This is a genomic window from Staphylococcus sp. GDY8P45P (genome assembly GCF_017892745.1).
Classification (GTDB): domain Bacteria; phylum Bacillota; class Bacilli; order Staphylococcales; family Staphylococcaceae; genus Staphylococcus; species Staphylococcus cohnii.
Map to the genome: position 1 here is coordinate 1 of NZ_JAESLS010000022.1, position 57671 is coordinate 57671.

56 protein-coding genes and 1 pseudogene (1 of these 57 running past the window's edge) are annotated in these 57671 nt (G+C 31.7%); 15 read left to right on the plus strand and 42 right to left on the minus strand.

The genetic code is table 11. The features are described 5' to 3' along the window. Positions 1–519: 519 nt before the first annotated feature. The 3 genes and pseudogenes from perR to KA873_RS12755 all read right to left on the minus strand — a co-directional run bounded on the left by perR (position 520) and on the right by KA873_RS12755 (position 2487). Positions 520–981, minus strand: a complete 462-nt coding sequence (gene perR, locus KA873_RS12745; RefSeq protein ID WP_019469639.1) for a peroxide-responsive transcriptional repressor PerR — start codon at positions 979–981, stop codon at positions 520–522. Positions 982–1075: 94 nt separating this feature from the next. Then, positions 1076–2025 (minus strand): annotated as a pseudogene (locus KA873_RS12750) (NAD(P)-dependent oxidoreductase). A 6-nt stretch (positions 2026–2031) separates the two neighbouring features. After that, on the minus strand, positions 2032–2487 hold the full coding sequence (locus tag KA873_RS12755) for a peroxiredoxin (RefSeq protein ID WP_064264313.1): 456 nt from the start codon (positions 2485–2487) through the stop codon (positions 2032–2034). Between the two features lie 81 nt (positions 2488–2568). Here KA873_RS12755 and KA873_RS12760 point away from each other — a divergent pair, with 81 nt between their 5' ends. Further along, entirely contained in the window at positions 2569–3858 is a 1290-nt protein-coding gene (locus KA873_RS12760) for a glutamate-1-semialdehyde 2,1-aminomutase (protein WP_107384525.1), read from the plus strand. 75 nt (positions 3859–3933) lie between these two features. Continuing rightward, complete coding sequence (locus KA873_RS12765; RefSeq protein ID WP_064264309.1) at positions 3934–5028, plus strand: FUSC family protein; 1095 nt, start codon at positions 3934–3936, stop codon at positions 5026–5028. A 133-nt stretch (positions 5029–5161) separates the two neighbouring features. On the opposite strand, the gene KA873_RS12770 is transcribed toward KA873_RS12765, so the two are convergent. The 3 genes from KA873_RS12770 to mutY form a co-directional block, all read right to left on the minus strand. Continuing rightward, positions 5162–6898: an ABC transporter ATP-binding protein gene (locus KA873_RS12770; protein WP_064264307.1), complete on the minus strand. Its 1737-nt coding sequence runs from the start codon at positions 6896–6898 to the stop codon at positions 5162–5164. Between the two features lie 196 nt (positions 6899–7094). After that, positions 7095–7637: a nucleoside tri-diphosphate phosphatase gene (gene ntdP / locus KA873_RS12775; RefSeq protein ID WP_019469633.1), complete on the minus strand. Its 543-nt coding sequence runs from the start codon at positions 7635–7637 to the stop codon at positions 7095–7097. Between the two features lie 66 nt (positions 7638–7703). Next, on the minus strand, positions 7704–8750 hold the full coding sequence (mutY, locus tag KA873_RS12780; protein WP_107384526.1) for an A/G-specific adenine glycosylase: 1047 nt from the start codon (positions 8748–8750) through the stop codon (positions 7704–7706). Between the two features lie 123 nt (positions 8751–8873). On the opposite strand from mutY, the gene KA873_RS12785 reads away from it, so the two are divergent. Continuing rightward, entirely contained in the window at positions 8874–9851 is a 978-nt protein-coding gene (locus KA873_RS12785) for a metal-dependent hydrolase (protein ID WP_107384527.1), read from the plus strand. Between the two features lie 91 nt (positions 9852–9942). On the opposite strand, the gene KA873_RS12790 is transcribed toward KA873_RS12785, so the two are convergent. From KA873_RS12790 to KA873_RS12820, 7 genes are all read right to left on the minus strand, one after another. After that, a complete protein-coding gene (locus KA873_RS12790; protein ID WP_064264301.1) occupies positions 9943–10803 on the minus strand; it encodes a hypothetical protein in 861 nt (286 codons plus the stop codon). Between the two features lie 9 nt (positions 10804–10812). After that, positions 10813–12345, minus strand: coding sequence for an ATP-binding cassette domain-containing protein (locus tag KA873_RS12795; protein ID WP_107384528.1), 1533 nt, complete (start codon positions 12343–12345; stop codon positions 10813–10815). 15 nt (positions 12346–12360) lie between these two features. Continuing rightward, on the minus strand, positions 12361–12675 hold the full coding sequence (locus KA873_RS12800; RefSeq protein WP_064264297.1) for a YfhH family protein: 315 nt from the start codon (positions 12673–12675) through the stop codon (positions 12361–12363). Continuing rightward, positions 12653–13471, minus strand: coding sequence for a recombination regulator RecX (gene recX, locus KA873_RS12805; protein WP_107386310.1), 819 nt, complete (start codon positions 13469–13471; stop codon positions 12653–12655). The genes KA873_RS12800 and recX overlap by 23 nt, the downstream gene beginning before the upstream one ends. Before the next feature lie 357 nt (positions 13472–13828). Beyond that, entirely contained in the window at positions 13829–14641 is an 813-nt protein-coding gene (gene sgtB, locus KA873_RS12810; protein ID WP_107386309.1) for a monofunctional peptidoglycan glycosyltransferase SgtB, read from the minus strand. 308 nt (positions 14642–14949) lie between these two features. After that, positions 14950–15468 (minus strand): type 1 glutamine amidotransferase domain-containing protein, encoded by a 519-nt coding sequence (locus KA873_RS12815; RefSeq protein ID WP_019469625.1) that lies wholly within the window; start codon positions 15466–15468, stop codon positions 14950–14952. Between the two features lie 89 nt (positions 15469–15557). After that, a complete protein-coding gene (locus tag KA873_RS12820) occupies positions 15558–15728 on the minus strand; it encodes an SE1561 family protein (protein WP_019469624.1) in 171 nt (56 codons plus the stop codon). A 176-nt stretch (positions 15729–15904) separates the two neighbouring features. Here KA873_RS12820 and yfkAB point away from each other — a divergent pair, with 176 nt between their 5' ends. Next, positions 15905–17065, plus strand: coding sequence for a radical SAM/CxCxxxxC motif protein YfkAB (gene yfkAB, locus KA873_RS12825; protein ID WP_107386308.1), 1161 nt, complete (start codon positions 15905–15907; stop codon positions 17063–17065). A gap of 121 nt (positions 17066–17186) precedes the next feature. Here the strand turns inward: yfkAB and KA873_RS12830 are convergent, their stop codons facing one another. The 3 genes from KA873_RS12830 to KA873_RS12840 all read right to left on the minus strand — a co-directional run bounded on the left by KA873_RS12830 (position 17187) and on the right by KA873_RS12840 (position 19322). Beyond that, positions 17187–17708 (minus strand): acyl-CoA thioesterase, encoded by a 522-nt coding sequence (locus KA873_RS12830; protein WP_064264286.1) that lies wholly within the window; start codon positions 17706–17708, stop codon positions 17187–17189. A 157-nt stretch (positions 17709–17865) separates the two neighbouring features. Then, a complete protein-coding gene (locus KA873_RS12835; RefSeq protein ID WP_107505389.1) occupies positions 17866–19104 on the minus strand; it encodes an aminopeptidase in 1239 nt (412 codons plus the stop codon). A 14-nt stretch (positions 19105–19118) separates the two neighbouring features. Further along, on the minus strand, positions 19119–19322 hold the full coding sequence (locus KA873_RS12840) for a DUF1128 family protein (protein WP_064264282.1): 204 nt from the start codon (positions 19320–19322) through the stop codon (positions 19119–19121). Between the two features lie 132 nt (positions 19323–19454). On the opposite strand from KA873_RS12840, the gene KA873_RS12845 reads away from it, so the two are divergent. The 3 genes from KA873_RS12845 to KA873_RS12855 all read left to right on the plus strand — a co-directional run bounded on the left by KA873_RS12845 (position 19455) and on the right by KA873_RS12855 (position 21601). Beyond that, positions 19455–19919 carry a low molecular weight protein-tyrosine-phosphatase gene (locus KA873_RS12845; RefSeq protein WP_064264281.1) on the plus strand — a complete coding sequence of 155 codons (465 nt, stop codon included), beginning with the start codon at positions 19455–19457 and terminating at the stop codon, positions 19917–19919. A 7-nt stretch (positions 19920–19926) separates the two neighbouring features. Beyond that, positions 19927–20211 carry a YtxH domain-containing protein gene (locus KA873_RS12850; RefSeq protein ID WP_019469618.1) on the plus strand — a complete coding sequence of 95 codons (285 nt, stop codon included), beginning with the start codon at positions 19927–19929 and terminating at the stop codon, positions 20209–20211. 310 nt (positions 20212–20521) lie between these two features. Continuing rightward, positions 20522–21601: a YihY/virulence factor BrkB family protein gene (locus tag KA873_RS12855; RefSeq protein ID WP_107521367.1), complete on the plus strand. Its 1080-nt coding sequence runs from the start codon at positions 20522–20524 to the stop codon at positions 21599–21601. An 87-nt stretch (positions 21602–21688) separates the two neighbouring features. Here the strand turns inward: KA873_RS12855 and vraR are convergent, their stop codons facing one another. The 5 genes from vraR to map all read right to left on the minus strand — a co-directional run bounded on the left by vraR (position 21689) and on the right by map (position 25309). Further along, positions 21689–22318, minus strand: coding sequence for a response regulator transcription factor VraR (gene vraR, locus KA873_RS12860; protein ID WP_019469616.1), 630 nt, complete (start codon positions 22316–22318; stop codon positions 21689–21691). Continuing rightward, positions 22308–23351 (minus strand): sensor histidine kinase VraS, encoded by a 1044-nt coding sequence (vraS, locus tag KA873_RS12865; RefSeq protein ID WP_019469615.1) that lies wholly within the window; start codon positions 23349–23351, stop codon positions 22308–22310. Before vraS ends, vraR begins: the two co-directional genes overlap by 11 nt. Beyond that, positions 23348–24049, minus strand: a complete 702-nt coding sequence (gene vraT / locus KA873_RS12870) for a cell wall-active antibiotics response protein VraT (RefSeq protein WP_019469614.1) — start codon at positions 24047–24049, stop codon at positions 23348–23350. The genes vraS and vraT overlap by 4 nt, the downstream gene beginning before the upstream one ends. 16 nt (positions 24050–24065) lie before the next feature. Next, positions 24066–24452 (minus strand): hypothetical protein, encoded by a 387-nt coding sequence (locus KA873_RS12875; RefSeq protein ID WP_019469613.1) that lies wholly within the window; start codon positions 24450–24452, stop codon positions 24066–24068. 104 nt (positions 24453–24556) lie between these two features. Continuing rightward, positions 24557–25309, minus strand: coding sequence for a type I methionyl aminopeptidase (gene map, locus KA873_RS12880; RefSeq protein WP_064264275.1), 753 nt, complete (start codon positions 25307–25309; stop codon positions 24557–24559). A 176-nt stretch (positions 25310–25485) separates the two neighbouring features. Between map and KA873_RS12885 the strand changes: the two genes are divergently transcribed. Beyond that, positions 25486–26472: an FUSC family protein gene (locus KA873_RS12885; protein ID WP_064264273.1), complete on the plus strand. Its 987-nt coding sequence runs from the start codon at positions 25486–25488 to the stop codon at positions 26470–26472. Between the two features lie 88 nt (positions 26473–26560). On the opposite strand, the gene gatD is transcribed toward KA873_RS12885, so the two are convergent. Both gatD and murT read right to left on the minus strand, forming a co-directional pair. Then, the gene (gene gatD, locus KA873_RS12890; protein ID WP_107386598.1) at positions 26561–27283 is read right to left on the minus strand and encodes a lipid II isoglutaminyl synthase subunit GatD; all 723 of its coding nucleotides are present in this window, start codon (positions 27281–27283) and stop codon (positions 26561–26563) included. After that, on the minus strand, positions 27280–28599 hold the full coding sequence (gene murT, locus KA873_RS12895) for a lipid II isoglutaminyl synthase subunit MurT (RefSeq protein WP_107505222.1): 1320 nt from the start codon (positions 28597–28599) through the stop codon (positions 27280–27282). The genes gatD and murT overlap by 4 nt, the downstream gene beginning before the upstream one ends. Positions 28600–28768: 169 nt before the next feature. Here murT and KA873_RS12900 point away from each other — a divergent pair, with 169 nt between their 5' ends. Together KA873_RS12900 and KA873_RS12905 are read left to right on the plus strand one after the other, a co-directional pair. Then, positions 28769–29275, plus strand: a complete 507-nt coding sequence (locus KA873_RS12900) for a ferritin (RefSeq protein WP_019469608.1) — start codon at positions 28769–28771, stop codon at positions 29273–29275. A 203-nt stretch (positions 29276–29478) separates the two neighbouring features. Beyond that, positions 29479–30033 carry a 3'-5' exonuclease gene (locus tag KA873_RS12905; protein WP_107386600.1) on the plus strand — a complete coding sequence of 185 codons (555 nt, stop codon included), beginning with the start codon at positions 29479–29481 and terminating at the stop codon, positions 30031–30033. Positions 30034–30071: 38 nt separating this feature from the next. On the opposite strand, the gene dinB is transcribed toward KA873_RS12905, so the two are convergent. From dinB to gatC, 7 genes are all read right to left on the minus strand, one after another. After that, complete coding sequence (gene dinB, locus KA873_RS12910; RefSeq protein ID WP_064264263.1) at positions 30072–31142, minus strand: DNA polymerase IV; 1071 nt, start codon at positions 31140–31142, stop codon at positions 30072–30074. 198 nt (positions 31143–31340) lie between these two features. Then, the gene (locus tag KA873_RS12915) at positions 31341–31895 is read right to left on the minus strand and encodes a DUF3267 domain-containing protein (protein WP_107505220.1); all 555 of its coding nucleotides are present in this window, start codon (positions 31893–31895) and stop codon (positions 31341–31343) included. A 205-nt stretch (positions 31896–32100) separates the two neighbouring features. Further along, positions 32101–33462 carry a 23S rRNA (uracil(1939)-C(5))-methyltransferase RlmD gene (rlmD, locus tag KA873_RS12920; protein WP_119517847.1) on the minus strand — a complete coding sequence of 454 codons (1362 nt, stop codon included), beginning with the start codon at positions 33460–33462 and terminating at the stop codon, positions 32101–32103. Positions 33463–33600: 138 nt separating this feature from the next. Beyond that, on the minus strand, positions 33601–34518 hold the full coding sequence (locus tag KA873_RS12925) for a diacylglycerol kinase (protein WP_064264257.1): 918 nt from the start codon (positions 34516–34518) through the stop codon (positions 33601–33603). Positions 34519–34964: 446 nt separating this feature from the next. Beyond that, complete coding sequence (gene gatB, locus KA873_RS12930; RefSeq protein WP_064264255.1) at positions 34965–36392, minus strand: Asp-tRNA(Asn)/Glu-tRNA(Gln) amidotransferase subunit GatB; 1428 nt, start codon at positions 36390–36392, stop codon at positions 34965–34967. A 12-nt stretch (positions 36393–36404) separates the two neighbouring features. Then, positions 36405–37862, minus strand: a complete 1458-nt coding sequence (gatA, locus tag KA873_RS12935; RefSeq protein ID WP_210140558.1) for an Asp-tRNA(Asn)/Glu-tRNA(Gln) amidotransferase subunit GatA — start codon at positions 37860–37862, stop codon at positions 36405–36407. Position 37863: 1 nt separating this feature from the next. After that, positions 37864–38166 (minus strand): Asp-tRNA(Asn)/Glu-tRNA(Gln) amidotransferase subunit GatC, encoded by a 303-nt coding sequence (gene gatC / locus KA873_RS12940; RefSeq protein ID WP_019469599.1) that lies wholly within the window; start codon positions 38164–38166, stop codon positions 37864–37866. Between the two features lie 382 nt (positions 38167–38548). On the opposite strand from gatC, the gene putP reads away from it, so the two are divergent. Beyond that, positions 38549–40084: a sodium/proline symporter PutP gene (gene putP, locus KA873_RS12945; RefSeq protein ID WP_210140560.1), complete on the plus strand. Its 1536-nt coding sequence runs from the start codon at positions 38549–38551 to the stop codon at positions 40082–40084. A 98-nt stretch (positions 40085–40182) separates the two neighbouring features. Here putP and KA873_RS12950 read toward each other — a convergent pair whose 3' ends face one another. The 10 genes from KA873_RS12950 to KA873_RS12995 all read right to left on the minus strand — a co-directional run bounded on the left by KA873_RS12950 (position 40183) and on the right by KA873_RS12995 (position 51751). Beyond that, positions 40183–41394 (minus strand): CamS family sex pheromone protein, encoded by a 1212-nt coding sequence (locus tag KA873_RS12950; RefSeq protein ID WP_064264248.1) that lies wholly within the window; start codon positions 41392–41394, stop codon positions 40183–40185. Positions 41395–41406: 12 nt separating this feature from the next. Then, positions 41407–43410 carry an NAD-dependent DNA ligase LigA gene (gene ligA, locus KA873_RS12955; RefSeq protein WP_107505115.1) on the minus strand — a complete coding sequence of 668 codons (2004 nt, stop codon included), beginning with the start codon at positions 43408–43410 and terminating at the stop codon, positions 41407–41409. A 3-nt stretch (positions 43411–43413) separates the two neighbouring features. Further along, positions 43414–45618 (minus strand): DNA helicase PcrA, encoded by a 2205-nt coding sequence (gene pcrA / locus KA873_RS12960; protein WP_107521394.1) that lies wholly within the window; start codon positions 45616–45618, stop codon positions 43414–43416. Then, positions 45615–46307: a heptaprenylglyceryl phosphate synthase gene (gene pcrB / locus KA873_RS12965; protein ID WP_064264242.1), complete on the minus strand. Its 693-nt coding sequence runs from the start codon at positions 46305–46307 to the stop codon at positions 45615–45617. The genes pcrA and pcrB overlap by 4 nt, the downstream gene beginning before the upstream one ends. A gap of 285 nt (positions 46308–46592) precedes the next feature. Next, positions 46593–46895: a YerC/YecD family TrpR-related protein gene (locus KA873_RS12970; protein ID WP_019469593.1), complete on the minus strand. Its 303-nt coding sequence runs from the start codon at positions 46893–46895 to the stop codon at positions 46593–46595. A gap of 85 nt (positions 46896–46980) precedes the next feature. Further along, positions 46981–48276 (minus strand): adenylosuccinate lyase, encoded by a 1296-nt coding sequence (gene purB / locus KA873_RS12975; RefSeq protein ID WP_107505117.1) that lies wholly within the window; start codon positions 48274–48276, stop codon positions 46981–46983. A 346-nt stretch (positions 48277–48622) separates the two neighbouring features. Beyond that, positions 48623–48808: an NETI motif-containing protein gene (locus KA873_RS12980; RefSeq protein WP_064264236.1), complete on the minus strand. Its 186-nt coding sequence runs from the start codon at positions 48806–48808 to the stop codon at positions 48623–48625. Then, complete coding sequence (locus tag KA873_RS12985) at positions 48805–49383, minus strand: DUF2179 domain-containing protein (RefSeq protein WP_019469590.1); 579 nt, start codon at positions 49381–49383, stop codon at positions 48805–48807. The genes KA873_RS12980 and KA873_RS12985 overlap by 4 nt, the downstream gene beginning before the upstream one ends. Positions 49384–49452: 69 nt before the next feature. Further along, a complete protein-coding gene (gene nadE / locus KA873_RS12990) occupies positions 49453–50289 on the minus strand; it encodes an ammonia-dependent NAD(+) synthetase (protein WP_064264234.1) in 837 nt (278 codons plus the stop codon). Then, positions 50282–51751, minus strand: coding sequence for a nicotinate phosphoribosyltransferase (locus KA873_RS12995; protein ID WP_107385058.1), 1470 nt, complete (start codon positions 51749–51751; stop codon positions 50282–50284). The genes nadE and KA873_RS12995 overlap by 8 nt, the downstream gene beginning before the upstream one ends. A gap of 240 nt (positions 51752–51991) precedes the next feature. Here KA873_RS12995 and KA873_RS13000 point away from each other — a divergent pair, with 240 nt between their 5' ends. Then, positions 51992–53059, plus strand: a complete 1068-nt coding sequence (locus tag KA873_RS13000; RefSeq protein ID WP_210140562.1) for a nitric oxide synthase oxygenase — start codon at positions 51992–51994, stop codon at positions 53057–53059. 39 nt (positions 53060–53098) lie between these two features. After that, entirely contained in the window at positions 53099–53908 is an 810-nt protein-coding gene (locus KA873_RS13005) for a prephenate dehydratase (RefSeq protein ID WP_040029803.1), read from the plus strand. A 110-nt stretch (positions 53909–54018) separates the two neighbouring features. On the opposite strand, the gene KA873_RS13010 is transcribed toward KA873_RS13005, so the two are convergent. Continuing rightward, positions 54019–55572, minus strand: coding sequence for an SLC13 family permease (locus tag KA873_RS13010; RefSeq protein WP_107385060.1), 1554 nt, complete (start codon positions 55570–55572; stop codon positions 54019–54021). Between the two features lie 131 nt (positions 55573–55703). Then, positions 55704–56786, minus strand: coding sequence for a glycosyl hydrolase family 28-related protein (locus KA873_RS13015; protein WP_107505232.1), 1083 nt, complete (start codon positions 56784–56786; stop codon positions 55704–55706). Between the two features lie 135 nt (positions 56787–56921). Between KA873_RS13015 and KA873_RS13020 the strand changes: the two genes are divergently transcribed. Together KA873_RS13020 and KA873_RS13025 are read left to right on the plus strand one after the other, a co-directional pair. After that, positions 56922–57473 (plus strand): cysteine hydrolase family protein, encoded by a 552-nt coding sequence (locus tag KA873_RS13020; RefSeq protein WP_107505231.1) that lies wholly within the window; start codon positions 56922–56924, stop codon positions 57471–57473. Between the two features lie 55 nt (positions 57474–57528). Continuing rightward, a protein-coding gene (locus KA873_RS13025; RefSeq protein ID WP_064264578.1) for a manganese-dependent inorganic pyrophosphatase crosses the window boundary here: on the plus strand, positions 57529–57671 show its start. Its footprint extends 784 nt past the window's final position; only the first 143 of its 927 coding nucleotides appear in the window; its start codon is at positions 57529–57531; its stop codon lies off the right edge, out of view.

The window sequence follows — 57671 nt, forward strand, 5'->3', positions numbered from 1 at the left end:
ATTCAGTTTTCAATGTTCATTGATGTGTTACAAGAATTAATTGTAACATTAAGTTTTTGTTAAGTCAATAATAAATTTTTGTTTGTTATTATTAAGTTTGTTTCGTTTGTTAACTCAACATTTAATATTGTATAACCATTCAATAATTTTAACAAGTGTCAAATTTACACTTTGTATTATTTTTTGGTTGGTTTGTTTTTTTAAGTCATCTTGTTTTGACGACTTTTATATAATATCAAGATTAATCTCACACGTCAATTCAATTCTAATAACTTTTTAGTTAAATTTTACCTTTGTAATAACTAATTATTTATTATATGTATTTATATGTTAAAACGTATAATAATATTTGTATTTTGTGTCTATTCCTTCTATACATTGTCAACAAATATCATCTTATGTGTTTTTACTTTTATTAATCTATATTTATCTCTTAATAATACAAAGTGCCGCATTTATAAAATGATTATAAATGCGGCACTTTGAATCTTAATAACTTTTATATTTGTTCAATTGTAATTACTGCTGTAATTTTTCTTTATCTTTACATTCTTTACATAGACCATAAATTTCCATACGATGATGCGTTACATCAAAATTCGTTACGTGTTGAGCTAATTGTTCAACTTCATCTAGTTGTGGATAATGAAAATCTACAATCTTTCCACAATTTTCACATATAACATGGTAATGATTATGTGTATTAAAATCGAAGCGACTTGAAGCATCTCCATAAGGCAATTCTTTAACGATGCCAATTCCTTTAAATACACGTAAATTATTATATATCGTTGCAACACTTATATTTGGAAAATCGGGTGAAAGTGCTTGATAAATCTCATCAGCAGTGGGATGTGTTTCAGAGACAATTAAAAACTTCAATATCGCCTGTCTTTGTGGGGTTATTCTTATCCCATTATCTCTTAAAGACGCAATCGAATCTTCTAATTGATGTTCAACTGTTTCCATCTCTGCACTCATGTCCCTCACCATCTTTCTATTTAATAATTATTATTACTTAATATTAATATAACTGTTGCATCATTGAATTGTCAATAAACAAAGACCATTTCAATCAATATCCTGTTTTTGGATCAACTTTATTCTCAATTAAAGCATTCTTATTGAGAAAATGGTTGAGATTGCGTTTAAATATCTCAGTTACTTCTTGTTTATTTTCTATACCATTACCTGTGATATGTGCTGTAATTGTAATGTTATTTATCTCATATAATTGATTACTTGGTTTAAGTGGCTCATTTTCAAACACATCTAAATAAGCTTGTCGTATGATGTTTTCTCTCATAACATTTGCTATTACATTTTCCTCAACTATTGTTCCTCTTCCTACATTAATAAATAAAGCAGAGTCTTTCATCTTTTCAAAATGTTCTTTTTGAAGTAAATGTATCGTTTGTTGCGTTTCAGGTAACGTATTTACAACAATATCCGCTTCTTCCAATGCTTGTGATAAATGATTAATAGTATAGGTTTTTGAGAAGCCATCTACTGGGTGACCAGTTGTATTCACACCTTGTACAATCATGTCCATCGCGTTCGCAATAGTTGCTGTTTTTTGAGCTATGCTTCCTGTTCCTAAAAATAAAAGCTTTTCACCGCTCACTCTGTTACCAGTTAACTTTGAGTCATAATTTTTATTTGTTTGATTAATAAATGAAACCTTCATTTTCTTATAGTCATCTAATATAAAAGCCATAATAAATTCAGACATTTGTTTTGCATGAACACCACGGCCATTCGTCAACAATATATTATGATTATTGATATAATCTAAAGGAAGGTTATTCACACCGGTAGCATACCAAGCCAACCATTTTAAATTTGGACATTCCTTCAAGAAGTCTTCATCTAATTTACCATCATATCCAAACAGTATATCTAAATCTTTTTTATCATGGTCATTAATTTCAGAAACACCATGTGTAAATATAAAATTGACGTTTGGAAAAGCTTCAACTAAATCATTTTCCAACTCTCCCATTTTTTTAAACTGACTGCCTTCATCTTTACTCACCCCAGTATTGCTTTTAATTCGTCCATTTGTGATTTTACTTTCACTTTTTCTATGACATCGATTATAATGCCCTCTTCATCTATAACGAACGTAGTTCTTACGATTCCCATAGTTTCTTTTCCAAAATTTTTCTTTAATTGGTATACACCCACTTCTGTGGATAATTGATAATCTTCATCGACCAATAAGTCAAAATTTAAATTATGCTTATTGCTAAAGTTTTGATGCTTTTTCTTTGTATCTCCGCTAATTCCGTAAACTTTTGTTTTAAGTTCATTAAAATATGATAAATTGTCTCTAAAATCACAGGCTTCTGTTGTGCATGTTGGCGTGTTATCTCTTGGATAAAAATAGAGCACTGCTTTATATCCTTTTAATGTGTCATTAGAAATAATATCACCGTTTTGGTTTTCAAGTTTAAATTCTGGAAATTGATCTCCTTTTTTCAACAAATAACTCACCCTATTTCTTTTTACTAATAATTATATGATACGATAATAAACGAAAATATTAAATAAAAGAGGTTGATATTAATGAAATTTACAGAAAGTGAAAGACTTCAAAATTACTCAAATGAATATATATTGGGAGGCGTTAACTCACCCTCTCGTTCGTATAAAGCTGTAGGTGGTGGCGCTCCAGTAATGATGAAATCAGGTCAAGGTGCTTATTTATTTGATGTAGATGGTAATAAATATATCGATTATTTACAAGCTTATGGCCCAATAATTACTGGTCATGCTCATCCTCATATAACTAAAGCTATTCAAGAACAAGCTGCACTTGGCGTATTATATGGAACGCCAACAGAGCTTGAAATAAATTTCGCTAAGAAATTACGTAGCGCTATCCCTTCATTAGAAAAGATTCGCTTCGTTAACTCTGGAACAGAAGCCGTAATGACAACAATACGAGTGGCACGTGCGTATACTAAAAGAAATAAGATAATTAAATTTTCTGGCCAATATCACGGTCACTCAGATTTAGTATTAGTTGCAGCTGGGAGTGGTCCTTCTCAATTAGGGTCACCTGACTCAGCCGGCGTTCCTCAAAGTGTAGCTCAAGAAGTCATCACGGTACCTTACAATGATATAGAGTCTTATAAAGAAGCAATTGATTATTGGGGAGATGATATTGCAGCAGTATTAGTCGAACCTATCGTTGGTAATTTTGGTATGGTCAAACCTAAATCTGGATTTTTAGAACAAGTAAATGAAATTACCCATAATAATGGAAGTTTAGTAATTTATGATGAGGTCATTACCGCATTTCGTTTCCATTTTGGCGGTGCCCAAGATTTATATCGAGTTTATCCAGATTTAACAGCTTTCGGTAAAATAGTAGGTGGCGGGCTACCTATTGGTGGTTATGGAGGCAAACAAGACATTATGGAACAAGTTGCTCCTCTAGGCCCTGCATATCAAGCTGGAACGATGGCTGGTAATCCATTATCTATGAAAGCAGGCATCGCATTATTAGAAGTATTAGAACAAGATGGTATCTACGAACATTTAGATAGCCTAGGTCAACAATTAGAAGATGGTTTGAATAAATTAATTCAAAAACATAATATAACTGCTACAGTCAATAGAGTTTATGGTGCATTAACACTTTATTTTACAAATGAAATTGTCACACATTATGATCAAGTTGAAAATTCAGATGGTGATGCTTTTGCACAATTCTTTAAACTCATGTTACATCAAGGCATTAATCTTGCTCCTTCAAAATTTGAAGCTTGGTTTTTAACAACTGAACATACTAAAGATGATATTGATAAAACATTAGAAGCTGTAGATTACGCTTTTAGTCAAATGAAATAAACTTGAATTTTATAGGGAATCGTTGTATAACAAGTATAAACATAATTTTATTAAATATATGAAGGAGCGGTACATTTGAAATTAGGAGCACGCATTCTGAAGACAGGTATAGCTATTATACTTGCTTTGTTTATCGCTTCTCTGTTCCCTGATGAAGCAGGATTAAAAGCAATCGCTGCTGTCAGTGCGGTAATTGCGATGCAACCAAGTGTTTTTCGTTCCATTAAAACAATTTCTGAAAGAGCAATTGGTAACCTGATCGGTGCTATACTCGCAGTAGTTATGGTTACTGTTTTTGGTAATAATCCAGTGATCATGGGGGTTACTGTTATATTATTAATTGCTATTTTATTCCGTTTTAACTTGGAGCATGTAGCTACACTTGCAAGTATAACTGCATTAATTATTATGGGAACACATACTGGTAACTTTTATATTTCTGCATTTTACAGATTTGTCCTTGTTATGGTAGGTGTAATTAGTTCTTCTGCAGTTAATCTTTTATTCTTACCCCCTAAATTCGAGTCTAAAATTTATTATAATTCATTAAACATTTGTTCAGATATCTTTGTATGGTTCAAACTTGTGTTAAATGATACATCTGAATATCATCATATAAAAGAAGATAGAGGACTAATAAGCAAACGAATTACGAAATTAGAGCAAATATTTGAATACTATGAGGAAGAACGACCTTGGACAAAAAAACAAATTTATGCACAAAATAGAAAAAAAATTCTATTTAAACAAGTCGTGCGTAGTACACGGCAAGCATACGATGTTTTAAAACGAATGAATCGTTATCAAAACGATCTTCATAATTTAAATAATGAGTTGTTACTTCAAATAAAATTAGAAATAGATTTGCTCATTGCTTATCACGAACAAATTTTCATCAGTATTTCAAAAAAAGCGCGATATGATATAAGTCATTTTGATAGTCAGATTGAAAACCCACAAAAAAAGGATTTAATGGATGCTTTTCAACGAGAAATCATTAAAGATCCATACCAAACAACATATTCGTTTACAAATATAATGCAGATTATTTCAGCTATTGAAGAATATCGTTATACTATAGAACATTTGGATCGCTTAGTTATCAGTTTCTTCTCATATCACTCTAATGATAGTGAAATCGAAATTGAAGAAGAAGATTTTGATTTATAAAACCATCAATATTTGAACTAAAAAGACCAGAGACAATATAAAATGTCTCTGGTCTTTTTAGATCTTTTATTCAATTTAAAATTATTCTTACACATTAACTGCACTTAAACAATCAAAATTCAGCAAATCGCTTTTATAGATTTTGAATGCTATAAAGATGTTCATAAGCACCTTTTTTCGCTAGTAATTCTTGATGTGTTCCGCTTTCTACTACCTCACCATTTTCTATAACAACAATTTTATCTGCATGAGTAATTGTAGATAATCTATGTGCCACAATTAACGTTGTACGATCTTTACTTAAAATATTTAATGCATCCTGAATTATAGATTCACTTTCTAAATCTAATGCACTTGTTGCTTCATCTAGTATAATTATCGGTGGATTATTTAAGAAAATCCGCGCGATAGATATGCGTTGTTTCTGACCTCCAGAAAGTTTGACGCCTCTTTCACCCACTTCTGTATCATATCCATCTGTTAATTCCATAATGAAATCATGTGCGTTTGCCATTTTTGCAGCTGCAATGACTTCTTCATCTGTTGCATCGGGTCTACCTAATAAAATATTTTCTTTAATTGTATCTGAGAATAGTACGTTATCTTGTTGGACTAATCCGATTTGATGTCTGAGACTACCCGTTAAATAGGATTTTATATTGGTACCATCAATTTTGATTTCGCCATCTGTAACATCATAAAATCTTGGTATAAGATTGATAAGTGTCGATTTACCTCCACCACTCATACCGACAAATGCTACTGTTTCTCCTTGTTCGATATCCAAATTAATATGGTTTAATATCGTAGATTCATCTGCATTATATTGAAAACTCACATTATTTATTTCAATACGTCCTTCTTTAATTTCTAACGGTAAGGCACCTTTTTTATTTTTAATATCATAACCTTCATCCATTAGCTGGAACACACGGTCCATTGAAGCAAAACTTTGAGTTAACGTAGTAAATGAAGAAACCAATCTACGTAATGGACCAAATAATTGCTCAAGGTAACCCACGAATGCAGCGAGTGTACCTACTGTAATGGAACCGTTGATAGCTAATACTGCACCAGAACCTATTACAATTAAAGGGCCTAAATCCGTCACTGTATTAATTGCAGAAAACGAATAAGCATTCCATCTTGTATGTGTAAATGCGCGTTGTAAGAAATTACTATTATGCTTATCAAAGTTAACCGCTTCGTTATCTTCTATCGCAAAACTTTTAATGACTGACATGCCCTGTACTCGTTCATGTAAAAAACCTTGAACTTCAGCCAAAGCTTGTGATCTTTTTCGTGTTAAATTTCTTAAACGTCCAAAGAAGAAATAGACAGTCAGAATATAAACTGGGAATACAATAATTGCAGCCAGTGTTAATTTCACATCTAATACAAACATAATTGATAAGGCTATGATGATTGTTATGCAATCAAGCCAAATATTCATAAGTCCTGTTAAAATGAAATCTTTTGTCTGTTCAACATCATTAATTACTCTTGAAATAACTTGCCCAGCTTGGTTATTAGCATAAAATCTTGCACTTAGTGCTTGTAAATGATTATATAGACGTTTACGAATATCATATAATATTTTATTACTTGTCCACTGAGCTAAATATTGTCTTAAAAATTCTATAGGTGGTCTTACGATTACAAAAATAAATAAGGCTATTCCTAGCGCAATTCCCAATCTAGTAAATTTTTCTTCTACCGAAATTGCACCATTATTGATAATGTCATCAATAACGTATTTAATTAATAACGGAATGAGCATTGGAATACCAAATTTTAATATACCTACAAGAATTGTGGCAATGATCCGCCATTTATATGGTTTTACGAATTGTATATATCTGCGAATCATACAAACTATACCTCCTTGCTTATTTCAGCAAATGAAACAGCCTTCGCTGAAATTCAACGAGGCTGTTAATACAATTATCTACAATCAGATGATTTAGTTAAGCATTTGCTATGAATTTTTATTCTATACAATTAACTTGTATCATATATACCTACATAACTATATCGAATATAACTATCAAATACATTAAATATGCTTAATAATCTCTAATTTTTTTGAATCTTTCACGCCAAACTTTAATAAAGTCTGGTGCAAATGGACCTTTTTTCTGTTCAATCCATTGTTGAAGAATATCTACATTTCTTCGTAAAATCACATCAATATCAGATGAATAATTCATTTGGCGCATATGTTGCTCATATTCGTCCTCATCTAATAAATGATATTTACCATTGGGATAAACTTTAATATCTAAATCGTAATCTATATATTTTAGAGCTTCCTCATCACATACAAATGGTGAAGATAAATTACAATAATAATAAACACCATCTTCTCTAAACATACAAATAACATTAAACCAATATTCGGAATGGAAGTATACAATTGCAGGTTCTCTTGTAATCCATGTGCGATTATCACTTTCTGTTACCAATGTATGGTCATTACCACCAATGACAACATGATCCGTACCTTTTAAAATAGTTGTTTCAGACCAAACACGGTGTATATTTCCATCGTGTTTATAACTTTGAATTTTTATCGTCTGACCCTCTTTAGGTATGGACTCTTTAACCATGCTCCACACCACCTTTTCTGATTTCACATATTGAATTATAACATAATTAACGATGACAGAACGACCTTAAATATTTGTTAGCAAAAAATTATATATTTTTGACATACTTACTGGGAAGTTATATTCATCTTTATCATTAACACGCATCCACACCATGTTGTCGGTTAATGTAATATCTTGTTGTCTAACGTAACTTTGAGATAAATACACATCAATATCCCAAGTTAAATGTGTGAATTGATGTTTTAATGAATAAACAGGTTTAGTTTGAAATTGAATTTCTGTAGATAACTGTGTATTAATATTTTCATTACTTTCCGCTTCATACATAGGAAATTCCCACATATTATTCAAAAGTTTTTGAGTTCTTTTTTCAATTAATAAATCGCCATTTTCGTTACTCACGATATATACATTTTGTTTGATATGTTTTTTCTTCACTTTCGTAGTTTTTACAGGTAACTGTTCAACTGTTCCTTGTTCAAAAGCTTCACAATGTTCTTGGACAGGACAAAACATACATAACGCGTTTTTAGGTGTACAAATTAATGCACCTAGTTCCATCATAGCTTGATTAAAAGTTCCTGAATCTTCTTGTACATAAATTTCCAATTCTTTTTCAAATGCTTTTCTTGTGGTTTGTAATTTGGTATCACGATGATCATTGTTTAATCTTGACCAAACTCTAAACACGTTACCATCTACTGTTGCTAACGGAAGATTGAAAGCAATACTCATGACTGCTGCTTGCGTATATGGACCCACACCTTTAAGTTCTCCAAAGCGCTCAGGGTCATTGGGGACTTCACCATTATAATTCATTGCTACATCTTTTATCGCAGTATGAAAGTTACGTGCACGACTATAATAACCAAGCCCTTCCCAATATTTAAGCACTTCATCTTCATGTGCATTACTTAAATCCGTTATTGTTGGAAACCTATTTACAAATTTATGATAATAATCGATAACTGTCTTCACTTGGGTTTGTTGTAACATTACTTCACTCAACCAAATATAGTATGGATTTTTAGTTTCTCTCCAAGGCATTTGTCTCTGATTTTTCTCAAACCATTTTACGAGATTATTTTTAAATTGCGATTCATTATACATGTTATACATCTCTTTCTCTATGTGATTCTAAAACTTTTTTTCTTCATTTTAGTATGTTAATTTTATTATTTAGTATATTAGATTATAATAGAAATAATATTGAAATGAAATGAGAGGATACTTATGGATACAGGTACGCATATTGTCATGGGTATTGGATTAACCGCTTTGGCAACACAAGATCCTGCAATGACTGGCTCATTTGCAGCAACAGCAACTACTCTAATCATTGGTTCACTGATACCAGATGGTGATACAGTTTTAAAACTTAAAGATAATGCTACTTATATATCAAATCATAGAGGTATAACACATTCAATACCTTTTACGATTTTGTGGCCATTACTTATAACTTTATTTATTTTTACATTTTTCAAAAATATTGATGCTAGCCATATCTGGTTATGGGCTCAGCTTGCAGTTTTTCTTCATGTCTTTGTAGATATATTTAATTCTTATGGAACTCAGGCGCTCAGACCCATCACAAATAAATGGATTCAACTCAGTGTAATCAATACGTTTGATCCTATCATATTCATCCTTTGGTGTGTCGGCATTATACTTTGGATATTGGGCTTACATCCTTACATTTCATTCTTTCCTATTTTTGCTATTCTTGTTGTTTATTATATTATTCGTTTTAGAATGCAAGCCATCATTAAACAACAAGCGCTTAAACAGATAAAGCAAGAACATAATCCTGTTAAAGTTTTTGTTGCACCTACCATACGATTTATGGAATGGCGCGTAGCTATTCAAACAGAAAATCACGATTATGTTGGACGAAGTTATGGTAGAAACATCGTTTTCAGTGATAAATCAGAACGTCATTCTTTTCCTAGTAATGATTTAATGCAGTTTGTTGAAGATGATAAAAATATTAAAACTTTCCTTAACTTCTCATCTATTTATCGTTGGCAAGCTAGAAAATTAGATGATGATACGACAGAAATTAGATTGATTGATTTACGCTATCTCAAGAATGGACACTATTCATTTGTAGCAATCGCACATTTAGATGAGTTTATGAATATTGATCATTCTTATATTGGTTGGGTGTTTAGTGAAGATAAACTACAAAGAAAATTATTTGCTAAATGATATTTTATTGATAATAACAAAGGCTGGGACACATGATTGTGTCTCAGCCTTTAATATTATATTGAAGATACATAATTAAAATATAATATCACTATTTATGATTTGTGTTTGTATCTTGAGCAGTTACGTTTTCGTTATGATTTGTCTCGTTTTTTAATTTAGTATCAGACGTTTTTTCTACTTGGCCATTTCTAAATCTGAATTTTTGATACGCAGTCATTCGATACATAGCAAATATAACTGCACAAACTGTAGCCATTAAAAATATAAAATATAAATGGTACGGTATATTATTTAAACTTAATGCGCCTAAAACAACTGACTGTGAAATTCCCTCTATAAGATAAAACAACGGATTTAACATTAAAATATGTGAAATTACAGTTGAATTACTGGACGGGATAAACACAATCGGTACGATAAAGAACATGATTACTGATAATATATAAAATATGATATTTACATTATTTTTGGTAATAGTCAGTAAACCAAATACCGTAGAGATAGTTACAACAAAAATAATTGACATAACGACAAAATATATTGTCGATGGGATAGAACTTTCTATGTTAACTGGTGTCATTATGATAATCATCATTAATGCAATAAACATCAATAAATTAGAAATAATAGCTATCATAATAGTTTGGAAAATGGGATTTAAATTAAAAACTTTCGCAGTAAAATACTCTTTTTTAAACAATTGATAACTTTGATAAATAGCTACCCAAATAAATGAAAAACTTATTAATGCTGCTAACCTAAAATAGCCACGTGCTTGTTTTATTTCTTCTGTACCATTCACATTAAATATAAACATTAACAAACATAATAATAGGATGCTACTAATAAATGGTATAACAAACCATTTCCATTGCCCCTTTAACCGATGATACAAATGTTTACTTAAAAATGGTGCATTCTTATAAAAATTAATTAGATTATCTATCATTTACTACACCTACAATTCAATATATATCCATTTATCATTTTTAAAATCTGCCATGAAATAACCATCACCTGATTTAGTAATCCAGAAGTTATTATCAATATTAAATTTATCTTTTAACTTCGCTTTATCTTTCATCGGAATTGTAAATCCAGAGAGTTTATTTTGATCATTAAATATCATAGCAATCGGTTGTTGAACGATAGGAACAATAAAACGATCATTTTTCCCTTCTTCTGGAACTAGCGAATCAGTCACAGTACCATGTTTTTTATGTAAGTGACTATTAAAAAATTCGTAATAATTACTGTAATTTTTACTCATAAATGGCGCGAGTGTATCACCACTATGTTCTTCAAATAAACCAGCTGGATCAAAATAACGTATATCTTTTTTACCAACTTTATAAGACTGATTATCGACACTAACGCGATAATTTTTAGTATTTTCACCTGTTATTGTAAGCAAAGCATATTTGCTTGGACTTAAATCTTTACCATTCTTAAAATTATCTAATTTAACTGAATCATCTAATACAATTCCGTATGATAGTTTATCTTCATAAGGATTTTTTGGTTGATTCTGAATAGAAGCCTGATCCTCGTTTTGTCCAATTTCAATTTTTCCAATATCATTAAACATTAGTACCGCTGTTAAAACCATCCCTAAGATACAAATAGTAATAAATGTCCAGAACCTGACTAATACAATCGGGGGTTTGACGTGATTATACCTTTCAATACGTTTGAAATTATATGTTAATTCTGGCGTACGTGCTCTGCTCTTTTTCCAATCCAAATCAAAGTTTTGTTTTTCTTCTTTACTTTCTAAAGATACTCTATCTTTCTCATGATCATTAAAGACAGGAATGACTTGGTTAATAGAACCTTCCATTCTAAGTTGGCCATGCGAAACCCATGCTATATAATTACTTGCTTTACTAACTCTTTCAACATTGTCATCTATCATAACAACAGTTAAATTATTATTTATGTATTCGTCTGATAGTTCAATTGCTTTTTCAAAATATTCCTCTGTTAAATTTTGCAGTATTTTATTAAAAATGATAATACTTGCTTTAGATGTTCTGGCAAGTGAAAAAAGTATACGTGCATATGTTTCATCTGATAATTCACATATAGGAGTATCACTTTGTTCTTCGACATGTGCATATTTTAAGATTTGTTCGACTTTATGCGTATTTACTTTGTATGGGAATAGCGTAACTGCATTTGATATGTAATCATTAACTGATATATTTTGTGAATATTTATCGTCTATATCTGCATAAAACAAATCTGTTTTACGCACAATTCTACCCTTATCAGGTTTGATTTCACCACTTAAAATCCGACCTACAAGAGATTTTGAAGACTCAGGTTCACCGATAATTCCAAGTGATTCACCTTGATAGATATGTAGATTAATATTATTTAACTCTATGTTATCTGCACCATAACCAAAAGGTTGATACCACTTTTTTGATTTTTTATTTCTATAGTAATGTGTTACATTAAGTAACTTTAAAATAATTGAACTACCCATGCTATCTTCATCCTTCTACAGTTTTAATAATGCTAAGGGTAAACCTTCTTCTGGCTCTGAACTATTGATTCTGAATCCCCACGCAAATATTCCTTTAAGTCGCTCTACTTTAAAATAACTTCCAGTACCATCATTTAATTTATAAATTTTTCCAAGTTCTACTTCATTTCTATCTACTAAATAACTTTCCGCTATGATTGCTTTACTTGCATATACGTCATACTCATTATAAATGCCATTCATTTCTGCTTTGCGCATTTGTTCTTTATATCCTTGAATTTCATGACGTAATTCTATTTCGCTCATTTCACTCAATTTCTTCTGTTCCATCTTCAATACCACTCTCTTCTAGTTTAGCTTTTATTTTATCATATTGATAACCTTTTCTCATAAGTGTTTCAATTGTTTTATTGACCAATTTTCTACCTGTATATTTTTTTGAAGTTTTAATATACGCTTTTTCTAAATCATCTTGTAATAACATATCTAATGTTTCTTCTGATTGTGAAAAATCTAACTCTTCCATAACGATATTAATCGTTTCAAATGTGTAACCTTTTTGCATTAAAGATTGTTTCAGCTTTTCTTTACGCTTTATTTGTGGTCCCTTTTTTTGTTTCAATATTTTATTTGCTAATTTTATGACCTTATCTAAAGGTTGCTCATCATCATATAAAAGCGCATATTCGTCAATGATATTTTGTTCTATACCAGCTTCACGTAGTTTTTGTTTGAAAATTTCAGGCCCTTTATCTGTAGTTAAAATCATCGTATTTTTTAAACTATTAGCATAATCTTTATGATCTATTAAATTTTGTTTATGGCAATAATCTAATACATTTGCAATAACACTTTCTGAAATATCTTTTTTTGCCAGATGTTGTGATACTTCGTGATCAGTTCTTTTTCTGTATGATAAATATTGAATCGCTATATTAATTGCTTGTCTATATTGCTCATAATTTTGAATTTTTTCCATATCTGATGCTTCAACGATTTGTCCTTTTTTAAGGTTGAAATATACAAAAGTATCAATATCAATACCCATCTCAAATTCATCATCTAAATATAGATTAAAACGGTCTTTATTATTTTTTTGAACTTCTATTTTTGTGATTTTCGACATTATCTTCACTCCACTTATAAGAATAACTTATATTGATTATGAATGGAATTATAGTGATTTTTATTTGCAAACTACAACTTCACTATGATTATGTACAAATTATAACATGGTTTGTAGTATAATCCTTTCACGAAATAGCATACCTAATCTGCATATATCGATATATTTTATAGTGCTTTACATATTTAAAAATTCTCCTAACCTCAATTGCAGTTAACATATATTGTATCTTTTAAAATTTTTAATGATATTAAAAACTCCCTCCAAGTAATCATTTTTCACATGACTTCTTGGAAAGGAGTTTGTCATTGGCGACTCATTTTATACAACTATTAATACTTAGTGATATAACTTTAATCATACACCTAATTCTAATAATGCATTTTTGTATTGCTCATCTGTAATAAATTCTTGTTGTTTCATTTTTTCTAAATCAATTTTTACTCGATTTATAAAATTATCGGACATATCATCGATATTATAAACACTAGGTGCATTAATTTTACTTGCTAAAATCGCACTTTGCAAAACTGAAATTTGTGGTAACTCCTGATTATTTTTATCTGTCGTCACCCCGAAGTAATAATTTGCAGCTGATTCTACTGAGTAATTATCACTACCGTAATAAATGTTATTCATATAAAAACTGAGTATTTCATCTTTACTATATGATTTTTCAACACGATGAGCTACAAATAATTCCTTAACTTTACGCGTGATTGATTGTTCGTTATCATAAAAATAATTTTTCACTACCTGCTGTGTGATTGTACTTCCACCTTGTACACTTTTATCACTTAATGTTGAAAATAGTGCTCGTGATGTTCCCTTTATATCAAATCCATGATGCTTATAATAACGCTCATCTTCCATAGCTATAAATGCACCTTTAGTATAATCTGGCATGTTTGACACAGATACAAACGAATCTTTATTTTCTATTTTTTTTAATTCATCAACATCTGCACGAGTACTCAAAGCATACATTATAGCAATAAATATACCTAAAACAATTATAATTGGAATAAGTATTTTAAAGAAAAGCCCTTTTCCTTTTTTACGTTTTTGTGATTTTGTTACTGGTTGAAAATAAGTATTATATTGAGGTTCGTTTACAGTATCGGTTTGAGATTTTTTAGTTGTTTGCTTATAACGATCGCTTCTTTTCATGCGGTAGCTCCTTTATATTGCTCTCATATCATTATAAGTGAGTTTATCAATAGTTGGAATTTTTATCTATAGTAAATCATAAAAATCAGTCCAAGGGTGTATATGTATCTCCTATCAAGGCATTATAATAAGCGATTTAACCAAATCTATTTCCAAATCTCGCTTTAAATTTTAAAATTTCTATAACAAGCAAAAAGAAGTTGCCTCTATTTTATAATGAACCACTTTTGTATCATAAAAGTAAATTCATCAAATTAGAGACAACCTCTTTTTTTAAAATATCAATGATTCAATTAGCGTTTAATTCCTTAAGCGTTTAATTGATCTACAATTGCTTTATTAAAGTCATCTAAATCATCAGGTGTACGACTAGTTACAATATTATTATCAACGACTACTGATTCATCAACTACTTGTGCACCTGCATTCGCTAAATCTTTACGAACATTTAATACTGCAGTTAATGTTCTACCTGATAAATCATCAGTATCTATTAAAATTTGTGGTCCATGGCAAATTGCAAACGTTGGAACATCATTTTTGGTAAAGTATTTAGCAAATGTACCGTATCTGCCTTCAGAATCACCACGTAGATGATCAGGTGAGAAACCACCTGGAATTAATAATCCATCATAATCTTCTGGTTTTGCATCAGCAATACTTACGTCCACAGAAACTTTTTCACCATGTTTCCCAACAACTTCACTATTGGCTTCATCACCAATAACAACAGTTTCGTGTCCAGCTTCTTCAATTGCTTCTTTAGGACTTGTTAATTCTACATCTTCAAATTCATTAGTTACAATAATTGCTACTTTTTTAGCCATGAATTATCACCTTTCCATATTTATGTTATATACTCTGTATAGACGAAACTAGCGTTTTTTAAACATAAAAACTTTTAATACCCCGAAATTTAATCTGATGATTTCGAAACTGATTTAACTTTTTCTTCTAATTGATCTAATAAACCAATCCATTCATCTATGTCTTCTACTTTAACTTCGTTAGGGTTTACATGATCGATATCATTCATAAATTTTTCTAGTCTCTTTTTTATTTGATCTATTGTTTGATTGTCATCCATTATATTAGTAACTCCTTTTTTTCAGATATTATTATACTAACATGGATTTGACAAATTTTGCCAAAGTCTTAATAATTATAAACTGAAATAATTTAACTAAATTAGAATAATTTCTATATGTTTAACCATTTCATATATTTAAACCTAAACCAAGCTTTAATAAAAGGATGTTTAAAATGACATATCAAAAATCTTTATTGTCTAGTATTAAAAAACCTATTTCTATATTTAATGATCCATGGGAAACCTATAATGATATTCAAGAACATAATGCATTAACTTTGAGTAACATTGAATTCACCACGACAAATCTATGCAATATGCGCTGTAGTCATTGCGCGGTAGGATACACTCTTCAAACTGCAGACCCTTCCCCTTTGCCAATGGACTTAATTTATCGCCGTTTGGATGAAATCCCAAATTTAAAAACAATGTCAATCACTGGTGGTGAACCTATGTTTTCAAAGAAATCCATTAAAAATGTTGTGAAACCACTATTGAAATACGCATATGATCGCGGAATTTATGTTCAAATGAATTCAAACTTAACGTTACCTATCGACAGATATTTAGATATTGCTGAATATATTGATGTAATGCATATTTCACATAATTGGGGAACAATTGATGAATTTACAGAAGTTGGATTTGGAGCAATGGAAAAACAACCACCACTGAAAGCGAAATTACGACTTTATGATCAAATGTTATCAAACGCTCGAACACTTTCTGAACAAGGTATGTTCATTTCTGCTGAAACAATGTTAAACAAAAGTACAAGGCCCTATTTGAATAAAATACATAATGAAATTGTTAATGATATGAAATGTCAAAGACATGAAATTCATCCGATGTATCCTTCTGACTTTGCTAGTCAATTAGAAGTGCTATCATTAACTGAAATAAAAGAAGCAATTCATCATTTATTAGATATTCGACACCCAGATATATGGATGCTTTTTGGAACATTGCCTATTTACCCATGTATAACCAATGAAGATGATCAAGCATTGTTACATAGATTAAGAAATTCCAAAAATATTACGATGCGAAATGACCCAGATGGTAGAAATAGGTTAAACGTGAATGTGTTTTCTGGAAACATTATAGTGACTGATTTTGGTGATGAAAATGGCGCTTTATCAAATATTAAAAATGATAAACTCACGGATGTTTTTAATGCATGGTTAAAGACACCTTTAGCACAATCACTTAACTGCCATTGTCCTAAATTTAATTGCTTAGGACCAAATGTTCTAGTAAAAAATATGTATTACCCTGATACAAATTTCAAACAAAATGAAATAGATATGCATCGCTTGTATCCTATGCATTAATCGTATCTACTGAGCTTAAAGTTTCAATTAACAAGGGAATGTCTATTTTTCGAATATGATGAATATCCATAATCAAAACCAGGATTTCAATCACCATATTCGGAATAGACATTCCCTAACTTTATTCTATATGTTGCACACTGGCTAAAAACTCAATTGTTTCTTTACTTTCTTGTCTTCTTTCTTTACGGCGTTTAACCCTCGCTAATGCTGTTTCGTGAAACCAGTTTTCAGTTTTTGTTTCTGGATACACTTGTGGCACATGTGTTGGCTTGCCATCATTATCCAGGGCAACAAATGTCAAAAAACTTAGTGCTGCTAGGTGCCTTTCATCTTTCAAAACATCCTCAATTGTAATTTGTACGCATACTTCCATTGATGATGTACCTGCATATGACACCATTGCTTCATATGACACTATATCCCCGGTTTTGATTGGCTTTAAAAAATCAACAGAATCTGTAGATGCTGTAACAACTTGTGTGTTACTATGCTTCATTGCTGTAATAGCTGCTATTTCATCAATGTTAGCCATCAACATTCCGCCGAACATCGTATGATGATGATTAGTATCTTGTGGAAATACTTGTCTTGCTTTAACACTTCTAGATTCAGACATCGATTTCATTTTTGTAGTTCCCATAATATATTCCTTCCCTTTTTTAAACTTAAACAAATATAAATTAGGAGTGGGACAGAAATCTAATTTTATTAAAAAGATTTCGTCGTCCCACCCCGATAATGATGACTATAGTTGAAATAAGTATATCATGATCAAATTTTTCTACATTTTCAAATGATTAGTTAGCCCAATTACCATTTTCAAAAATCAGTTCTTGCTCACCACTTGTAGTGATACCATAAATCGTTAAATCAGAACTACCAATCATAAAGTCGACATGAATCAGTGAATCATTTAATCCATGTGCTAATTTTTCTTCAGTGGTCATTGTTGTGCCACCCTCAATATTAAATCCATAAGCTGAACCTAATGCAATATGACATGAGGCATTTTCATCAAATAAAGTGTTGTAAAAAATTGTGTTACGATTTGAAATTGGTGAATCATCTGGTACTAAAGCAACCTCACCTAAATGTTTGGCACCTTCGTCTGTATTTAATAAATCACGTAGCACTTCTTCACCTTGTTCAGCTTTAAAATCTACTACCTCACCATCTTTAAACGTAAGTGTAAAACCATCAATAATATTACCGTTATGGCTTAATGGCAATTTATTGGTCACATATCCATTCACTTTCAAACGATGCGGTGCTGTGAATACTTCTTCTGTTGGGATATTAGCAACAAATGCTTGACCTTCATCTGTATAACTTGTTGCATCTTCCCAAATATGACCTTCTGGAAGACCAATTTCCAAATCAGTTCCTTCAGAGATATAATGTAATGACTTATAGTTTTTACGTTGTAGTTTATCTGCATGCTTACTTAAATTAGCAATATGCTTTTCCCAATTTGCCACTGGATCGTTTCCGTCTACACGTACAATATCTAGCACTTCATCAATAAATTTTTCATATGCTTCTTCTACAGTTAATTCTGTATATACACGTGCTGCCCAAGCTTTAGACGGAAAGGCAGCTACACACCAAGGAAATTGATTTTTCTGACTTGCTTCCATATAACCTTTATATGCTGTAGCGTATTGTCTTTGGAAAGTGGCTAATTTATCACTTTCTATACCATTTAATAGGTCTGGATCCTGAGTAATTAGTGCGAGATTAGCTGCACCACGGTTAACATAATCCATACGTTTAGCAACTTCGTAAGCTTTAACTTCATTATTTTCAAAATGATCAACTGTTTCATTTTCAAATTTAAGTCGTGCTAAGCGATCATCACTATACTCTACTTTCACATCTGAAGCACCTCTTTTATATGCTGCTTCAACTATGTAATGCGTTAATTCTAAAGCATCTACGCTTGAACGGATAAATACTGGTTGACCTTCTTGTACGTTCATGCCAATGCCAGCTAATAATTCAGCGTACTGTTTCAATTTATGTTGTAATTGCCCCATAATTAAACTCTCCCTTATTTACGAATTTGTCCAAGTGCATCTGCAATTGCCGAAGCTTCACTTGGCGTAAATGAGGCTTTGGACGTTACATAATCATATACCTCTTTTACTTCTTGTTCATCAGCAGATTTATATTTTTCGGGATCGATTAAACTTTGATTTACTAGATTTAAACGATCACGAATTTCTTCAATCATTTCTTCGTTATTTTTAGTCACTACTCTCACCTCTTTTTACTTTATTTTATCAAATTTGCTAACCTTGTAAAACTTTTATCACAATTCCTCTTTAGAAATGATTAATAAACCATTAAAATGGGAAATAGGATTATATAATTTGGAGGTCAATATATGATTACAGTTGCTTTTGTTTGTCTTGGAAATATTTGTCGCTCACCTATGGCAGAAGCTATAATGCGACAAAGGTTAAAAGATAGAAGTATCGATGGTATAGAAGTCACTTCAAGAGGTACAGGTAAATGGAATCTTGGACAATCACCTCATGAAGGGACACAAAAAATATTATCTGAACACAATATTCCATTTAATGGTATGATTAGTGAACTATTTGAATCTAACGACGACTTTGATTATATTATTGCTATGGATCAAAGCAACGTTGATGATATTCAAAATATTAATCCAAATATTAAAGGAAAATTATTTAAATTGTTAGAATTCAGTGATATGACAGAAACTGATGTACCAGATCCTTATTACACAAATAATTTCGAAGGCGTGTATAAAATGGTACAATCATCTTGTGATAATTTAATTGATTTCATTATTAAAGATGCTAATTTAAGAGAGGGGTAACAACATCATGCAAAACAAATTAATTCCAGGTATATTATTAGGTGCTGTAATAGGAGGCGCAGCAACACTTGCTGACAAATCTACACGCCAATCATTAAAACAATCAATTAAAGATATTAAAGAAGGTAATCGTTCACAAAAACCTTCAGCAATTTCTAATATAAAAGATGAAGTCTCATATTGGAAAGATGCAATAGAAGAAATTAGACGCAATAATCCAGAGTTAGAGCGTTCCTTAAAAGATGCAAAAGACACATTTGTTGAACGTAAAAATAATCGCTTGAAAAATTAAATAAATAATATCGTGACTAATGAATATAAAAAACGTTTAGTCACTTCATAATGATAGTTTGAAGTGTAGCGTCATAGATGACTTACGCATAATATAACTTAGTCATCCAAGCGGGGGTGGGAATTGGAAATCTACTTTATAAGTTTTGATTTCTTTCCTACCCTCCTTTATTTTTGATTTGTTATAAGATATTTTATTTTTCAAAAGTTACTTTATTTCAAAAGAATATGGCAACACATATTTACCTTTAATGCATTTTACAGTATATTAAACTGTATACGTAAAATATCAATACATAAGGAGATTTGATATGTCTAAAAATGAAAAAACATCTTCTAATTTTCTGAATGAAACTAAAGAAATGGAAGATCAAAAGAACAAAAAAGATAAGAACGAACAAATTGAACGTGATCGTATATACATAACACCAAATGAATTTAAATCGAAATCGCCAAAAAAAGACAATCAAGAATTTTTTGTATCACGTATCAATAAGCCTGCAAAATATACTAAAGATTCAAATTTTTTCTCTTATTTAGTATATAGAATAGGAAAAGACGATGCATCAGGATTATCAGCACAACTATCCTATTATTTTATGTTATCACTATTTCCTATGTTACTTTTCTTATTATCTATTGTGCCGTACCTCGGTATTAAACAAAGCTCGATTAGAAGCATGATTAAGGAACATGTACCACCAGATTACGCACCACAAGTATCATCTATTATTGGCGATATTATGGGCAATGCAAGTGGCGGTATTTTATCTGTAGGGTTAATCTTAGCGTTATGGTCTGCTTCTAATGGTATGACCGCCTTGATGAATTCTTTTAATGTGGCTTATGACGTAGAAGATAGCAGAAATTTTATTGTTTCTAAACTATTAAGTGTAGTGTTTACACTGGCATTAATTATTGTCTTACCACTAGCAATTGTACTGCCTACATTTGGTGAACAAATCGGGTCATTGCTATTTGGACCTTTAGGCTTAGGTGATCAAGTTAAATGGATTTTCAATTTAGTTAGATTTGCACTACCTGTTATTGTAGTACTTATAGCATTTATAGTACTTTATACGTTAGCACCAAATGTTAAAATTAAAATGCTTTCGGTTATACCCGGAGCTATTTTTGCAACTATCGTATTTTTAGGCGGCTCTTATTTATTTGGTATTTATATTTCAAACTTTGCTAATTATTCTAAAACATATGGTAGTATTGCCGGTATTATTATATTAATGTTATGGCTTTATATCACTGGTTTTATCATCATTATTGGTGCTGAAATCAATGCAATTATGCATCAAAGAAAAGTAGTTGCAGGTAAAACACCAGAAGAAATTACAATTGATCAAATTGAAGAAGAAAAAAATAACGGAGTAGATTAAGCGACAGAATCTTTCTTCGAATATAAATTTAAAAAAGCTAAAACCTAGGCACACATTATTGTATCTCTGCTTAGGTTTTAGCTTTTATTATTGTATTAAATTATGTTGAAATGCATAGATTACAGCTTGAGTTCTATCTTGTACTTCTAATTTGCTCAATACGTTACTCACATGTGTTTTAACTGTTTTGATTGTAATATGTGAAGCACTGGCAATTTCTTGGTTTGAGTACCCTTTTGCAATCAATAATAATATTTCCATTTCACGCTCAGTTAACATCTCATATAATTCAGCGCGTTGTTTCATACGATTTCTCATCTTAACCAACACTTCTGCTTCAAATACAGATTCATCACGATATGTTTTGCGTATCGCTTCAGCGATATCACTGGCACTTGTTGTTTTTAAAATATAGCTATCTACACCAGAATCTAGTGCACGGTACACCTCATTATCTTCAATATAACTAGTTAGCATAACGACTTTAATGTGTGGCAAATCTTTCTTAATTTGTTCTGTAGCTTCTACACCATCCATATCATCCATCAGTAAGTCCATTAAAATTAAATCAGGTTTTAGTTCATGTGCTTTTTCAATTGCATCTTTCCCTGATTGCCCTTCTCCGACTACTTCTATATCTGGTTGAGTAGATAAATAACTAGAAATACCAATTCTGACCATTTCATGATCATCAACAAATAATACTTTAATCGGCATATGAATCCTCCTTATTTAATGGGGCTTTGACTTCAATTCGTGTTCCTGAATCTGGCAGTGATACTATATGAAACGTTGCGCCAATTTCAAGTGCTCGTTCGCGCATATTTTTTAACCCATAGCTTTGTTCTACCTTATCATCTACGTTAAAGCCTTTACCATCATCTTGTATACGTAATAATAAATATTCTTCTCTATTAAACAATTCAATTGTAACTTTTGTCCCTTTTGAATGTCTTAATGTATTTGAAATTGCTTCTTGTGTAATTCTAAATAAATGATCTTCTATACCTTTAGGTACGTCGAATTCTTCAATATCATGTACAACTTTCATAGGCACTTTTTTCTGCAAATCAACCACTAAATCTTTGATACCTTGGCCAAGTGATTTATCTTTCAAGCCAATTGGTCTTAAATGTAATAGCAAGGCACGCATTTCTAGCTGTGAATCTTGAATCATTTTTTCCAATACTGGAATTTGTTGATCTAAAGGCGCTTTCAAATCAGTTTCTTTAATGGCAGAGAGCATCATGCTTGCTGCAAACAATTGCTGGCTTACAGAATCATGTAACTCTCGAGCCAGTCTTTGTCTTTCATCTTCAATTATTTTTTTAACTTTCACATCGTTCATATTATATGATTCATTCGTTAAATTTTGTGTTTTTAAACGCAATCTATGAACTTCTTGATTGAGCGGTACAAGCGTTTGATATAATTCAATTGTTTCATTATATAATTCTATATTTTGGTCATTGATACCTACTGTCTGCCCTTCTATAGAACGCTCAATTTGGTCTTGTAACCAATGATTTTGTTGATTGATTTTATAAGCTAATACTGAGCCAACAATGATGCAAAGTAATATAACTAATAAGTTAATAAATAGTAAAACTGGTATTCCAAAGATTTGCGTATAAATCATGCCTTGAAAATATATAATATTCACAAAAACTTTATCTATAAAAAACATAGCGAAAAATGTACTATAAACTAATATCAACATTGACCCTATTGCTCTTATGTAGTGATTCATTTATAAATCACCTCAACATCTCCTATAAATGTTGACAAGTAGACATTAACAGCATAATTATCTTCTTTTGTTTCTTCAACAACTTTAATATTATTGTTTTCAACTTTATATGATGTTTCATTAACATATGCATTACCATAAAGTGCTGAAAAATGTAATTTTATATTGTAGTTTAAAGGCACAATAATTTGCACTTTACCTAAAAAATGTCTTATCACTACAGTATTATGTTCTCTAATATTAGCAGCTTTAGACATATCTATATGAATATCACCAATACCATGCTGTATTTGTAAATCTTCCCATTTATAAACATAAATAGGTGTACGTTGTTCACCAAACCACTTTTGCTTAATAAATTCTGGAGATTCTACTGCCTCTTCTGTCGCAATAATTTTCAAAGGTTTGAACCTATAAAATATATATCTCACAATTAACACAATTAAAAATATAAATAATATGATAATTGTGTATTTATTGGATAGTAAAGTAAAAGCTATAAGTAATACCCCTATCCAAAACGCTAATAACCCTCGTATTTTATGAAAATATAAATATCCTACATAAACCAATATGCAGCCTAATAATAATACAAAAATAAAACCTATTTTTTCAAAGAAAATATAGTAGAAATTAGCTATTATCATTAATGCTGTAAACACAATCAACATTTCAGTTGATATATATTTATGAGTCATGTTTCGCCACCTTTCTTCAAGCGACTAAACTAATTTGTTCGATTAAATCACATTCTGTTTCAACATTCACTTTTTCCTTTGCCTGTTGTGATAAATCGGCTACAATACGTGCGTAGTCTGCTTCCATTTCATTCAAATCATTTTTAATTTTTTCTATATCATAGTGCTCAATCTCTTGTGCACATTCAATATCAGATTCATCTAAAATGTCGATATATTTATTTTCTAAAGATAATGTTAAATGATCTATTAATCTAGCTACATAAGTTTTTCTTTCAAATAGATAATTTATGTACATTTCTATGCTTCTTAATTTTTTATCAAGATATTGTCTATATTCAATTAAACTTGAATAAAAAGTTTGTTTAGTCATTTTTTCTAGATAAGTCGTAATATAATTCATAGAATCACCTCATGATTGATTAGATTCTATTATAAAAAATTTCCGGAACCATTAGTATAGGCTCCGGAACCATCTTATATTAGGACTTTAGACCGAAACTTATTCTAATCTATTTTAGTAGTTAAAACTGGTCCTTCTTTTGTTACTATAACCGTATGTTCAATTTGTGCAACAAAGCTTTTATCTTGAGTTTCAAATGCCCATTCATTCTTACCTTCTGTGACAAATGTAGCTTTTGAAGAAATAAATGGCTCAACAGCAATTACAGTACCTTCTTTAAGCAAAGTTTTATCTTTTGGATCATAATAATTCATCACATGGCTTGGAGATTCATGTAATGACTGACCAACACCATGACCTGTTAAATTTTTAATTACTGTCAAATCATTTTTACGTGCAGTTGCGTGAACTGCTTTACCAATTTGGCTCAGCTTTGCACCAGGTTTGATTTTTGTCATAGCTGCTTCAAATGCTTCTAAAGCAACATCACAAACTTTTTGTTTCAATGGATTATCCGCTTCACCAACTACAAATGAAATGCCAGTGTCAGCATAATACCCATTTTTCAATGCAGAAACATCAATATTTACTAAGTCACCTTCACGAATTTTTCGTTTTCCAGGAATACCATGTGCCACTTCTTCGTTAACGCTGATACAAGTTTGACCTGGAAAGTTTTCATCATGAATTGGTGCTGAGATAGCACCGTGTTCTTCAAATAAATCTTTTGCGATATCATCAAGTTCTTTAGTAGTGATGCCAGGTGTAGTAGCTTCTTGCATTTTGTCTCTAACTAGTGCGCAGATATATCCAATATCTTTTAGTGCTGTTAATTCTTCTTCTGTTTTTACAATCATTTTATCCCGTTCCTTTTTGTAAATTATATTCTTTCTTATTATAGCAGACTTTTTTTGATATAATAAATTAGAAAATTTTTATCATATATAGTTTAACATTTTAACCAAATAATGACATAACCACTTTTACAATTCTGGTTAAATCATTAAACGTTTATTTTTATAGGAGTTTTAATATGAATGATTCTTGGTATAAAAATATTGTTGGTGCACGAACTCTGAAAACAGGTTTAGCTACCTTTTTAACTGCTCTTTTTTGTTTAGCCTTAAACTTAAATCCAATTTTTGCTATATTAACAGCTATTGTCACAATTGAACCAACCGCTAAGGCATCGTTAATAAAAGGTTATAGAAGACTTCCTGCAACAATTATTGGTGCGTTATTTGCCGTTATATTTACTTTTATTTTCGGCGATCAATCTGCTTTTGCCTACGCATTTAGTGCAACATTCACCATTATTCTTTGTACAAAATTAAATTTACAAGTAGGTACAACTGTAGCAACTTTAACTGCAATGGCTATGATTCCTGGCATACATGATGCTTATTACTTTAATTTCTTCTCCAGATTATTAACGGCTATCATTGGATTAGTTACAGCGGGATTAGTAAACTTTATTGTCTTACCTCCCAAATATTATGATCAATTGGATGATGCTATTAATCAAACTGAAGCAAAAATGTACGCATTATTTCATAAGCGTATGCGTCAACTGGTTATTGGTAAATTTTATAATGGAACGACCAATCAACAATTAACCACATTATTAAATTTAAACCAAAAAGTCGAGACGTTACTTTCTTATCAAAAAGATGAGCTCAGTTATCACAAACACCACAATTCAGAATGGATTCGTTTAAAGTCTTTAACTACGCGTACACATACAAATCGCTTATTTATAACTCACTTATCTAACTTAGTTTTTTTACCAAAAGACACACAAGTTACTTTTACTAAAGATGAGCAACTTGCCATCCTAAATATTGCTGAGAGTATAAATAACATACATAGAACTGGACATTTTGAGCGTCATCCAAAATCAGCGTCGTTACTTAAATCCACCGTCAAAGGTTTAGATGAGTTTGATAAAAATCAATTAAAAAGTCATATTGTCTATGAAATACTATTAATTTATAGAATTTTAAATAATCGGTTTGCTTAAATTGATCTATTAACTATTGTTACATCAACAAAACAGCCTAGGACAAAATGTCCTAGGCTGTGATTTATTCATACTAGTTAAATCTTTACTATTTTTGTTGAGCAACGCGCTCAACAATTACTTTCTTAGCTGCTTCTTCCTCTGAATTGTCTAATTCTTTCGGTTCAAATACAAGGCCTTTACGTTCGCATGCTTTTTCTAATAGATAATCTGTAATTTCATGATTTTTAGGTAGTATCGGTCCGTGTAAATAAGTACCTAGTAGATTCTTGTAATGAATGCCTTCTTTAGCATCGTCATCATTATTACCAAATCCATGAGTAACTTCACCTAAAGTACCGTAATTATGATAAGTACGGCCCCCATGGTTTTCAAATCCTACAATTGTACCAAAAGTATTACTTTCAATAACAATATCTCCTGTTAAACGATTTTTTTTAGATTCTGTATAAAAATCTAAAATATTTAAACCTTCTAGTTCTGTGCCATCTGGTGTAATGTATTTACGTCCTAAAAACTGGTAACCACCACATACAGTTAGACCAGGCAAACCATCTTCAATAGCAGCTTTTAACTTACTTTTTATTTTACTCAATTCTAATGTTGCTAATGCTTGTTCTCTGTCACTACCCCCACCAATAAAGAAGATATCACATTCATCAAAAGTAACATTTTCCGTCTGATTAATATCTACAACTTTTAAAGTGATATTACGGCGTTTTGCACGTTGTTTAAGTGCAATGATATTACCTATATCACTGTACAAATTTAATTTATCAGGCATAAAGTGATAGACCGTTAACTCATTCATTTTACGTTATCCTCCTCAAAAGAGTGATTCAATTGTTTTAACATAGGGGCAAGTGAAGTATAGTTAGGTATTGCTACAGTAAAACTATTAGTATATTCCATTGTTTTCGCAGTAGCTTTATAGATATCATTTTCTAAAATAACTGGTACATTTATCTCTGCGAGCTTTAATCTCAATTGTAGCTCTTCTGCTCGTGTACCTGTAACTATTATGGCTTCTATCTGTTGATTCGCTAATTTTTCAAAGTCAGCATCATAAATCCAGGATGTATCACGTCCATCTGCAGCATGATCATTTAAACTGATGACGTAAACTTTGTTCCCCTCTATCCGATCACCAACTGAGAGACTTGCATTCATACCTGCAGGGTTCTTAGCTAGATTGATCATTGCTTCTTTCGTACCCTTTTTAAAATACTGCATTCTGCCATTATCAGAAGTATAAGTTTCAAACCCTTTTCGAATTGACGCATCATTTAATCCAAGTTCTCTGAGCACGGTATAAGCAGCAATTGCATTATATGCATTAAAATCGCCTGCAATTTTCATATTAAATGTTGTAGTACCAACATTTAAATTTATAAAAGGTGTTAAATCAAATTGAGCTACTTCATATTTTGTATTTTCTCGTTTAAAGCCACATTCACAATAATAATGGCCTAATTGATTATAATGAATATAATCATAATGTAATAAGCGACCACAATTAGGACAATATCTACTTTCATTCATAGAACTTTGTTCAAAATCATGCGCGTGCTTTTTCATTCCATAATAATTAACAGTGTCACTCGCTATCTTTAATCTACTGACAAATGGATCATCAGCATTTAACAATAATTTTATCCCTTTATTATCAATTGCTTTTGCAATATTATTTACCATAATATCGATTTCCCCAAATCGATCCATTTGATCACGGAAGAAATTAGTAACCACCATCATCGTAGGCGTAACTTCATTAAGTACTCTTGGTATTGAACCTTCATCAATTTCAATAACTGCGATTTTAGTGTTTTTTTTAATTTGTAAAATAAAGGCTGATGTAATACCAGCAGCCATATTGGCACCTTCATTATTATGTATGATTTCTATTTGATTCTCTTTCAAAGTATGACCTATTAAATTTGATGTAGTCGTCTTCCCATTTGTACCACTTATAAATACAATCTCATCTACATGAGATGCTAATTCTCTTAAAATATTTTTATCCACTTTTCTAGCGACTTGACCTGGTAAGTCTGTTCCCTTTTTCCCAACAGTACGACTTACTTGTCTTGCCAGTCTCGCTAGACGTGTTGCAGTCCATTGTCTCATCTACTTCCTCCTCTACTATTCACTCAAATATTATAACACGATTAAGTTGTATTCCAAACAATTCTCAATGCAAATATCTTTCACATTCTTTAGATTAGAATAATTATTATTTACGAATGAGAATAAGTTTGCTATACTAATGAAAAATGATACATGGAGGCTATTACTTATGTTGAATAAAGAATTATTAGATGCATTAAATGAACAAATGAACCACGAGTATTTTGCTGCACATGCTTATATGGCAATGGCTGCGTATTGTGATAGTAAGTCCTACGAAGGCTTTGCTAATTTCTATATCCAGCAGGCAAAAGAAGAAAGATTTCATGGTAAGAAAATTTATGATTATATCAATGATCGTGGTGAACAAGCAATATTTAATTCAATACCAGCACCTAAATCTGAATTCACAAGTATCTTAGAAACATTTGAAGATGGCTTAGCCCAAGAACAAGATGTAACACGCAGATTTTACAATTTATCTGACCTAGCTAATAAAGATAAAGATTATGCCACAATTTCATTTTTAAATTGGTTCCTAGATGAACAAGTCGAAGAAGAATCAATGTTTGATACACATATTGATTATTTAAACCGTATCGGTGACGACAGTAACACTTTATATTTATATGAGAAAGAATTAGCTGCACGTTCATTTAATGAAGATGAAGCATAGCGTTAATACGCTAACAAATTTTTAAAATTAATGATGAATATACAGAAGCATGCCAACATGATTGGCATGCTTTTTAAGTATTTTGCTAGTAGGAAAGGACTGTTGATCATCTATTATGCTTAATTGAGTTTTACTCGCTTGACTTCGATAAGAGAATTATATAAAGTCATAACATATTCTATAAGAGAAAGGGTTCTTGCTTGATGACAGCTAATGCTTATATTGCTTTAGATTTTGAAACTGCAAACGGAAAAAGAACGAGTATATGTTCAGTGGGAATGGTCAAAGTTATCAATCATCAAATTACAGAATCTTTTTATACACTGGTTAATCCAAATGACTATTTTTCAAAACAAAACATTGCCGTACATGGTATTAATCCAAATGATGTAAAAGATGCGCCGACATTTGAATCAGTATATCCATATATGATGCAATTCATTGATGGATTACCAGTAGTTGCTCATAATGCTGCATTTGATATGAATGTTTTGTATGACAGCATTAAGCAAATTGGTCAAGACACACCAACAATCACTTATTTTTGTTCACTACAACTATCAAGAAAGACAATAAATAATCATCGTTATGGGTTGAATCATATGATGCATTATTACAATCTAGATTTTCACGGTCATCACGATGCTTTAAATGATGCTAAAGCATGTGCAATGATTACATTTCGATTATTAAAACACTATGATGATTTGAATAGTATATTAACAATATTTGGTAAGCAGTTAAAAGATAAAGATTAATTTATTCAAAATCAGTAATTATTTCCATGATATTTCGTTTATATATAATCATAAATTGTCATGTTTTCATATGTCGCTTTTTCTAAGTTACCTACTGTAACGCCCACCAATCTAATTGGTGTTTCTGAATCTTTTAGTTCAGTATATAAACTATAAGCAATGTTATAAATATCCGTCTCATTTCTAATCGGATCTCTCAAACTTCTTTGTTTTGACAAAGTTTCAAATTTAAAAGTTTTAATTTTAACAGTGACAGTTTTGCCAGATTTTTGAATTCTGGCTAAGCGTTCAGCTGTTTTATGACTTAACTCCCAAATTTTTTGAAGAATTTGATCATCATCATTAACATCTGTTGCAAAGGTGCGTTCTGTGCCAACTGACTTTCTAATTCTTGTGGCTTTTACTTCATTATTATCTATACCTCTCGCCTTATTGTACAATCCATAACCGCGTTTTCCAAAAAGACGAATTAATTCACGCTCACTTTGGTTATATAAATCTTGGCCATTATAAATTTTATGCTCATGCATTTTTTCTTTAGAAGCTTTACCTACTCCTGGAAAATCACCAATATCTAAGCCCATTAATATTTCATGTACATTTTTATAATCAATAATAGTTAGACCGTTAGGCTTATTCATACCGCTCGCTAATTTTGCTAAAAATTTATTATAAGAGACACCTGCAGAGGACGTTAATTGGGTAGCTTCGTAAATATCTCTACGAATATATTGCGCAATCATAGACGCTGGTAAATCGGGACGGACTAAATGCGTAATGTCTAAATATGCTTCATCCAATGACAATGGTTCAACGATTTCAGTGTAACTTTTAAAAATATTCATAATTGTGTTTGAGGCTTCCTTATAAGCTTCAAATCTAGGAGATACATAAAAACCATTCGGACATAATTTATGTGCTTGTGCGGTGGGCATTGCAGAATGAACACCATATTTTCTTGCTTCATAAGAAGCTGTTGACACCACGCCTCTACCACTCGCTTTTCCACCGACGATAACTGGTTTCCCTTTTAAACTTGGATTATCCCTTATTTCTACTTGAGCAAAGAAATAATCCATATCTATATGAATGATTCTTCTTTCTGTCAATGCACACACCTCCCTTTTTAAACTTATATAATTATATTATTGATATTTATCTTACAATCTAAATGATTTTGTTACATAATATATGCTCATGATAGTAAAACAAACAAAAAAGAGTTAGCTATCCGCTTCTTAAATACGATATCATCTATAATGATAATTATGTATTTAGCAGTATTACTAACTCAGATTAATTAATTATTATGGTTTTGATTCAGTTTGCAATTCAATTGAAGGGTTTTTTGTATAATATTTAATACCATCCTCAGTATCTTCTATGACTTCCACTTTCTCATTTAACACACCTGAAAGTAAATACAAATCCACAACACAATATCCAATATGAAAACTTGTAATAAATATGATAGATGAGTAAGGCGTAATAAAAAATATGATAAATAAAATGGGTGATATAATAATTAAAGGGGCTAACATAATTAAGCTATATTGCCATTTTTTGAAATAAACTTGTGGCATATGTGACTTTATCAAACCATATTTAACTCTATAAATAGGTTTTCGACCTTTTGATAAGATGCGAAACATTAAGTTATGAATCAATTCATGTAAGAAATAAACAATAGTAAAACCTAAAATACCATACAATAAATTAAATAAGATATTTTGCTCTATAACCGAAGCAAATAAATAAGCAAATTTATATGATAACAATATACTGATCATTACTATTGTTAATTGGAATAGTAAGAATCCTTCTAATAACTTTTTATTAGAAAACAACTCAATTTTAAACATTAGCAACCCTCCAAATGCTTTGTTATTACCTAGAGTATACAATGATTTTAATCACTTAGAAAGAGCTATTGAACAAAGTTAATGACTTGTAATTGAATTTTAACAAATCTTCTTACATTGAAATAAACTGCAACACTGAGCAAACAATAAGTTAATTAACTTTACACAATGTTTATTAAATCATGCTTATCTATTAACCTACGTTTTATATACGATTAAATTGAGCAACCGCTTCAACATGTGTTGTATGAGGAAACATATCTACTGGTGTAATCTTCGTTAGTTTGTAATGTTGTGCTAAATATTGCGCATCACGTTGTTGTGTTGAAGGATTACATGAAATATAGACAATTTTTCTTGGGTTTAATTCTAATAATGTTTTTAAAAATGTTTCGTCACAGCCTTTTCTAGGCGGATCAACCATCACTACATCTGGTTTAATTCCTTGTGATTTCCATTTTAATATAACCTCTTCTGCCTTACCACAGACAAAAGTAGTATTTTCAAATTGGTTTATAGTCGCATTTTGTTTAGCATCTTCAATGGCTTCTGACACAACTTCTACGCCATAAACATGTTTCGCTTTTGGTGCCATATATAAACCTATCGTTCCGATACCACAGTAAGTATCCAAGACAACATCATCCTGCTTTAAGTTTGCGTATTCAATCGCAAGTTGATACAATTTTTCAGTTTGTATCGAATTAATTTGATAAAAAGATTGATCACTTATTTTGAAGGTAACGTCTGATAATTTATCATTGATTGTTGTCTTACCATATAAAGTATTAGAATCCGCTCCTAATATTACATTTGAATGTGTATTATTGACATTATGCTTTATACTTGTAATTTCAGGAAATGCTTTAACTAATTTTTGCACAAGTAAATCACTCTGTTTAAATTTCTTGCCATTGGTCACAAATATCACCATTAACTCTCTTGTATGGTGTCCAGTACGAATGACAACGTGCCTCATAAGCCCTTGTTTTTTATGTTCATTATAAACGCTAATATTCAATTCGTTAAACCAAACTTTAAGTTGATTCATAACTTCTTGATGCAATTGGTCTTGAATTAAACAACTTTCCATATCTATAATATCGTGACTTCTTTGTCTATAAAAACCTGAGATAATCTCTTCGTCTTTATTCTTTCCAACAGGTATTTGTGATTTATTTCGATAATACCAAGGATTTTCCATACCAACTGTGTCATTAATAATTGTATCTTTAAAATCTGCTTTTCGATGAAACAAATTAATTACTTGTTCTTTTTTCATATTCAATTGAGCTTGGTATGTCATATGTTGTAATTGACAGCCTCCGCATTTGTAATAATATACACATGGTGGCTCAACACGTTCTTTACTTTGTTCTTTAATTTCTATTAATTTACCTATTGCAAAATTCTTTTTTACTTTAATCACTTTAAATTTAATCGTTTCATCTATTAAAGTATTAGGAATAAACACAGGATACCGATCTAACTTTACAACGCCGTGTCCTTCATGTGTTAAATCAATTACGTGTCCTTCTAAGATTTCATTTTTTTGTAATATGCTCATATTATCACCCCATATAAAAGAGGTTAGGCTATTTGTATCTTTACCTAACCTCGTTGTCTATTAACGTTTTTGAAGATTCATTTTAACTCATTTATTTAAACTAGTTCACGATTACGATTTATTTTAATATTATATTTGTTATTGCTCAACTAGTTCCTCATTTTTAATGTCACTTGGTGTATAAACTTCAATATGCTGTTTTAAATTCAAGAAATTTCCGGGCAATTTACCACCATATTCACCGTCCACATTTAATTGCATATCTATAAATGAAGAGATATTGATTGATTTTGCTTTTTTATAATGCACTTTAGGATGTTTAATATGCTCACCTCTTGAAGCAAGGGTCATAATATGCCCTAACTCTGCTAAATTAGCTTTTTCCACTATAATCAAGGTGAAATAACCATCATCTAATTTGGCATCAGGCACTAATTTTTCAAATCCTGCCATAGAGTTGGTCAAACCTAATAAAAACAAGAGCGCCTCTCCCTGAAAAACCTCATCATCATATTCGATACGTATGTCAACAGCTTTCATCTGAGGTAACATTTCAAATCCTTTAATATAATATGCAAAAGGACCAACAATTGATTTCAATCTACTTGGTGTTTCATAAGATACCTGTGTTAATTGTCCCCCTGCAGCTAAATTAATAAAATATCTACTATTCATTTTTCCAATATCAACGCGCGTTGAATGGCCTTCTATAATCACATCAATCGCACTCATAATATCATTGGGTAAATGCAATGCACGCCCAAAATCATTTACAGTTCCCATTGGGATGATTCCAATTTTAGGTCTATTTGGATGTTCTGCTATACCATTGATGACTTCATTGAGCGTCCCATCGCCCCCTGCAGCTATTAAAACATCATAGTCTTGAGTTAAACAACGTTTAGCTTCAGTTGTTGCATCACCAATTTTTTCAGTTGCATAGGCACTCGTTTCAAAACCGGCCTTTTCTAATTTTATTAACACATCTGGCAATGTTCGTTTAAACAATTCTTTACCAGATGTTGGGTTATAAATGATTCTAGCTCGTTTTCTCATATTTTATCCCTCAACTTTTTATACTCAGTATATATATTAAATGATTTAGTTAAATGATAAAAGCATTTAGGCTATTTTCAAAAAGAAAATATAATATACTACTTAATATTAAAGAAATTGAAACTTCCATTCCTATTATCAAAACATGGCACTATCCATAATTTAAATTAGCGCTCTTATATTTTAAATTTAAGATTTTGACTGTGAATAATGCTTGCCTGATATATCGTTCGTTCTTATAATATTTCACACATATTATTTCATTGAATTCAGCAATTTATAAAATTACATTAAAAAGTAGTAGTTCAATGTGCGCTTAAAGTTTTATAAAAAAACGTCAATTCCTATTTTGTTATAGAAATTGACGTTTAATACTTTATCCAAGCTGTTTATTTCTCGGTTACTCATTAATTAGATTATAACTGTTCAAAATGCAAATGATTTTGTTATCTTTTATCTAATTCTTGTTTTAATAGTTGATTCACTAATTGTGGGTTAGCTTGACCTTTTGAAGCTTTCATAATTTGACCAACTAAGAAGCCCATTGCTTTACCCTTACCATTTTGATAGTCTTCAACTGATTGTGGATTATTGTCTAATGCTTCATTTACAAATTTAAGAAGTGTCGCTTCGTCAGAGATTTGAACTAAACCTTTATCTTCCATAATTTGTTTTGCATCTCCACCATTTTCAGCTAGTTCTGGGAAAACTTTTTTAGCGATTTTACTGCTCATTGTGCCATCTTCAATTAATTTAATCATACCAGCAAGATTTTGTGGTGTGAGTTTTGTATCTAATAATTCTATTTGATGTTTATTCAAGTACTCGTTAACGCCACCCATTAACCAGTTGGAAGTTAATTTTACATCAGCACCTTCTGCTACGGCACCTTCAAAGAAATCAGACATTTCTTTTGTTAATGTAATCACGTGTGCATCATATGCTGGTAAACCAAATTGATTCACGTATTTTTCTTTTCTTTCATCTGGTAATTCAGGAATTGTTTGACGTACGCGTTCTTTCCACTCATCGTCAACATATAAAGGTACGATATCTGGTTCTGGGAAGTAACGGTAATCGTCTGATCCTTCTTTCACACGCATAAGAATTGTTTTACCCGTAGATTCATCAAATCGTCTTGTTTCTTGTAAGATTTCTCCACCATTCAACAATTCTTCTTCTTGACGTTTTTCTTCATATTCTAACCCTTTACGTACATAAGTAAATGAGTTTAGATTTTTCAGTTCTGCTTTTGTTCCGAACTCTGCTTGACCATATGGACGTAATGAAATATTGGCATCACAACGCAGTGAACCTTCTTCCATTTTACAATCTGAAACACCAGTATATTGAATAATTGAACGTAATTTTTCTAAGTATGCATATGCTTCTTGTGGTGAACGAATATCTGGCTCAGACACAATTTCAATCAATGGTGTACCTTGTCTATTTAAGTCAACTAATGAATAACCATCTTTATGTGTTGATTTACCAGCATCTTCTTCCATGTGTAAGCGTGTGATACCTATGCGTTTTGTTTCACCATCTACTTCAATATCAATATAACCATTTTCACCTATTGGCTGATCAAATTGTGAAATTTGATATGCTTTAGGATTATCTGGATAGAAATAGTTTTTTCGATCAAATTTTGATTCTGTTGCAATATCCATATTTAATGCCATTGACGCTCTCATCGCCCAATCAACGGCACGTCTGTTGACAACTGGTAGTACTCCAGGGTAAGCCAAATCAATTACGTTTGTGTTTGAGTTAGGTTTCGCTCCAAAATGTGCTGGCGATGGAGAAAACATTTTAGATTCTGTTTTTAACTCAACATGGACCTCTAGTCCAATAACTGTTTCAAAATGCATGATTTCCACTCCTTATAAATTTTCGTATTCATTATGCAAATTAAATTTTGATTCATATTGGAAAGCGACACGATATAATGTTTTCTCATCAAAAGGTTTACCAATAAATTGCAAACCAATTGGACGTCCATTCGCTTTACCACAAGGAATAGATATACCTGGCAAGCCAGCTAAGTTAACTGGTGTTGTTAGTAAGTCATTCGCATACATTGTAAGTGGATCATCGATTTCTTCACCTATATTAAATGCAGTTGTTGGTGTTGTTGGCCCAACTACAACATCATAGTTATCAAAAATACGATCAAAATCGTTTTTTATTAATGTTCTAACTTTTTGTGATTTCTTATAGAACGCATCATAGTATCCTGAACTTAGTGCAAATGTGCCAAGGAAAATACGACGCTTAACCTCTTCACCAAATCCTTCACTTCTTGACATTTTATATAATTCTTCTAGTGAATTTGCTTCTGGAGAATGATAACCGTATCTGATACCATCAAAACGTGATAAGTTTGAGGATGCTTCAGATGATGCGATTACATAATAAGAAGGAATGCCATATTTCGTATTCGGTAATGAAACTTCTTCTACTGTAGCACCTAGTTCTTTCAATGTTTCAACAGCTTTTTTTACAGATGCTTTCACTTCATCAGATATACCTTCACCGAGATATTCTTTTGGTAATGCCACTTTAAGGCCTTGAATATCTTTACCAATATCAGATGTAAAATCTGCATCTTCTACAGGTGCACTCGTACTGTCATTTTCATCTAAACCAGTAATTGCTTCTAATACTAAAGCATTGTCCTTAACATTGCGCGTTAGCGGCCCAGTTTGGTCTAATGAAGACGCAAATGCTACTAAACCAAAACGTGATACACGACCATAAGTTGGTTTTAAACCTACAATACCGCAATAAGCTGCAGGTTGACGAATTGAGCCACCAGTATCTGAACCTAAACTAAAAGGTACTAATCCCGCTGCAACAGCTGCTGCTGAACCACCAGATGAACCACCAGGAACAGCCGTGTGATCAAATGGATTTAACGTTTTCTTGAAATAAGAAGTTTCTGTAGAACCTCCCATTGCAAATTCATCCATGTTTAGTTTTCCAATTAAAATAGCTTGTTCATTGCGTAATTTATTCATTACTGTAGATTCATAAATAGGTACAAATCCTTCTAGCATTTTACTAGCGCAAGTTGTTTCTACACCTTCAGTAATAATATTGTCTTTAATTCCCATTGGAATACCAAATAGTTTGCCTTCCATTTGGTCTTTGGCTTGTAACTCATCTAATTCTTGTGCTTTTTTAATAGCATTGTCTTTATCTAATGCAAGAAATGAATTAATTGTTGGATCAGTTTCTTCAATTGCATCATAGATATCGTTCACTATTTGTGAAGGTTTAATTTCTTTATTTTTTATTAATGTAATTAAATTTTCCACAGATTCATAACGGATGGTCATCTTAAGCGTCCTCCTCATTCATGATAGATGGTACCTTGAACTGTCCATCTTCCGTCTCTTTAGCATTTTTTAATGCAAGCTCTTGAGGAATGCCCTCGATTGCTTTATCTTCTCTTAACACGTTTTGTAAATCTAATACGTGATAAGTTGGCTCAATTGAGCTAGTGTCTGCTGTATCTATATGATTAGCAAAATTTAAAATACTTTCTAATGTATCTTGCATTTCAATTGTTTCTTCTTCAGATATTTGAAGTCTAGCTAAATTAGCAATATGCTCTACCTCTTCACGTGTAACTTTAGCCATTAAATAAAAGCCTCCTTTTTACTCATTCATTATAAAATTGTATCAAAATTTCAAACAAAAATCTAAACTTTTCAACAATAACAATAAATAACCATATTTTAATTAAGTTCCGTTTGGTAAAACATTTGTAATTATGTAACTTAAATATGTTTCAAAAACAATATATACAATTTTCATAGTATTAATAACAATTATTGCATAATAAATCATAAATTTTATAAAGTGCGTAATATCATTCTATGTTTTGTAAGCACTTTCATTTTTGTCATTGAGCTAAATATTTCAAAAAAATAAAAATAAATCTACTCTATTTATAAATTACATTGTATAATAATTCATGTAACACAATTTAATATTCTGGGGATAAGGGAGTTGAAGTATTATGTTTATTCTAGGTACATCTTTAGCTAATCAAGTTCACGTTACTTGGCAAACGTATATTATGATTATCATTTATTTTATCATTTTATTAGTTATTGGCTATTATGGTTACAAACAATCAACAGGTAATTTAAGTGAATTTATGCTGGGAGGTAGAAGTATTGGCCCTTACGTAACTGCCTTATCAGCAGGTGCATCCGATATGAGTGGATGGATGATTATGGGTCTCCCTGGATCTGTGTATAGCACTGGTTTATCAGCAATGTGGATTACAATCGGTTTATCACTCGGCGCTTATATTAACTATTTTGTAGTTGCACCTCGACTCCGCATTTATACTGAAATTGCAGGAGACGCTATCACCCTGCCAGACTTTTTTAAAATTCGACTCAATGACCGTAAAAATTACATAAAAATAATTTCAGGTCTAATTATTGTTGTGTTTTTCACTTTATATACACATTCTGGGTTTGTATCTGGTGGAAAATTATTTGAAAGTGCTTTTGGTTTAAACTATCATTGGGGACTTATCATAGTTGCAGCAATAGTAATTTTTTATACGTTCTTTGGTGGGTATTTAGCTGTATCCATTACGGATTTCTTCCAAGGTGTAATTATGTTAATCGCAATGGTAATGGTTCCTATTGTAGCACTTACAAAACTCAACGGTTTGGATACTTTTAGCGAAGTAGCAGCTATGAAACCTACCAATATGGATTTGTTTAAAGGGACAACGTTTTTAGGTATTATTTCATTATTTGCCTGGGGATTGGGGTATTTTGGTCAACCACATATTATTGTTCGGTTTATGTCCATTAAAACACATAAACTTTTACCAAAAGCAAGACGTTTAGGTATTAGCTGGATGGTTATTGGTCTCTTAGGCGCAGTTGCTGTAGGCCTAACAGGTATCGCATTTATACCTCAATACCACATTAAAATGGAAGATCCAGAGACACTCTTTATCATTATGAGCCAAATTTTATTCCACCCTCTTGTAGGCGGTTTCTTGTTGGCAACTATCTTGGCAGCTATTATGAGCACAATTTCATCTCAGTTATTAGTGACTTCTAGTTCATTAACTGAAGATTTTTATAAACTTATTCGTGGTGAAGCGAAAGCAAAAACTCACGAAAAAGAGTTTGTAATGATTGGACGACTATCTGTTTTACTAGTTGCAATTATTGCAATTTGGATTGCATGGTCACCAAATGATACAATTTTAAACCTTGTCGGTAATGCTTGGGCAGGATTTGGCGCAGCGTTCAGCCCGTTAGTGATTTTCTCACTATACTGGAAAGGGTTGTCTCACGCTGGCGCGCTGAGTGGTATGATTACAGGAGCTTTAGTCGTTATTGTGTGGATTGCTTGGGTTAAACCGCTAGCATCAGTAAATGAAATATTTGGTATGTATGAAATAATACCTGGTTTTCTAGCAAGTGTGATAGTTACTTATCTAGTAAGTAAAATTACTAAAAAACCTGGTGAATTTGTAGAGCACGATTTAAATAAAGTTAAAGAAATGGTTAAAGAATAATCGAATCGCAACGCTCTCACTATAAATTGATACTAAAAAGCCACTCTTGTAACACATAACGTGATTACATAGAGTGGCTTTTATCGAGAAAACGTATACTAATTATTGTTTTTATAAATATGAACTTGTGGATCTTTGTCATCTTCAGTTTTACTGATTAAAGCTTTTGCTTTGTTACCATCTTTTATGCGAATTTCATATTCGTCAATATCATCAAAGTATTTCTCTGCTTGTTCAGTGATGTATTGTGTGATACCAATTGTTTCTGCTTCACCATAATAATCAATCGGTACATCAACTGTTAATTGTTTTGCTTTTTTATTATCGAATTTAACTGTACCCACTGCTTGAGTAAAGTTGTTAAAATACGTCTGTAAATTATCATTAAATTGCTTAAAATTATTATTTAAATTTTCATCAATTTCCCCTGCTTCATCAGAAGGTAACAATGCTGTAGTTTGATTTATATCTTTCCATTCATTAATACGCGTCTTGCCGTCTTCAACTGTCGTACCAGCAATAAATTCACCTGGAACAATTGAATTTTCACCAGTTTGTTTATAAATTGCAAAGTGTATTGGTATGTCTTTCAAATCTTTATTTTCTCTGACTCTCGACAAAATTTCTCCTGCCATTTGCTTACCTTGTTTTTTAATTTCTTTGTCATCTAATTTTTTACTATAGGTTTCGCCATCTTTTTCTTTTTGATAGTAATATGTACTATTCATAGCTAGTCCGATAGTCATACCTTTAATTTCCTTACCTTTAGTATCACCACTAGCATAAAAATCTTGTTCTAAAATATTTGAAAGATACGCAGGTGATTCTTCAGCAATTTTTTCTGGATCTGTTTCTCCATTATGAGATGGATTTAGACCTAAATTCTCATTCGCTTTCTTTTCTTTTCGTTCATCTTCATCCATCTCATCTACTTCAGATTTAGTATATTTTGGATCTAAATAAGCATTAATCGTATCTTTATCTAAGTACTGACCATCTTGATATAAATAATCGTCAGTTGGAAAAACTTGTTTACTCAATTCTAAGAGGCCGTTTTCGAAATCTTCCCCATTATAACTATTTGCCATGTTATCTTGTAATAAACCACGTGCTTGGCTTTCTTTAAATGGTAAAATCGTTCTATAATTATTACCTTGAACATGTTTATCAGTAGCGATTTCTTTTACTGAACCGGATTTTTCTTGCTGTTTATTGTCATCAGGTTGTTCTTTACTTTTTTCATTATCATCATTTCCACATGCTGATAATAGAAAAATTGCTGAGATGAATAGTATAATCGTTCTTTTCATGCATTATCTCCTCTATCCCTCTATTTCTTTTTGTTTCTGGACAAAGTCATCCTCCGTCCAAACTTCTGTGCCAAATTTTTCGGCTTTTGTAAGTTTTGAACCAGCGTCTTCTCCAGCAATTACTAGATCTGTCTTTTTAGTAACACTATTTGTAACTTTAGCACCTTGCAATTCTAACCATTTTGAAGCTTCATTTCTTGTCATTTGATATAACTTACCAGTTAATACAATGGTCTTATTAATAAATTCTGGATGACCTTCTAACTCAGTTGTTTTGACACCTTTGTAAGTCATATTAACATGTTTTTCCTTTAATTTATTAATAAGTGCACGGATATCTTCATTTTCTAAATAAGTGACTAATGATTGTGCTAATTTTTGACCAACATCATAAATTTCAATTAATGATTCTTCAGTAACATCAAATAAATGATCCATCGTTCCATATTTTTCAGCAATGACTTGGCTCGCTTTGACCCCTAGGTGTCTGATTCCTAAACCAAATAGTAAATGTTCCAATGAGTTTGTTTTAGAATGTTCAATCGCATTTAATAGATTGTTGACTTTCTTCTCACCCATTCTCTCTAATGGTAGCAAATCGTCTTTAGTTAAGTAAAATATATCAGCAACATCTTTTATTTTTTCATTTTCATAAAGTTGTTGAATAATTTTAGTACCTAAACCATCTATATTCATTGCTTGTCGTGATACAAAATGAATCATACCTTCAACGAGTTGTGCTTGGCATTTTGGATTGATGCATCTTAATGCTACTTCCCCTTCTATTCTAACTAGTTCATGATCACAACTAGGACAATGTGTTGGCATGTGATAAACTTCAGCATTTTCCGGTCGACGATCTAAAACGCTTTTTATAACTTCTGGTATGATATCGCCAGCCTTTTTAATTACTACACTATCGCCAATTCGGATATCCTTTTCATGAATTAAATCTTCATTATGTAAAGAAGCTCTAGAAACTGTCGTTCCCGCTACTTTTACTGGCTCAAGTATGGCCGTAGGTGTAACGACGCCTGTTCTACCAATACTAAGTTCAATATCTAATAAATCTGTCATGACTTCTTCAGCAGGGAACTTATATGCAATTGCCCAACGCGGAGATTTTTGTGTATACCCAAGTTCATCTTGTTGATCTAAATCATTCACTTTAATAACAATGCCATCAATATCATATGGCAACTGTTCCCGCGCTTCCGTCCATTTTTCAATATAGTCGAATACTTCTTCTATAGTTTGAGCACGTTCTCGTTCTTTATTTGTTTTAAAACCTAATTTATCTAATTCATCTAAAGCTTCACTTTGTGTATGAGCATTAAATTGTGTAAAGTCATTCACACTATATAGGAAAACACTTAGTTTTCTCTTTGCTGCAAGTTTGGAATCTAATTGGCGCAGTGAACCAGCAGCTGCATTTCTTGGATTAGCAAATGGTTGTTCGTCATTTTGTGCTTTGGCTTCGTTTAAATCAAAGAATGATTTTCTAGGCATATATGCTTCACCGCGAACTTCAAATGTTCTGGCTTCATTAATCTTTAATGGTATCGCATGTATCGTTCTTAAGTTTTCGGTAATATCTTCGCCTGTAGTACCATCACCACGTGTCAAACCTTGTACGAACCTACCATTTTCGTACTTGAGAGACACAGCCAAACCATCTATTTTCAACTCGCACATATATTCAACTTGATCAATTTGCTTACGTATACGTTGATCAAATTTTCTTAAATCTTCTTCATTAAAAGCATTTCCTAAACTCAGCATCGGTGTATCATGATTTACCTTTTCAAACGTTGATTGAGCTGAGCCACCTACCCTTACTGTAGGTGAATCAACTGTTTGATACTCTGGATAGTTTTCCTCAATATCTATCAATTCGTGCAAAAGTTTATCATATTCACTATCTGGTACTGAAGGATTATCTTGTACATAATATTCATAGCTATATTGATTTAGCAATTGATGTAATGCATCGACACGCGATTGTAAGTCAGCCACGCTTTATTCCCCTTTCTTTTCAATAGGTGCAAATTGAGCAAGCAAACGTTTAGGTCCTTCAGATTTAAAGATAATATCTAGTTCAACTGAACCATTTTTTTCATTAACATTGCTCACCATGCCTTCACCCCATGATTTATGAATAACTTTGTCACCAACATGCCAATCCGTTGATTGTTGTGCTTTTTTAGAAGAAGTAACACGTTTACTATAACCTCTTTTTTCAGGTTGTTTGGTTGCAGATTTAAATCGATTTCCTTGTGCCGTAGCTCGTGCTTTATTTTCATTTTCTAATAAATCTTCAGGTATTTCTTTCAAGAACCTTGAAGCCATATTGGACTGTGGTCTTCCAAAAAGCATTCTTGAAGTTGCATGCGTTAAATATAACGTTTCTTCAGCACGTGTAATCGCAACATAACAAATTCTTCTTTCTTCTTGCATTTCATGATCATCATCACTTTTTATTGCTCTTATATGTGGGAATAATGATTCTTCCATCCCCATTATAAATACAATAGGAAACTCTAGTCCTTTTGCTGAGTGCATTGTCATCAACGTTATACCATCATCTATTTGCGCTTCATCTATATCTGCAACTAAAGATAAGTCTGTTAAAAAGTTGATTAATGACTGTTCTTCTAATGGGGTATTCTCTTCGTAATCTTTAGGCACTGACATAAATTCATCTATATTTTCTAATCTACTTCTTGATTCTAATGTTTGTTCTCGTTCCAACATCTCACGATAACCTGATTTAACTAATACCTCTTCAACAATTTCAGTAATCTCTAAAAATTCCTGTTGTTTAATTAAGTTCTGTATCATGTCATAAAAAGTAATACATGCTTGCGTAACTTTTTTAGATAAGCCTATAAAATCCACTTCTGCTAGCGCGTCAAACATACTTATATCGTTTTGAGCAGCATAGGCCTGAATTTTATCTACTGTCGAAGGTCCAACACCGCGTTTTGGCACATTTATTACACGGCGTAAACTTATATCATCATTACTATTGGCTATTATTCTCAAATAACTAAGTAGGTCTTTAATTTCTTTTCGGTCATAGAATTTTTGACCACCGACCATTGTGTAAGGCATATTAGATTTCATAAATGTCTCTTCTAACACACGAGATTGTGCATTAGTACGATACAAGATAGCCATATCTTTGAATTTTTTTCCGTTGCGTTGTTGTTTCATAATTTCTTTGACTACATATTCAGCTTCATCTCGCTCGGTAGTAGCTTCGTAGTAGTGAATTTTATCTCCGGATGTATTACCTGTCCATAATCCTTTAGGTTTACGCTCTGAATTATTTTTGATTACTTCATTAGCTGCATTTAATATATTTTTAGTTGAACGATAATTTTGTTCTAAAAATATCGTTTTAGCTTCAGGATAATCTTCTTCAAAGGAAAGTATGTTCTGAATATCAGCGCCACGCCAACCATAAATAGATTGATCAGAATCTCCAACTACGCATAAGTTTTTAAATTTAGACGCTAAAAGATTAACTAATGTATATTGTGCTTTGTTTGTGTCTTGGTACTCGTCGACGTGTATGTATTGGAATTTATTTTGATAAAATTCTAAAACATCTGGCACACGTTCAAATAATCGAATTGTAACCATGATTAAATCATCAAAATCCAATGCTTCGTTTCTTGATAACTGTCTTTGATATCCTTTATATACTGTAGCAATCATTTGCTCATGATAAGTATCAGCTTCTTTTTGAGCATCTTCTGGCGTTTTCAATTCGTTTTTTAAATTACTAATAGCACCTATAAACATTCTCGGTTCGAACTTTTTACTATCTATATTTTCATTCTTCAATACATCTTTGATAACTGATTTTTGATCGGTTGGGTCAATAATAGTAAAATTACGTTCAATGCCAATTCTATCTGCATCTCTTCTCAGTATTCTTACACACATTGAGTGGAACGTTGACATCCATATAACTTGAGCTGGTTCACCGACTAAAGCTTCCACACGTGCTTTCATTTCTTTTGCTGCCTTGTTTGTAAAAGTAATCGCTAGAATGTTGTATGGAGATACGTCTTTTTCATCAAGCAAGTAAGCTATACGATGAGTTAAAACACGTGTTTTGCCTGAACCTGCACCCGCCATAATAAGTAATGGCCCTTCTGTAGTGCGTACTGCTAAGCTTTGTTCATCATTCATCTTATTTACTAATGCATTCATTTATGTGACTCCTTTATCTTAACTGTTTTTAATGCGCTTTTAATATCTTTATAAACGATATCACCAACGATAATCGTATCAGCAATCGAAGCCATTTCTTCAGCTTCTTCTTGATTACTAATGCCACCACCATAAAATAGTTGTGTATCACTTAACATATTTGCAGCTGTCTTAACCTTTTCAACATCTCCATATGTACCACTATATTCAAGGTACATGACTGGTAATTTATACATTTCATTAACCATTTGAGCATATGCTTCAATATCTTCATCTGTTAAATTTGTTTCAGCTTGTGTAACTTGTGCTACTTTGCTTTCAGGATTCATGACAACATATCCTTCAAAAACAACCTCTTCAAAATCAATGACGTGTCCAAAAGATTTCAATGCTTCTAAAAGTATGCCGTTATGATATTTTACATTTGTACTATTCAATACAGTCGGTACGAAATAAAAGTCAAATCCAGGCATAACACTTTCTATATTGGAAATTTCAAAAACTAGAGGTAAAGGATATCTCCTCACCCTACTCATCAATTGAATAACATTATCTTCAGTAACATCATCTGTTCCACCGATCATAATTGCATCGGTTTGAGACATACATATTGCATCTAAATCTTCATCAGAAATAGACTTGGCAGGATCTAATTTGAAAATATGTTTCCACTTTTTAATGTCATACATGATATGTTACTCCTTTTTTTAGCATACTTTTGATTATATCATTTTTAACCACTGAGTTCTAAAACGATATAGGATTTTATAATGTATTTTAACATGACAAATAAATCATAAGTTAATCATGTTTCTCGCTAAATATATTCAAAAAATTTAAAGCCTTATTTCTATTTTATCAATACACTTTAAATTAACAACAAAAAAACTGTCAGCAAAGAAGGTTTCTTTGCTAACAGCTTTTCAAATGAAATCATTAAAATTACACTTCGCTATAGTATATAGAATTGTTAATTAATCGGTCGTTTCAATATTCATGCGGTCTAGAATCATTGTGTAAGCATCATTTCCCCATTGTAAAGATCTTTTAACACGAGAAATTGTTGCAGTTGAAGCACCGGACTCTTGTTCAATCGTCGCATAAGTATAACCTTGCTTAATCATTTTTGCGACTTGCAATCGTTGAGATAACGATTGGATTTCATTAACTGTACATAAATCGTCAAAGAATTGGTAACATTCTTCTCTGTTTTCTAATGTAAGAATTGCATCAAATAATTCATCTAATGCTTTTCCTCTTAATTTTTCTATTTGCATTAAAAACAACCCCTGTACTTTCATTTTAATCTTAATTCAACGTGCTAATACATTAAAGTGTAACGATTTCATCAGTAAATTTCAATTATTCTAATCCTGCACGGCTAAAAATCGTATCAACTTGGTTTAAATGATGTTTTGGATTAAAGCATTCGTCTAATTCTTCAGTGCTTAATAAATCTGTAATAGTTGTATCTTGTTCAATTAACGTTCTAAACGGTGTTTTTGTTTCCCAAGATGTCATCGCTTTTGGCTGTACTTTATCGTATGCCGCTTCGCGTGCTAAACCTTTATTTATCAGCGCTAGTAATACGCGTTGTGAATAAATAAGACCAAATGTTTTATCGATATTTGCTAACATATTATCTTCAAATACAGTAAGTCTTTCTACAATATTTGTAAATCTGTTTAATCCGTAATCTAAAGCTATCGTTACATCTGGTAGCATGATTCTTTCTGCAGATGAATGCGAAATATCTCTCTCATGCCATAAAGCAACATTTTCATATGCTGTCGTAATATATCCTCTGATAACACGCGCAATACCAGTGATATTTTCTGAACCAATTGGATTACGTTTATGTGGCATTGCTGACGAACCTTTTTGACCTTTAGCAAAAGCTTCTTCTACTTCTCTTGTTTCAGTTTTTTGTAAATTACGTATTTCCACTGCAAATTTTTCCATAGAAGTGCTAATCAACGCTAAGGTAGCTATATAATATGCATGACGATCACGTTGTAATGTCTGAGTAGAAACAGCTGCTGCATCCAAACCTAAATTTTCACAAACATGCGCTTCAATTTCGGGTGGGATGTTCGCAAAGGTACCTACTGCACCACTCATTTTACCGACTTCTATTTCTTTTCTCACACGTTTAAAACGCTCTAAATTACGTTTCATTTCTGTATACCATAATGCCATCTTAACACCAAATGTTGTAGGTTCCGCATGTACACCGTGTGTGCGCCCCATCATTAAAGTATACTTATAATTTTTAGCTTTTTTGGCTAAAACATCAATAAATCTTTCTAAATCTTTTTCAATAATATCGTTTGCTTGTTTAATAACATAACTTAATGCAGTGTCAACTACATCAGTTGATGTTAAACCGTAGTGAACCCATTTACGCTCTTCACCTAATGTCTCTGATACTTGTCTTGTAAATGCAACGACATCGTGTCGTGTTTCTTCTTCAATTTCTTTTGCTCGGTTAACATCAACCTTTGCATTCTGGCGAATTTTCAATACATCTTCAGCAGGTATATCACCTAATTTACTCCAAGCTTCACATGCCAGTATTTCTACTTCTAACCAAGCTTCATAGCGATTTTGATCCGTCCAAATATTAGACATTTCTTCTCTAGAATAACGTTCTATCATTGAAATAAGCTCCTATCTTGCGTAAGTTTTAGTCCACAAACTCCAAAAACATGTACATTCATTCAAAAAATACGGTTAAAGTTCGTGTTTAATCTTGTCATTATTAGTTTAACAGAATTGACCATAAATGTATAAGTCTTTTCTATCTTCTTACAGAAATTTTAACACGTTTTATCAAAAGGCGTGCAGAAAAACCTTATTCTACTCAAAAAATTTATCAATCTATATCAAAATGGAACAACATGATTAAAAAAATCGTTGACCTGAGATTTTTTATCTCTGTCAACGATTACACTTATATATCTAGCACTAATTCATATCTGATTTCTTAGCTATTTTGGAACAATTATTCTATTAATTTACCAACAAATTGAATTTCTTGTCTATATACTTCGTATTCACCATCTTTATTTTCTTTATAAATCGGCTTTTCAAAGCGTTTAATAGGCATATATCCAGCATCTCGCATACGTTGCAAACAATCTTGTACCGTTTCGTTTTCTTCTACTTTAAACTTTTGTTGCTTTTTCATATACTTTCCACTTTATCTGGATCATATTGTTTAAGTTTCTTACTGCGCACACCTTTAACCCAAAAACCACCGTGAATTGTTCTTGGTTCGTATGCAATGATAAACGCTTTTTCATCAATTTGCTTAATTGTTTCTATTAATTTTAATTCAAAGCGTCTTGGTGTTAATATTTGTAAAATTAACCTCGTACCATCTCTACCATAAGCAGTATTATGCGTAACGCCATAACCTAAATCTCTTAATTGCTTTGGTAAATCTAATTCATATTCAGATGAAGTAACATTCACAACTGTATAGCCAAGTGCTAATTTCTCTTCAATTTTCATGCCTACAATAATACCGATTGAAAATCCAAAAGCATATGCAAAGACATTTTGAATTTGGTCTAAACTAGACATCACCATTCCCAAACCAATTACATATACTAAAACCTCTAAGAAACTTACAACTGCTGCAACATAACGATAACCCTTGAGTGTTAATATCGTTCTCATTGTCAAACAAGTTACGTAAGCAACATTAATAATAAAAATAGCTAAAACCATTAACCATGGATTAGATGTGATTACTGACATGTTCATTTTCCTTTCTTTCTCATTAAATCCAAATTATTTTATCAGTAACTTATTATTTTGTCACTAAAATCATTCGAAATCTGTTTGATTCTTTGGCCATGTATATCTTGTGTAAGCTAATTCTCTTTTATGTGCATTTTTAATATAATGATTTTCTATGATAGCTTTTGCTTCTTTTGGCACTTGTTTACCTTCTAAATAATCATCTATTTGAGCATAACTAACACCAAGTGCTTCTTCGTCTGGTAGCTGTGGTTTATCTTCTTCTAAGTCAGCCGTTGGTATTTTTTCATATAAATGTGCTGGTGCATCTAAATACGCTAAGATTTGTCGTCCTTGACGTTTATCCAGACCAAATAACGGGGCAATATCCGCTGCACCATCACCATATTTTGTAAAAAATCCTGTTAAGTTTTCCGCTGAGTGATCGGTTCCCACTACGATACCTTGCTTATTTGATGCAATCGAAAATTGTACTTTCATACGCTCACGTGCTTTTTCATTCCCTTTTTGGAAATCAGTCAGCGTAATTCCAGCTTCTTTTAACGATTGTACACTTTGATCTACAGCAGGTTTAATGTTAACCGTAATTGTTCGATCTGGTTGTATAAACTTCAAAGCATCTTCAACTTCATCTGCATCTTTTTGTTCGCCATATGGTAGTTTAACCGCAATAAATTGACAATCAATATCCTTTTCCTTTAATTCATTTACTGCAATTTGACACAGCTTACCAGCTAAAGTCGAATCTTGTCCTCCTGAAATGCCTAAAACCAAGGATTTGATAAATGAATGAGATTGGATGTAATTTTTTATAAATTGAACAATATTACGTGTTTCTAATTTGCTATCAATGTTGGGTTTGACTTTCATTTCTCTAACGATAATATCTTGAATTTCATTCATTTTCTTCTTCCATCTCCTTCACATGTTCTGCCACTTCAAATATACGTTTGTGTTTATTTTCCCAACATTCTGTACTTAAATCAACCGGATACTCTTGTGGATTAAGGTGACGTTTGTTTTCATCCCATAAATATGAAAGACTTTCCGTCAAATAGTTTTGCGCTTCCTTTTCGCTCGGTAAATCATAAACGAGTTCACCAGCTTTAAAAATATCATGATGTAATGGTTTAGCTATAAAAGACTTTATAAATTTCATCTTATACGTATGAACAGGATGGAATAATTTAAGTGGCGACTCATCATAAGGATCTTCATGCGCTAACGTTATGTAGTCACCCTCAGCTTTGTTGGTTTTCTTATTAATAATGCGATACACATTTTTCTTACCTGGTGTTGTTACTTTTTCTGCATTGTTAGATAACTTTATTCGGTCTACATAATTCCCTGAAGCATCTTCAACTGCCACAAGTTTATATACAGCACCTAAGGCTGGCTGGTCGTAACCAGTAATTAATTTAGTACCAACTCCCCATGAATCGACCTTTGCACCTTGCGATTTCAAACTTGTAATTGTTTGCTCATCTAAGTCATTTGATGCAATAATTTTAGTCTTAGTGAACCCAGCCTCATCTAACATGCGACGTGCTTCTTTTGATAAATAAGCAATATCACCAGAATCTAAACGTATACCAATAAAGTTAATTTCATCACCAAGTTCTTTAGCCACTTTAATCGCTGTTGGCACACCAGATTTCAAGGTATGAAAAGTATCAACTAAGAACACGCAATCTTTATGACGTTCTGCATATTTTTTAAATGCAATATATTCATCACCATATGTTTGAACCATTGCATGCGCATGTGTCCCTGATACTGGTATACCAAAAAGTTTTCCTGCACGCACATTACTAGTTGAATCAAATCCACCAATATATGCTGCTCTTGCACCCCACAAAGCAGCATCCGCTTCTTGTGCACGTCTTGTTCCAAATTCCATTAATGTGTCATTGGGCGCTACTTGTTTTATTCTACTTGCTTTCGTAGTAATTAACGTGTGAAAATTCACGATATTTAACAACATTGTTTCAATTAATTGCGCTTGGATGAGTGGTGCTTCAACTCTTAATAAAGGTTCATTACCAAAGCATAATTCTCCTTCTTGCATAGAACGAATATTACCAGTAAATTTCATATCTTTTAAATATTCCAAAAAGTCTTCTTGATAACCAATAGATTTTAAATATTTAATATCCGATTCTGAAAAATGAAAGTTATTAATATAAGCTATAACTCTTTTTAATCCATTAAACACTGCATAACCACTGTTGAAGGGCATATTTCTAAAATATAAATCAAATACAGCGTATCTCTCATGAATACCATCATTCCAATAACTCTCCGCCATATTTATTTGATATAAATCATTATGTAATACTAAAGTATCATCCTCAAATTGGTACACCGCTATCTCTCCTATCGGCTTTTTCATTAGTTTAACACAAAAAATTAAACGTTTATATCTGAAACAAATTTATCTATATTACTTCAATTATAACTCAGCACATTATTAAATATAATTTTGTTATTTATTAATTATTTAGTTAGTAGTAAATTCAAAATAGTAGCGACAAAATCATGACAATTACACAGTTAAGCATTAAAAATAGAAAAAATACCGTATAATATGTTCGAGGTGTTTTATATGTTAAATGAAGCTAAATCATTTATTCAAACAATGTATAAAGAATTAAATTATAATGAAAATATTATATTAAAACGACTAAATCAGATAGAAACACAAATCAACTTAACAGGTACGTATGAACATACTAATGAAGAACTTGTATATGGTGCTAAGATGGCATGGAGAAATTCAAATCGTTGTATAGGTCGTGCATTCTGGGATGCTTTAACTGTCAAAGATGCAAGACATATTCAGTCAGAACACGAATTTATAGACGCAATAGAAAATCATATTCAATTTGCAACAAATGATGGAAAAATCAAACCATGTATCACTATTTTTGCCGCTCAAAACCCACCAAAAATATTTAATAATCAACTCATCAGATATGCTGGGTATGAAGATGTTGGCGACCCTGCTGAAATAAAAATCACTCAATTAGCAGAACATTTAGGGTGGACAAGCAATCATACTGATTTTGATATTTTACCTTTAATTTATAAAATTCCTGGGGGAACATTAAAATTTCATAATTATCAACCTGAATTAATTAAGGAAGTACCCATTACACATGACCGTTTTCCAAAATTAGCAAAGCTTGGATTAAAATGGTATGCCGTACCAATTATATCTAGCATGGACTTGAAAATTGGTGGAATCACATATCCAACCGCACCATTCAATGGTTGGTATATGGTAAATGAAATTGCTGTGCGTAATTTTACGGATTCATATCGCTATAATTTACTAGAAACCGTTGCAGAAGCTTTTGAATTTGATACACTAAAGAATAATTCTTTTAATAAAGATAGAACATTAGTTGAATTGAATTATGCAGTATATCATTCATTTAAAAATGAGGGCGTGTCAATGGTTGATCATTTAACCGCGTCAAAACAATTTGAAAGATTTGAAAAAAATGAACGCAAGAATGGAAGAGATGTAACTGGTAAATGGTCTTGGTTAGCACCCTCTTTATCTCCAACGCTAGTATCTAATTACCATCATGGATATAAAAACGAGATGAGAGAACCAAATTTCTATTATAAAAAGCAATCATCTGCTTCTGGGTGTCCTTTCCATTAATTTTTAAAATTAACACATATATTTAAGGGGTAACGTCAAATGAAATTATATTATTTAGGTCCAAAAGGAACATTTTCATATTTAGCGGCAAAACAATATCAATCAGAGTCTGAGTTTGACTATATATCTAAATCTAATTTGTATGAAGTAGTTACTGCTGTCTCAGAAGATGATCAAAGCATTGCTGTTGTGCCTATCGAAAATTCAATAGAAGGTACAATCAATATTGTTGCCGATGCCTTAACTCAACAGAACATTTATGCTCAGGGAGAAATTCATTTAGATATACAATTTGCTTTATATGGCCCTGAAAATGCTACAGTAAATGATATATCAAAAGTTTATTCAATAAGCCCAGCAATTAGTCAAACGAGTAAATATATACAACAGCATAACTTCACATATGATTATGTAGATAGCACAATACAAAGTTTAGAAAAAATAACTAACCAAGTTGGCGCAATCGCACCTTTAGGTAGCGGGGAAACTTATGGTTTCCAACCTATAGAACAAAACATTCAAGATTTCCCTCACAATGTTACTCGTTTTTTAGTCGTAAGTAACCAGCCGCAACATTTGGACAATGCAAGCGATACAATGTTACTCATCACACCGCAATTTGATAAACCAGGTTTACTAGCAAGTATTCTAAATACCTTTGTACTTTTTAACATCAACTTATCTTGGATTGAGTCTAGACCTTTAAAAACACAATTAGGTATGTATCACTTTTTCGTCCAAGCAGACACTGGATTGACGGAAGAATTATCTAAAGTCATTAAAATCTTGAACACTTTAGATTTTCAAGTTACAGTCATTGGGTCTTTCAATAAGTTAAATCACGATTAATTAATAAAGTAAAACTTACTGAAATTCCAACTCGAAAACTTATCATCTTATATATTTCAATAATAGAGCCTGAGACATTTTATATGCCTCAGGCTCTATGACGCTTTTAGTTATTTTAATGGTAAAGGCTTGGTAACATCTATACCTAATACTGGTGGTACTAAGAAATAAACCACTAACACAATGACAATAATACTCAACAAATTGACCCAAAATCCAACTGATGCCATTTTTTTAATACTAATTTTTCCAGTACCAAATACAATAGCATTTGGCGGTGTACCAACCGGTAACATATAAGCACAATTGGCAGCCATAGCAGCCGGCACCATAAGTAGTAGTGGATGTACATTAACTGCAACAGAAAGTGTAGCAAGAATAGGTAAAATCATAGTCGCAGTAGCTGTATTCGAAGTTATTTCTGTTAAGAATAACACAAATATTGTAATGACAAGGACGATAATTAATGGACTGACACCTTCGATTAACTTTAATTGTTCCCCTAGCCATGTGGCTAAACCGCTCTCTGAAATACCTTTAGCAAGTGCTAAACCTCCACCAAACAAAATGAGCACGCCCCATGGCAAGTCCTTGGCAACATTCCAATCAATAATACGTGTATGTTGCGCTTTATTTTTAGCAGGAATTAAGAATAATAATACAGCTATAAACATTGCAATCGTACCGTCGGCAACTTCTGAGGTGAACGACCAATTTTTCAATAAGAATTCTCTACTAATCCATAATAAACTTGCCAATATAAAAATTACTTGTACTACTTTTTCTTCATATTTCATCTTGCCTAATTCATCTAATTTTTTTCTAATTAAATTTTGACCGCCTGGCAGTTCCTTCATATCATGTTTAAATGCAACATAACGCAAATATAACCATACTAAAATCAATAGCACAATGACCGTTGGCACGCCAACAACCATCCATTTGGCAAAGCTGATTTCTTCACCAAATGCTGATTGATATTGCCCTTTTAGAATAATAAGTGGTGGCGTTCCAATCAAAGTTCCTAATCCACCAATTGTTCCTGCATATCCGATAGCTAATACTAATGATTGTTCAAATTTATTGATGCTTGTAGCATTCATTTCTTCCCCTTTTAAATCATTTGCTTCTTTAATAATTGCTAAACCTATCGGTATCATAATCATCACAGCTGCAGTGTTCGAAACAAACATAGATAAAAACCCTGTCGCAATCATAAAACCTAATAAAATTTTTCCAGTACTTGTACCTAAAATACTGATAATTGTTAATGCTACACGTGTATGTAAATTCCATCTTTCCATAGCTATAGCTAGTATGAATCCACCTAAAAATAGGAAGATAATATCATTACCATACTGAGCAGATACTTCTTCCGGGCTAAGTACATGACCAATAGGCAATAAAATTAATGGTAATAAACTAGTTGCTGCAATTGGTATTGCTTCAGTAATCCACCAAATAGCTATCCAAATTGTAATTGCTAACACAAAAACACCTTTATAAGATAAATTTTCAGGTTGAAAAGTTAACAATGTCAAAATAAATAATAGTGGCCCTAAAATCAATCCTGTCAGCTGTCCTGCATTATAAGATTTATTTTTTTCAGAAAAAAATGTTAAATAATGTGAACGTCTAAATTCCCCTTTGTTCATGTTATTCATAATGTTCCCCCCGATTTTAGTTGTTTTCTGAATTTTCTTACATTATTACTCTTTAAGATAATATAATTTCAATTAAATTACAATATGTTTTATATTGTGTTTTAATTCAGAACTACTAAAATAAAGAATCATTATTTTATGTTTATTTTTTTAATGTTTATATTTTTTTCATCTGATAGATACAAATTTTCTATATCTTTTAAATAAAGTCTTTGATGTTTATTATCAAAATAATTCTGTGCAATAAATATATTCTTGTGTTTTACGTTATGGTAACTTTGCACTCGAATTGCATCTTTAGACATATGACCAATAAAATGATTCTGGTAAATATATAAATTACTTCCAGATTGAGTTGTTCTTACCTTACCGGTAAGGTCTTGCGCATTTTTACCATCTTTCACTGCTAAAAACCGAATACCGCCCCCACAATTTTTGAATATATTATCGTGAATAAAAGTATCTTTTGATTTTAAAGGTGTCAGTGCATATTGATTTATTCCTTCAAACGTATTAAAACGAATATGTATGTTTTCATAAAATTGATTAAATCTACTCGCGTGAGATCCTATCGCTCTATTCCACGCGCCCATTGTAGGTGTTTTCGAATTTCCAAAATAACAATTTTCAATCACTACATTTTTAGTTATCGTACCATCCGTTGCACCGAATTTTGGAAATGCGCCTTTTACTTGTATATCAATTTGTACCGCTTCTGAAAACAATCTTTCCCCTTTGTCATCTTTAAATCCTAAAAATTGGCAGCCATTGATATATAATCCATTGATGCCACATGCATCTATGGCATGACCTCCAACAACATCTTTAAATGTTACGTCTAAAATTTGAATATTTTGAGCATGACCCATGCACATTGCTGTATTGTTATACGGATAGTCATAACCATTCATATCCAGTGTGCCACCAGCAATACAGATTGCACCATTACCTTCGTATCCATAATAAGATTTCAACCATCTACCGTTTTTTAATAAAGTATCTTTACCTACTCTTTTTAATACTGCTTCATCATCCAATATCAAAGTAGTTGAGTCATATATTACCAACGGCCTATGAATATGATACTCTCCTTTAGGAATATAAATTGTTGTGTTTTTGTGATTTCTAGCATATTTCAATGCTTTTTGAATCGCACGTGTATCTGCCCATTTATGCTTACCTTTTAATCCAAACTGCATTGCGTTAATGATCATTAGCAACTCTTCCTCCTTACTTAATACTTTATAATAAACTAATATTTAGTTTTTAAACGCTTTAAATGCTCCTTTAATGATTTATGTACTTAGTATATAATAACTATAATCTTAATTTTGGGAGTGTTACATTAGATGAAAAATAGTGCGCTTATTATTGTTGACTATTCAAATGATTTTGTTGCTGATAATGGCAAATTAACTTGTGGCCTTCCTGGGCAACAAATTGAAAATTATATTGTTGAAAGAATTGAAGTATATAATAAAAAACAGGCTAATATCTTTTTTCTTATGGATTTACATTATGAAGAAAATAGTTATCATCCAGAAAACAAACTTTTCCCACCTCATAATATAATAGACACCACTGGAAGAGAACTCTACGGTAAAGTAAATGATATTTATCAAAATATCTTATTTAATGATTATGTTCATTATTTAGATAAAACGCGTTATGATTCATTTTGTGGTACGCCTTTAGACATTATGTTACGCGAACGCAACATTACGCATTTAGAAATTGTCGGGGTATGTACAGACATTTGCGTGCTTCACACTGCTATCACTGCCTACAATTTGGGATATGCTATTTCAATTTCCCATAAGGGTGTTGCTTCATTTAATCCAACAGGACATCAATGGGCATTAGATCATTTTAAAAATTCATTAGGTGCTGAAGTAGAATAACAATAGAAAATCATGATAAAATAAAATTAAATAAAAAATTAAGGAGAATTAAAACATGGCAAAAACTTATATTTTCGGTCATAAAAATCCAGATACAGATGCAATTTCATCAGCTATTATTATGGCAGACTTTGAACAACAAACAGGAAATACAGACGCAACACCTTATCGTTTAGGTGAAGTAGGACCTGAAACTCA

Coding starts and splice junctions, on each gene's coding strand:
- KA873_RS12885 (WP_064264273.1), top strand. CDS start 25,486: ATGAATGATTCTTGGTATAAAAATATTGTTGGTGCACGAACTCTGAAA.
- purB (WP_107505117.1), bottom strand. CDS start 48,276: ATGATAGAACGTTATTCTAGAGAAGAAATGTCTAATATTTGGACGGAT.
- KA873_RS12850 (WP_019469618.1), top strand. CDS start 19,927: ATGCAAAACAAATTAATTCCAGGTATATTATTAGGTGCTGTAATAGGA.
- KA873_RS12790 (WP_064264301.1), bottom strand. CDS start 10,803: ATGATAGATAATCTAATTAATTTTTATAAGAATGCACCATTTTTAAGT.
- KA873_RS12875 (WP_019469613.1), bottom strand. CDS start 24,452: ATGAATTATATTACGACTTATCTAGAAAAAATGACTAAACAAACTTTT.
- KA873_RS12970 (WP_019469593.1), bottom strand. CDS start 46,895: ATGCAAATAGAAAAATTAAGAGGAAAAGCATTAGATGAATTATTTGAT.
- KA873_RS12830 (WP_064264286.1), bottom strand. CDS start 17,708: ATGGGAACTACAAAAATGAAATCGATGTCTGAATCTAGAAGTGTTAAA.
- rlmD (WP_119517847.1), bottom strand. CDS start 33,462: ATGAGCATATTACAAAAAAATGAAATCTTAGAAGGACACGTAATTGAT.
- KA873_RS12770 (WP_064264307.1), bottom strand. CDS start 6,898: ATGATTCGCAGATATATACAATTCGTAAAACCATATAAATGGCGGATC.
- KA873_RS12795 (WP_107384528.1), bottom strand. CDS start 12,345: ATGGGTAGTTCAATTATTTTAAAGTTACTTAATGTAACACATTACTAT.
- KA873_RS12915 (WP_107505220.1), bottom strand. CDS start 31,895: ATGTTTAAAATTGAGTTGTTTTCTAATAAAAAGTTATTAGAAGGATTC.
- KA873_RS12835 (WP_107505389.1), bottom strand. CDS start 19,104: ATGGGGCAATTACAACATAAATTGAAACAGTACGCTGAATTATTAGCT.
- KA873_RS12900 (WP_019469608.1), top strand. CDS start 28,769: ATGTTGAATAAAGAATTATTAGATGCATTAAATGAACAAATGAACCAC.
- vraT (WP_019469614.1), bottom strand. CDS start 24,049: ATGACTCATAAATATATATCAACTGAAATGTTGATTGTGTTTACAGCA.
- gatD (WP_107386598.1), bottom strand. CDS start 27,283: ATGAATGAGTTAACGGTCTATCACTTTATGCCTGATAAATTAAATTTG.
- vraR (WP_019469616.1), bottom strand. CDS start 22,318: ATGCCGATTAAAGTATTATTTGTTGATGATCATGAAATGGTCAGAATT.
- recX (WP_107386310.1), bottom strand. CDS start 13,471: ATGTCGAAAATCACAAAAATAGAAGTTCAAAAAAATAATAAAGACCGT.
- KA873_RS12905 (WP_107386600.1), top strand. CDS start 29,479: ATGACAGCTAATGCTTATATTGCTTTAGATTTTGAAACTGCAAACGGA.
- KA873_RS12980 (WP_064264236.1), bottom strand. CDS start 48,808: ATGAAAAAGCAACAAAAGTTTAAAGTAGAAGAAAACGAAACGGTACAA.
- KA873_RS12800 (WP_064264297.1), bottom strand. CDS start 12,675: ATGGAACAGAAGAAATTGAGTGAAATGAGCGAAATAGAATTACGTCAT.
- perR (WP_019469639.1), bottom strand. CDS start 981: ATGAGTGCAGAGATGGAAACAGTTGAACATCAATTAGAAGATTCGATT.
- KA873_RS12760 (WP_107384525.1), top strand. CDS start 2,569: ATGAAATTTACAGAAAGTGAAAGACTTCAAAATTACTCAAATGAATAT.
- KA873_RS13000 (WP_210140562.1), top strand. CDS start 51,992: ATGTTAAATGAAGCTAAATCATTTATTCAAACAATGTATAAAGAATTA.
- KA873_RS12785 (WP_107384527.1), top strand. CDS start 8,874: ATGGATACAGGTACGCATATTGTCATGGGTATTGGATTAACCGCTTTG.
- mutY (WP_107384526.1), bottom strand. CDS start 8,750: ATGTATAATGAATCGCAATTTAAAAATAATCTCGTAAAATGGTTTGAG.
- KA873_RS12925 (WP_064264257.1), bottom strand. CDS start 34,518: ATGAGAAAACGAGCTAGAATCATTTATAACCCAACATCTGGTAAAGAA.
- gatB (WP_064264255.1), bottom strand. CDS start 36,392: ATGCATTTTGAAACAGTTATTGGACTAGAGGTCCATGTTGAGTTAAAA.
- murT (WP_107505222.1), bottom strand. CDS start 28,599: ATGAGACAATGGACTGCAACACGTCTAGCGAGACTGGCAAGACAAGTA.
- yfkAB (WP_107386308.1), top strand. CDS start 15,905: ATGACATATCAAAAATCTTTATTGTCTAGTATTAAAAAACCTATTTCT.
- KA873_RS12985 (WP_019469590.1), bottom strand. CDS start 49,383: ATGTCAGTAATCACATCTAATCCATGGTTAATGGTTTTAGCTATTTTT.
- KA873_RS12855 (WP_107521367.1), top strand. CDS start 20,522: ATGTCTAAAAATGAAAAAACATCTTCTAATTTTCTGAATGAAACTAAA.
- ntdP (WP_019469633.1), bottom strand. CDS start 7,637: ATGGTTAAAGAGTCCATACCTAAAGAGGGTCAGACGATAAAAATTCAA.
- KA873_RS12950 (WP_064264248.1), bottom strand. CDS start 41,394: ATGAAAAGAACGATTATACTATTCATCTCAGCAATTTTTCTATTATCA.
- KA873_RS12845 (WP_064264281.1), top strand. CDS start 19,455: ATGATTACAGTTGCTTTTGTTTGTCTTGGAAATATTTGTCGCTCACCT.
- KA873_RS12815 (WP_019469625.1), bottom strand. CDS start 15,468: ATGGCTAAAAAAGTAGCAATTATTGTAACTAATGAATTTGAAGATGTA.
- KA873_RS13010 (WP_107385060.1), bottom strand. CDS start 55,572: ATGAATAACATGAACAAAGGGGAATTTAGACGTTCACATTATTTAACA.
- pcrB (WP_064264242.1), bottom strand. CDS start 46,307: ATGTATGACATTAAAAAGTGGAAACATATTTTCAAATTAGATCCTGCC.
- nadE (WP_064264234.1), bottom strand. CDS start 50,289: ATGAATGAAATTCAAGATATTATCGTTAGAGAAATGAAAGTCAAACCC.
- putP (WP_210140560.1), top strand. CDS start 38,549: ATGTTTATTCTAGGTACATCTTTAGCTAATCAAGTTCACGTTACTTGG.
- KA873_RS12820 (WP_019469624.1), bottom strand. CDS start 15,728: ATGGATGACAATCAAACAATAGATCAAATAAAAAAGAGACTAGAAAAA.
- map (WP_064264275.1), bottom strand. CDS start 25,309: ATGATTGTAAAAACAGAAGAAGAATTAACAGCACTAAAAGATATTGGA.
- vraS (WP_019469615.1), bottom strand. CDS start 23,351: ATGAATCACTACATAAGAGCAATAGGGTCAATGTTGATATTAGTTTAT.
- KA873_RS13015 (WP_107505232.1), bottom strand. CDS start 56,786: ATGATCATTAACGCAATGCAGTTTGGATTAAAAGGTAAGCATAAATGG.
- pcrA (WP_107521394.1), bottom strand. CDS start 45,618: ATGAATGCATTAGTAAATAAGATGAATGATGAACAAAGCTTAGCAGTA.
- KA873_RS13005 (WP_040029803.1), top strand. CDS start 53,099: ATGAAATTATATTATTTAGGTCCAAAAGGAACATTTTCATATTTAGCG.
- KA873_RS13020 (WP_107505231.1), top strand. CDS start 56,922: ATGAAAAATAGTGCGCTTATTATTGTTGACTATTCAAATGATTTTGTT.
- sgtB (WP_107386309.1), bottom strand. CDS start 14,641: ATGAAAAGAAGCGATCGTTATAAGCAAACAACTAAAAAATCTCAAACC.
- gatA (WP_210140558.1), bottom strand. CDS start 37,862: ATGACCATCCGTTATGAATCTGTGGAAAATTTAATTACATTAATAAAA.
- gatC (WP_019469599.1), bottom strand. CDS start 38,166: ATGGCTAAAGTTACACGTGAAGAGGTAGAGCATATTGCTAATTTAGCT.